Origin of the sequence: Roseivirga sp. E12 (assembly GCF_017592825.1) — a bacterium.
Taxonomy (GTDB): Bacteria; Bacteroidota; Bacteroidia; order Cytophagales; family Cyclobacteriaceae; genus Roseivirga.
In genome coordinates this window covers 1-57,671 of sequence record NZ_JAGFMD010000013.1, presented here as the reverse complement: position 1 = coordinate 57,671, position 57,671 = coordinate 1, and the positions used below count along the sequence as shown (strand labels likewise).

Below are 57,671 nucleotides of genomic sequence, written 5' to 3'. Positions count from 1 at the left end.
ACCTGTTCTTGCATCCAGCCAGTTTCCGAACCATGACCAGTAAAATTCACGATCAGTGCTCCACTATTAACTGCATCTATAATGGCCTCTTCAGCGGATGGGGATGTCTCGCCATTTGGCAACCGTATTTGCTCATAAGCATCGAGATATATCTTTTCAACATTGAACTCAACAAAAGTCGAGTCGATCAACTCGGTCAAAGAATCAGCATCTTTTTGATGTCTGTTGTTGTCACCGTCATCCGCAATGAAAACTAATTTGCTTCGCCAGTCTCCGAAAGCCCTCTCATCGGTTTGATATAAAATGATTTTGTCAATGGCACGTTTTGCTTGCGCATTACTTGTTGCGGGGATCCTTCCAATACCTATGTCCAATTGGTGATCTCCTGTGGAAGATTCCAGCCACTCGCCTTCATCATTATCCAAGAAGCCAAAGTAGTCGTCTGACGAATACGTCAATAATGGGTGTATTGAGTTACGCGATTCATAAGTAGGGACAAAGTTGGTGTTGTTTTCAAGTCTTTCTAGGTAGTCATAGGAGCCTTTTCCAAAGAGCAGAACATATTTTAGGTCTCCAAGATCGTATTGCCATTTAATGAAATCTCTGAGTGCCGTAACATCCTGTCTACCTGAACTGAATTCATTGTAAACCTTATCAATAGTTGTTACCAGGACATTCATCAGATCATTGGATCTACGAAAATTTGCTAGTCTTTCGGCTTGATTGAGAAAATCAGGATGGGTTATTATTATGAAATCGGAGGACAGCTCTCCGCGGAGATTTTGATTAGTTACTGCTTCAAATATTTCAGGGGTTGGAAGGCTAAGAGGGTCAAAGATTATGAACTCTTCCAGTATGTTAGAAAAAGCTCCAAAACTCGTTGTTCCGTTATCGAAGCTTACATTTTGCGCTTGAGTCTCTGTTGGATCTGTAACCTTCCAAACACTGAGATTACCAGATGTGCCTGAGATTTCGTAAGTCGTGATGGCTTGGTTTAAGGATGTCGTATTGCGTATGTGGATCGGATTACCATTGTATGTCAATGGAGATGGCAGATTGAGTAAATAGTTGTCCAAATAGGCAACAGCATTGCTGGCACCAGACTGATCGTAGGTGAATCGCAGTGTCAGGTCACTTCCAGATATGGCGTTTGTTGATAATTGATAGTCGCCAGTTCGTGAGTTTCCTTTTATACCATACTGTGTGTTTGGAATAGCACCGAAGTTCAATTCGCCTAACAGCGTTGAATTCAGTTCAATATTCATACTAGAGGAGCTGAAAGACTGGGCGAGTACATTCACTGAGAGGTTAATCTCCTGGTTTGGTGCTAATGATAAGTTTTCATGATTGAAGCTTATGATGTTTTGCGTGCTGAACTGTTCTCCAAGCCATTCGCGACCAGAGGTTAATAGGTTAACTTCGTCTACTTCATGAAAAACAAGTTGGTTGTACCAGTCTACTTTCGGGTGGTTTAGTCCAAGGTTGTCAATAGTTGACTGTCTTTTTCCATTGGTTTCCTTTACTGTAATGAAATAGTAGTTCTTATCAGAATATAGGTTTTTGGTAACATTGAAACGTTCTGTCGATGAGTCAAAACCAATGGTTTCGATTTCATCCACATAAAAGAGGATGAAGTCACTTTCATTAAAGATACCATCGTCTTCTCCGACAACTTGGATGGCATTTTCGGTCAAACTTGAAGGTCGGCTAATCGATAGGTCCTGTGGGAGCATGCCTCCAGGGTTTCCATAGATGGCTATATTCCTTGGGTCTAACTGGGCAGGAACAAAACCCATCTCATTTAGAGTATTGTGGTCTATTTTATAAACTCCAGCGCTCTCAAATTCCATCTTTACCCACTTGCCTGAGCTCAAAACACTATTGGTTTGAGCAATGATCGGCAATGTCAATAGAAGACAAAGTAGAAGTGTTATGGTTGATTTTAGGTTCAGCAAATTCCTTAAGGAAAGTAACTCTGAAAGATAACGATAATTAGCCCTCGCTATTGGCAGGAATGCCTTTGAAATAACTGGTTAAAGACAAAATGATGTAAGTAATTATAATGTAAGGTGCTGCGTCATATTGCCAAATTATTATAAGCACAAGGGAGGCCAATATGAGTAACATCCTTTCCCAATTACTTTTAAGGCTAAAATTTTCAAATTTGAAGGACATCATTTTGATGGGAGAGACCATCAGAAATGAGAAGAAAAGAGCCAGTATAATAATCGCAATTTCATTTCCTGAGAATAACTCTCCGAACCAACTTGATTGATTATAGAGTATGATTGGTAGAACACCTGCGAACATCCCATGGGCTGTAGTGGAAATACCCTTGAAGCTAGTTTTTTGAGAACTGTCAGTGTTGAAAATAGCTAGTCTTATAGCAGAGCAGATAGGAACCATAAGGAGGAGTAGGCCCCAACCTTCAAGTCCAACATACCTAGAATAGATAAAAGCAGGTAGTACACCGAATGTAATGAGATCAGCGAGAGAGTCTAGCTGAACTCCGAATTCTGAAGCTACGTTCAGCTTTCGGGCCAATAGGCCGTCAAAAAGATCAAAGAAGGCAGCTGCGAAGATGTAGTAATGAATAGTAGGTTCGACTGAGGGATTGCCGGTCAGTATTTGGTGAATACCCAATACGCCCAGCGACAGGTTGAGTACCGTAAACAGGTTTGGAATATTTTTTCTTATCCAGTTCATCTATTTGATAGCACAAAAAGGATTCGAGGCTTTTTCTTTTCCAATAGTTGTAGAACCACCATGCCCTGAATATACAATGGTGTCATCATCAAAATTGAAGAACTCATTCTGAATACTGGCAATCAGTGTATCAAAATCCCCACCAGGAAGGTCCGTACGGCCAATACTACCATCGAACAAAACATCCCCGCCAATTATGAACCCTTCATTTTTATTATAAAAAGCAATGTGACCAGGAGCATGGCCCGGAACAAAGAGGATGTCTAATTGAGAGTCACCGAAGGTTATTTGCTCCTCAACTGATAAAAGTTTGTCGGGTGTGGTGGCTTGATAATTCTGAAAACCATAACTGGGTGCGTAGGCTTCTACCGACCTGAGTGTATCAAGGTCCTTCTCACCGATCCATAGAGGTACTTTGAAATGATTTTTGGCAAAATAATTACCCAATACATGATCTATATGACCATGTGTATTGAGAATTAGCTTAACAACCAACTCATTACTTTCTATAAACGCTACTAGTTCTTGTTGCTCCTTCGGATCATAACAACCAGGGTCGATGATCACAGCTTCTTTAGTCTGATCATAAACCACATAGGTATTCTCCATGAATGGATTAAAGGTGAAGGCTTTTACCTGCATATCTTGATTTAGTGTAAGGTCTAAATTTCATTTAATAAACCGCATTTATCAAAAATACTTCATTTAATTTCGCTCCATGGAGGTGGATTATCTCATTGTTGGGCAGGGATTGGCAGGCACGGTTTTTAGCGAGCACGTGATTCAGTCCGGTAAATCCATTATGGTTGTTGATGATCCAAGCCTTTCAAACTCATCTAAAGTAGCGGCAGGTCTTTATAATCCAATCACTGGTCGAAAGTTAGTCAAGACATGGAATTGCGATCGCCTGTTCGACTATCTAGTTCCATTCTATAAGGGCCTTGAGCGAAAATTGCAAAATGAACTTCTGGTTGAAATGCCCATCTACAGGCCTTTCCCTTCAGTTGAAGAATTGAATGAATGGATGGGGAAGAGTGCTGAAGCTGGTTATGCACCTTACGTCAAAGAGATTAAGAGCACACCAAGTTTTACAGATAATATTAGAAATGATTCGGGAGGGATACTGCTAAATAAGAGTGGCTATGTGAGGACGGATAAGCTGGTAAGCTGCTATCGAGAATACCTTGAGAGTAAAGGGCTGTTTTTAAATGACAAAGTTGACCACACGCAGCTTATCATTGAAGATGGCGGTATTAGGTATAAAGAAATTAGTGCAAAACGTGTTGTATTTACCGATGGAAGGTCGGTTGAAAACAACCCATATTTTGATTGGCTACCATTGAGGCCTGTCAAAGGAGAGTTGCTCTATATAAGGACAAATGCAGTCTTCGATGTTATATATAACAAAGGAGTATTCGTGATTCCTCTTTCTGATGGTATTTGTAAGGTGGGCGCCACTTATGATAACAAAAACCTTGAAGAGGTTATAACTTCTGAGGCCAAAGAAGAGTTAGTAAGTAAACTGAGAGAGCTAGTAAAGTTTGACTTTGAGGTGATAGATCAAAAAGTGGGAACTCGTCCTGCGACAAAGGATAGAAAGCCTTTTGTAGGTCTACATCCAGAGCATGAGAATATTGTGATTTTCAATGGTCTTGGTGCAAAAGGTGTTTCTTTGGCCCCCTTTTACGCTAAACAACTACTGGCTCATTTAGAGCATGGATACGAATTGGACAAAGAGGTCAATATTGAGCGCTTTTTTTCGTTATTTTAATAATTCTTTAGGATCGTCACTTCTATGAATAAAGCCATACTAAGATTGCTGGCAACCTGCCTGCTCCTTTTCTGTGTTTTAACGAATCATCATTCGTTGAAGGCGCAAGCTTTTAAAGAGGAGTTTGGGAAAAATCGCGTACAGTATAAGACTTTCAATTGGAGCTTCTATAGCTCTGAGAATTTCGAGGTTTATTTTTATGGGAATGGCAGTACAATGGCCAACAGAACTATTGAATACCTCGAGGCAGAATTCAGCAAAATCACAGAAACCATAGGATATTTCCCTTTTGCAAAGACTAGGGTGTTCTTATATAATTCAGTTGCTGATAAGCAACAGAGTAATGTAGGACTTCGCAGTAGCGATTTTACAATTGGTGGACAAACTAACTTTGTGCAGTCGCAAGTGGAAATTGCTAACACTGGAGAGTTTTCATCTTTCAAGAAAAAGATCATGTTCTCCATCACGGACATGCTCATACAAGAGATGCTCTATGGTGGGAACATAGCAGAGATGTTCCAAAGTTCTTTGACATCTCCAATTCCGGTTTGGTTTACAGGAGGAATCTCAAGTTATATAGCCTATGGCTGGACGAAGGAGTCAGATGATGCAGTCAGGGATTTTATTGCCAATAACACACAAAATCAATTTCAGAAACTAAGCCCACAGCTGAACCTGCTTCTTGGGCAATCTTTATGGAACTACATGTCACAGCGATACGGACAACGTAGCATATCTAATATCTTGAATCTTGCTCGAATCATTCGCAATGAGGAGAATAGTATAGAAAGAACCTTGGGTGTTCCTTATGACCAGTTTTTAAATGACTGGCGTTCATTTTACCAGACTACAAATTCAGCCGTTAGTGCAGATACACAGGTTCCTAACCCAGATTACATCATAAGTGGTCGTAATAGGTCTGCTTCGACCTATACTGATGTTGCTTTTAACTCCAATGGTAGATATCTGGCATATGCCAAAATGAAGGATGGCCGTTTTGAGATTGACGTTGTCAACACACAAAATCAAAGTACGTCTACCGTTTTTAAAGCTGGCTTAAGACTTATTGACCAGGAAGTTGATCAGTCCTTACCACTCTTGAGTTGGGCAGATTCAACAACACTAGGTGTTATTTATTCCGAAGAGGGCTTCAATGTTTTGGCGGTTAAGAGAATGGGAGTCAAAGGGGAGCAAAAGCTTCAGATTCCTTTGCTGTCAAATATTCAGAGCTTTGAATTTAAGGATGGTGGTAGACAGGCAGTCATGACCGGAGACATTAATGGAGTGAGTGATGCTTTTCTATATAATCTGGTAAGAGGTCAAGTAAGAAGGATCACAAACGATAATTTCGATGAAAGAGATATTACCTATATCCCTGGGACTAATCAGGTGATTTTCAGCTCCAATAGGCAGTCGGATAGCGTCTTTGTAACCGGCCCTGAAAGTTTAGAGGCAGTTAATGACTATCAGTTCAATTTGTTTGCCTACGATTTAGACTTTCCTGACAGTTCGTTTACTAAACTTACCAATGCTTTGGCCTCCAACGTAAGGTCATTCGCGCCAAATACCACGGACGTTTATTACCTAAGTGATCAGCAGGGTATTCACAACTTGTTTAGATACAACAGTGTTGACTCGATCAGTACTCAGGTGAGTAATTTTTCATATGGCATTAAGGACTACTCCTATGATTATCGTAATCGTAGATTAGCATATATATCAATTGCTGATGGGAAAGAAGGGGTCTTTTATCAGAACTTTGACGGAGTGACTTCTACTTTTAGTTCGGTAACACCAAGACGAGCTTTGGAAGTTAGTAAGATATTAGCGGAACAAAGGAAGGCTCGCCTTGCTTCTGATCCATCACTATTAGACTCTATTCAGAATAGTCTAGAATTCACTCAAGTAAGACCGCCAGAGCAGAAATTGGATTCGCTAAAAGCAGGGGCAATTGATACGGAGAATTATCAGTTCAATCGCCAAGCGAAGGTTGATACCCGCGACTATCAGTTTGAAAAGTCAACGGATGATCCGACAACAGCTGGAAGAGACTTCTTGAATATTTATCAAAACAGTCAGACGGAAGAACGTATTCAGGGCCCAAAACTTTACGAAAACAGATTTCAAACGGATAACCTCCTTACAACATTTGTAATTGATGAGCTTAGAGCATTTTCTCAGTTAAATGAGATTCAAATGAATGACTACCTCGAAAATCATAGGTTGAAAGCGGGGCTACTCATTCCTATTAGTTTAAATCAGGGTTATGACATTTTTGCCCAATATGAATACTTGAAGCATAGAATTGATGCAAAGGCCAAGTACTTTAGACAGTCTATTGTAACTCGAGATAGGCAGACCTTCTTGGATCAGAGATATAATTTAAATCGTTTCGAACTTGGTTTCAGTTACCCGATTAATCAGGTTTTAAGGGTAGAGGCCAATCCGTTTTATACCCAGACGAGATTTATAGATAGAGACTTTAGGTTATTGATCCCAAACCCAGCTGTTAATCCTTCAAGGTTTAATACCGATGCGAATGCCACAGCCTCTTATGTCGGTTTGACTTCAACCCTAGTTTTTGACAATAGTGTGGTTGTAGGAACTAACCTACACGAGGGTACAAGGGCCAAACTTACGGTTGAGGCACATGGCGGATTGAATGCTGACAGTAGAAGTTTCAACAATTTGGAATTGGATGTGAGGCATTATCAAAAAATCAATAAAGGTATTTACCTAGCGGCTCGTTTCTATTTTGGCTCATATTTCGGCAAGGCGCCAAAACGATACTATCTGGGCGGAATCGACAACTGGTTATTCAATAGTACCCAAATTCGAGATCCATTATCTGATGATTTGGCTTTCCAGCCATTATTCACCTCAGTTGTGACTAATACGGGCGTAAACCCAAACAAGAGCGATATTCTCTTTAATCAATTCGTTAACCTTAGAGGCTATGACTATAATACGTTTCAGGGAAGAAATGTCATGACTTTCTCTGGTGAGTTGCGCTTTCCTCTTGATCAACTGTTGATTAATAGTGAATTGAAATCCAACTTCTTAAAAAATCTACAGATCATTGGTTTCTATGATATAGGCTCTTCATGGGATGACCTGTCACCATTTGAAGATAGAAATAACCAGAACATTGAGGAGATCAGGACGGACGGCTCTCCATTTTCTGCGGTAATCAATAACTTCAGTAATCCATGGCTTCAAACTGCGGGTGTTGGTATGCGTACCATGCTGCTTGGGTTCTATTCTAGGCTGGATTTCTCATTCCCAATTCAGAATTTCACAGTGCTAAGCCCAACTTTTCAACTTTCAGTTGGGTACGATTTCTAATAGGATTTTATTAACCATCTAATTCGTCTATTTTTACGCCTTAGACGAAAAATATATGCTAAGATCTATGACCGGTTTCGGCCGATCCAAAGGACAGAAGAGTGGTTATAATGTGACTGTGGAGTTAAAATCTTTGAACTCTAAGTTCTTGGATGCTCAAATTCGAATTCCCAAAAACTTCTTAGATAAGGAATTAGAAATCCGAAGCCAGTTAGCTAAAGGTTTGAATCGCGGTAAGGTCAGTTTGTCCATTGATTTGGTCAATGTGGAAGGTGGGGTCGATGCACAGCAAGTAAATGAGTCACTTTTTAAGACTTACTATAGTGATTTTGAACGACTGGCTGAAGAGGTAGGTGCTTCAAAAGAAGATCTTTTTAGGATTGCATTACATAGCCCAGATGTCATTATTCCGCAAATGGAGAATGAAGAATTATTGAAGGAGCAATGGGCTTTTATCCAAGAGCATTTCACTAAGGCAATGACCGCCATTGATGAGTTCCGAATGCAAGAGGGTGCAACCTTGGAAAGAGAACTGAAGAACTATATTGCTAATATCGGAGACTACCTTAAAGAGATTTCAGTACATGATCCCGAACGAATTGCTGTAGTCAAAGATCGAATCCAAAAGCATCAACAAGAACTGTCAACATCCGATGCTTTTGATGAAAACAGGTTTGAACAGGAGATGATCTATTATATCGAGAAATTCGATATAAGTGAAGAGATAGTGCGTCTGACTAATCACCTTTCCTACTTTAACGAGGTGATTGGCGAAAAGGACTCACAAGGTAAAAAGTTGGGGTTTATCTCTCAGGAGATAGGAAGAGAAATCAATACAATTGGATCTAAAGCCAACTATGCACCAGTGCAGAAGTTAGTCGTCAATATGAAAGACGAATTGGAGAAGATAAAAGAACAGCTACTGAATATCATATAAAAAAGGGAGCCAAGTGGCTCCCTTTTTTATTTCAATCTAAAAGTGATAAAAAGTGTCATTGGCGACTTGACCGGAATGCCGCGTTGTTTGCCAGGATTCCATTTAGGCGAATTTTTCAAAACTCTAAGCGCTTCCTGATCACAACCACCGCCTATACCACGAATCACTTCGATATCTGATAGATTACCCTGAGCATCTACATAGAAGCTTAAGAAAACTCTTCCTTCTATTCCTGCTCTTTTCGCCCTCTTAGGGTATTTGAAGTTTTTCTTTAGATACTTCATCCATGCCTGATCTCCACCTGGGAATGAAGCTTGTTCTTCCACAACAATAAACTCTCTTACTACTGGCTCAACTGGTAGAGCTGGTTCCTCTGGGGCTGCTTGTCCTAAGTCCTCAGGGGGCTCAGGAATGCTTTGTAGAATCCTCTTAATATCAACCTTAGGAATCTCCGTGATGACGACTGCTCTCGGAGGCTTTGGTTTTGGAGGCTCTGGCTTCTTGGGTTGGTCAAACTCAGTAATGGGTATAGGGGGGATATAGGTATCGAAAACGGAGTCTGGTTTTGGAAAAACCTCGGGTTGATAACTGGACCTAATGTTGAAGGTCATTGAGACAAGGAGAGTACTTGCCAATAGGCCTAAGGCTAAGAGCAATGACCTATGTCGGTTATAATCAATGTTTTTGTTCTTTTTGCTTTCCATAAACTAACTATTTAGTTATAAATACTAAAAAAATAGCTTTACCTCAAACTGAATACCACTCTAATATTCATACGAGATTTGACTGCGCGGCCTCTTTGTAGGCCGGGGTTCCATCTGGGTGATAGTCCAAGCACTCGAACGGCTTCTTCATCGCAGCCACCACCAACTTCTCTAATTACCTCTATGTCGGATATCATACCTTCTTTATTGACGACAAAGGAGAGCATGACGGTACCACTTAAATTCATGCGCTTAGCTTGTCGAGGATATTTGAGATTATCGTTGAGAAACTTTCTCCATGCCTTAAGCCCACCTGGAAATGAAGCTTGTTCTTCAGGAAAGAGCATAACTTCATCGGCAATTTCTTCATCAGGCTCTGGTTCGAAAAACACATCGTCTATTTCTGTGTCTTCGGTAATATCTATGTCAAGGTCTATGTCTATTTCCTCATCGATTTCTTCGTCATCAGGTACGTCAATAATTTGAAAGTGTTTGACCTTTGGTGGTTCCTTTGGCAATTGTTCGGTAGGAGGTATGTCAATAAGGTCGGCAAAGTCATCTGAGACAGATCCAAGGTCCATAAGGTCACCCATATCTGTGCTCTTCCATTCGAATGCGATGATGGTGATTGATAGACTGGTCACCAGACCTATCATCATGAATAGTGCTGATTTACGTGCTAAGTCGGCTTTAGGGTTTTTTTTTATTTCCATTGTTATTAGTTTTAGTTAAGTAACTAAGTAATTAGTTATAATATATAAAATAAAGGCCCAACAATGTGGGCCTTTAATATATTACTTAAGTCTAAATACGATTCTTAGGGTCATTCGCTGAATAACAGCTTTACCTCTTTGCTTACCTGGAGTCCACTTAGGAGATGCTTTTAACACTCTTACAGCTTCTTCATCACAGCCACCACCAACTTCTCTAATCACTTGGATATCCGAGATACTACCAGTTCTGTCCACAATAAAGGAGAGATAAACGTTACCCTCGATACCCATACGCTTTGCTTGCCTTGGGTACTTTAGGTTCTTTCTTAGAAACTTGTTCCATTCGCCTTGTCCACCAGGAAAAGCTGCATCTTCTTCTACAACCAAGAACACCTTATCGGCTTCTTCTTCTTCAGGCTCTTCTTCGAAAACAATTTCTTCTACCTCAGTCTCTTCAGTAATTTCAACGTCAAGATCGATTTCAATCTCTTCTTCGATTTCCTCTTCATCAGGAATCTCGATGATTTGAGGTTGTTTTACCGGTGGAGGTGGTGGAGGCGGTTGCTCCGTAGGAGGAATTTCTGTTAGTTCTTCAAAATCGTCATCTGCCATTCCCAAATCCATTAACTCACCTTCATCGTATTGCTTATACTCAAAGGCCATCAATGTGATTCCGAGGCTGACAATCAGACCTACCATGATAAACATGGTTGACTTCTTGTTTACGTCCGCTTGCGGAGTCTTTTTGGCTTCCATAATTCTCGGGTTAGATTCTAAAACTATAACATTAGTTTATAAATCGCAAACTTATTTTTGTTAAATATATAAAAAACTAATACACCAAAAATAGCCCCTGCGACATTTGCCACTAAATCGTAGATATCTGTCGATCTACCGGGCGAAAATTGTTGGAGAAATTCAAGCCCAGCACTATAAACTATACTTATAGTTAACGAGCGAACTAGTAGAGATGTTTTAGTTTTCCCCAAAACCTTTGTTTTGAGTGCTCCAAATAGTAAAAGCCCACTTAATATGGCAAAAACGCCTAAATGGGCTAATTTATCGTAGGACAGTAATTTAGATTCTGGAAAGGACTCCTGTGGTAAGAGCATCAAAACGGCTAGTACAAGGGCCCAAATTATTGCAGGCATCATGTACAACCATTTGTTTAGTTTCTTATCCGCCAATATGAGCCTTATAAGAGTCAGCTGTCATAAGGTTTTCAACCTCAGAAGTATCACTCAGTTTAATCTTAATCATCCAGCCATCTTCATAAGGGGCTTCGTTGACTTTTTCAGGACTGTCTTCCAAATCTCCATTCACCTCAATGATCTCCCCAGAGAGAGGCATAAAGAGGTCAGAAACCGTTTTTACGGCTTCCACGGTGCCGAACACTTCACTTGCGTCAATTGTTTCGCCTTCCGTTTCAATTTCAACATAAACAATGTCTCCTAATTCGCCTTGGGCGAAGTCAGTAATGCCAACTGTAGCAACATCACCTTCTACTTTGATCCACTCGTGATCGTCAGTGTATTTTAGTTCTGCAGGTATATTCATAGTCTGGATTTTCTAGCGCTTCAAAAATACACGCTTTCCCGAGAATTGCAGAATTATTGAGACAAATTGAATTGAATTCTCCCACCAAAGGAAGTTCTAGCATTTAAGAAGCTAGTTGATACTCTTGGGTCGTTCACATTTCTGTCAAAATAGACCGTTAATTGTAGTGCCTCACTGATATTATAATCAAGGGTAGGGCTCAATCTGAAAATGCGAATCCCATCGGTTACAATACTAGACTCTCCAATTCTTCTTTGAACTGTTTTACGATCGCTTACCGTGAATAACATATTGAATCTTAATTCATTGGGTAGGCTTTCTTTACGACCGTTAATTCGGAATGGTATTTTTACTCCTGTTTTAGCGAAGCCCACATTGAGCTGAAGAGCATTTGAAGTAAGCTCTGTCACCTGAATGTTTGAAAGGTTAAGCGCAATATTCCTTTCTCTGGAGTAATCGAAACTCAAGTCCCAGTTGCCCTTGGTCTTCACCTGTACTCCAATAAATGGAGCCATAGTCTCTGACAGAACAATTTGTTGAGCAAGGTAGACTGGCACCAAATCTCCATTTTCATTAAACTGATTGGCCAGTCCTGCGTCTGCAACATTGTTATCAAGGGTTAGACCAAAAGTGTAGAGTGGCGAGTTAACGTAGTTGCTGACATCATACCTACTCGCATAGGAGTGTGAAAGTGTGATAGAGGAAAAAACTTCGCTCAGCCCTTTTATTTTAGAAAGCCCTCGGTAATTGAGATTCCAGTTTGGTATTGGAAATTTTGGAAAAGGGCTTGTGTTCACAGATTCGGGGTCCTTCCCGCTGTAAGCCGCTACAAAAGCAGGTATCACGACTTCCTGAGAATTGAGATCATAAGTACCAGCTTCATTGAGTTGGTCAAGTCTGCCTTTAACAATTGATCGATAGTTTTCAAAATTTGAGAATAGGGGAGATTCATTGTCACCATTATCCTTTTCAAATGCCGTCTTCAACATGAAATAAGAAATGTTATATGTACCAGACCTATTTGGGTTTACACTTATGAATGCATCCAAGTCCGAATCATTTCTAAATATTTCTTGATAGTTCTCTGTGAAAGTCTTGCGTCCAGTGAGCGTAATTCTAAAGTCTTGGAAAGGTTCAACGGCAGCATTATAAGAGAAGACAGTTGCTTGGTTTTGCCCAAAAGGATTAGTCAGGAACTCACTTGGTGCATACTGACCATTTCTTACTAATCTGTCTCTTATGCCTACATCTTGCCCTCCAAGTACAAACCCGAAGCCTGGATTCGAAAAATTTCTGTCTAAGCCAAAGAGGAAGACATCTGGCATATAGCCAGGCAGTACTGTACCTTCTGATTTGTTATAGTTAAAGTCGATACTTCGAATGGACATCAAAGTTCGGAGTAGTCCTTTGATAAATGGAGTTTCGAAAATTGGCTTCCTAGTTTTTACCGAATCTGGTGTCGTATTGACTGACCTTGCCCTCGATCTGCTTCTTTGTGGAGAGTTGATGTTTTTGAGTACACCGATGTTATTATATAGACTCACAAGATCAAGTTTTCCAGAAAGTGAAATCTCACGAGTATTATTGGCAACATTACCTAAGGTGTCTCGCTGACCGATTGCCCCAGCCTGCCAGTTGAAGGTTGCGTTATAGCCTAAGTCTGCGCTTATCCATTCGGTAAGAGGGATTTTATCGAAAGGCAGCGTGTAAGTGGCTCTAATGTTATGGTTAAAGTCTTTTATTCTACCGAAACTCTTAAGGTTACTCCATACTGAATCACGCTTGGCTTCTGTATCAATGTCACCTTCAGGTTCGTCAATAATTGCTCTGGCGTTTGCGGTATAATCAAGCGTAATACGTTCTGCCAAATTCCAGTTTAGAGCGTAAGCACGATCCATCGTGAATGACTTTTCGAAGTATGGATCAATTCCTTCAATACCGAGGTCGGCATTTCTCAATTGAGTTCTCAAGAAACTGCGATTCAAATTCGCACTTACAACAACAGAATTTGGTACCGGATTGAAATTGAAGTCTTTAATGATTTTCAGCCATTTTGAGTTCAGAAAGTCGACATTCTTAAATGGCTGGATGTTTATTTCCTTCGGCTGATAGGAATAATTAACAGCACCGCGATAATTACGATAATCATAAGAAGCTGTATTAATGTTGCTCCTCGTTACCTCATTATATGCGTAGGTGAAACTGAAATTCTCTATGTCTAAAGGCATAGCAGGCTTATCAGTAGTTCGTTTCTTTCTAACGTTTGAAAGGTTCAAACTTCTTCTATTCGAAACGTCAACCACTTTGTCAAAATAGTCATCCTTTTCCTCTTCGGTATCGAAGGAGTTAAGTACGTCATCCAAGGGTAGGTCAGGGTCTAAAGGATCGAATTGTGGTACCGATCGGGAGCGTTCAAAACTAAAAAATGCAGGAATTTCTAATCCCCATTCTTCTGGAAAGAACTTATGAAGATTTAGTCTTGTCGAGACATCGTATTGTGTAGTTCGTTCTCTGTTACGATCAGAAATCTTATCAGCAATGGCACCAAAACCTATGGAGGAGTGGCGAAGGGAGGCAGATACGTTTCCTAGGTCTGCTAATTGAGCATCTAACCTTGCATTAGCTGCAAAACCTGACTTGCTGTCAAAGTCGGTTACACGAAGCTCATTAGCCCATAAGAAGAAGGTTTTTGGTTCAGAATCTGTAGAACTAGGATTCCGCATGCCTATCATCAAGGTCTGCACTGTGCTTAGGTCTGGTCTACCGACCACAGTTATGTTATATCGCCCGACTTGTTCAGTAAATGGTAGGCTCAGGTTTGAGTTGGAACGGTTACGGTTTGCCTTAACCTCATATAAGCTGCTGAATGCAACATCTATTTCGTTTTCTTCTGGCCAGATCAGTTGAGGAGATTCTTCTCCCGGAAGCGTCATTCTAAGCGGGACCTCTATTTCATAATAGTTTTCAGTGAAGTCAGTACCCAATCTTAGAAAAGCCGTTACCTCGCCTGGCGCTATTTCGTCTGGGCTATCGGCATGAAAGAACATTTTTACTCTGCCATAGTTCACCATATCTTGACTCACATTTTTGAAAACAGCTCGTGCATCGCGATCTCTCAGGTTTTCGACACTCAGTTGAAGGGATTGCTCATTTCTTCTTCTTGGTACAGCTGAAGTATTATCCCTGTCTCTAATAATGCCTGGAGGCAAAACATATGGAGGTCTTCCTTGTCCACCTAGGCTATTCTCTTCAAAACCTACCACCGACACAGTGAAATTAGGATCGGAAGGCTCGGGTATTTCAAATAGCCCTTTTTCAAATAGACTCTCATTGAAAATTCTCCACTGACTACCCACCAATCTGAAGTTGACCATCCTCAAAACAATTGGCTCCGAAAAGTCGGTCAGATAGGTTCTTAAGTATCTTACTGATTTAAACCCGTTGATATTTCCTTGTACTCGGTCTGGCTTTCTAACAGGAATTCTGAATAAAAACCAATCCACATCATCCCCATTGACTGGTCGTGTGATTTTATCAACAATGTTGTTTCTACCTACTTGAAGTGCGCCCGGGCGTAAGTCAATTTCATATTCATAGTATTCCTCAAGATCGGCCAAAGTGTTGTCTCTGTTGAGGTCTTCATTATCAGGTAAATTTGAATTGGAAGGGGTGAACAGTTGGTTGCCGTTAGATATGGGGCTGTTACCTTCCATACCATTGAAACGCTTGTAGCGCTCTAGGATCTTTGCATCAGTTGCATCGTATTCGTCATCAAGGTAGTACCTGAAGTTATCGTTTGACGGGTCTGCGATGAGCGCCTGCCTTGCCTCCGGACTAAGGTTGAGCGAGTTTATGTAATCTTGAAAGAATGTCTGTTCCTCACCAGATTGGATGCCATCAAGTCCAACATCTTGGTTTATCCTTGCCTCTGCCGTATTATCAAAGGCTGGGTTTAGATAAGGCTGACGGGTGACACGGCCCCATTCGTTTGTGATTACATCATCAGGATCATTTGAGCCATCGGTTGGTAGGCCTTGTTCAAATGCATGACGCTCATCTCGCATAATATCCTCCGAAATACTTCCTAAGTTGAACCTTAATTTTCCTCCAGTTGTGTTAGCTCTCGGAGTATTGATACCATCATCAATAAGTCCTCTTGGATTGTTTAGGTCTCCATTAGTAACGTTTACGAAGGGATCCATTACCCAAAATTCGATGTACTCTATATTGGTTTTGTCAAAGTCCACTTCGTTGGTAATAGCACGTGTGATGGCCCCAAAATTCTGCTCTGGGTTAGGAAGTGATCCATCGCTATTTAGATTTGGACTGTAGTTGTACATCCCTCTTTCAGCTGGGTAATAAGCTATGTCTAGCGTTGGTTCATTAACGATGATCTGCTGTGCATCTCGGTTAATAACCTCATTCTGACCGATTGACCTTACATAATGATTTTCTAAATCTTCTGGTGTAATATTTTCTGGTCTCGCGCGCCCACTAGAACGGTAAAAGACATTGTCTACGGTATACCATGCGATTTTAGCACGTCTGTAGTTGGCTCCAAGCCTGTCTGGTGTTTGGCTGGAAAGGTCAAAACGGTTGTCATCGGTTCTTGGTGTAGCGCCTAATTTCCAGGCTTGTACACTGCTGAGGCTAAATGGCGTTACGGTGGCTTCAAAGTCATCAATGTAAGAAGTGCTTTCGCCATCCACTCGATTCGAGGTCCCAGGGATTAACTGAGCAAACTCACCACTGAATGATAGTTTGGAAGGTGCTTTGGTGTCAATGAATGGCAAAGCATCTACTAGCTTAGTCAAGAGCCTAGAATCATCGCTATAATTAAAGTCCATTCCCCACATGGTGTTACTTACAGGCTCATTGCCAATCCCAATCCGTGTTATTTGAGGTCGCTCATTCAGGTGCATTAGTGTAAGACCTATATTGGTTTTGTCATTGTAGACATAGTCAAATCTGGCACCGAGTAAGTTTCTTGCTTGAAAATTGAAGAGGTCAGCCTTTTCATAAGTAACTCTGATCTTTTTTCCCGAGTTTAGAATAGAAGGGTTGATGATGGTTACCTTTCCTTGTGCATAATCCACTTGGTAATCTTGCCCATCTACTAACGGAGTACCACCTGCTGTTACTACTACACTGCCCTCTGCTACTTGAAAGGCGTTTAGCTTAATCTCGCTGGCAGAACCTGACTGGAGACTTCCTTTTAAGAAAAACTTATCGAGACGAGATACAAGTTGGGCATCAGCCTTAGTTGTCCGATAGAGGGTATCAAACACGTATTTCTCTTGTAAGAACTGCTCACTGGGAAGAAATTGCTCATCCAATGTACGACCGAAAGGCTCAAGCTTTGGGAAAATCATGTACCCCTGATCGGGATTGATAGTAATGCCTTCTACATAATCGAAGTTACCATCTTTCTGAGGGTCTCCATTTTGGTTTAACCTGTCCAGTCCCATGATTTCTATCAATGGAATGTCTTTGGTGTTTTGTCCTTCGTGCAAACTTGGATTGTCAATTCCTGTATCATCATCACGATAGATTACTCTTAGCTGGAATGACTGACGATCGATTTGTGGAGCGTTAAGGTTGTAGATGTTTTTCATCATTAAGTCCCATGTAGGGACTCGAGTATTGATTTTGCTCGGTCTTAAGAGTTTAAGGAATATGACCTCATCTTCGGTTCGGTTCTGATAGTCTTCAGTGAGCTCACCAACTTTTAGGTTTTGACCTCGAAAGTTGTACTCATAGGATACGGCAAGTACCTCATCATTTTGTAATTGCCTGTTCAGCGAAAGAAAACCAAGTTCACGATTGAATGTATACTCAGCCGGGTCGAGCTTGCGTGCTCCAGTTACACGTTCGAAGTCTTGGCCCTTCTCTAAGCCCTGCCCCTCAAGAATCCCACTGACTTGGTCTGCTTGTCTTAGATTTGGGTTGTTTTGTAAATTTTGGAATAGGCTGTTGACATTATTGCCTGTAGGGGCATTACTAGGACCACTTCCAACGAATGGATTTCCCTGTTGGAAAACATCGCCCTCGCCTAAATCCATTAGGCCAACAAAGTTTCTTAAGGTTTGCGTATTGTTGGATCGGTTAAGAATATATACTTCAATTCTACTGATCTGAATTCCTGATATTATGGATGGGATGCTCTGATTCCAGCTTTCATAATTATTACGAAAAAACTGACCAAGAAAAAAGTGCCTATTCTCGTCATAGTCTGAAGCTCTAATTTCAAACTCTGAACGCTGTACCCCGCCATCAATTTCGATTGACTCTGAGCTTCCGCGTTGCGAAGCTGCTAAAACCGTAGCATACAATCGCCCGAACTGTAACTGGGTTTTGAAACCGAATAAGTTTTGACCACCCTGAATCAAACTATTGGCGATCGGCATACTTACATTACCAATTTCTAGCGACTTAATGATGTCAGATTCAAGTCCACTGAACTCTACTTTGAGCTCATTCTCAAAGTCAAAAGAATTGTTGTTATCAAAGTTTGCATTAAGCCTTAGTTTGGAACCGATGGTGCCTTGAAGACTCATTTGAATGTTCTGATCAAATTCAAAAGTACCATTACGTTGCTGTCGGATAGGAATAGCAGGGTTGTCGACTCTCTGAAATCGGCCCCCAAGGTCTAACTGAACAAAACCATTGGTGTTGATTAGTATCTGATCTCCTCCAAAGAGTCTATCAAAGAAAGGGTTCAGAGCAATGGGAGGTATCAGTTGTCCTCTATTGCTAATGGCACTCTCTCCATCCAGGGCTTTTGACTTCTCTCTGAAGAATGCTCTATTACCTAGTTCAAGTCTCTTTTTGACTGCTTCATTGAATGGTACCAGTGTAGGGGGTCTATATAGTGAGCCGCCAATCTGTTCACTGAAAACCAGGCTTTTTCCAGTATCTAGTGAGATAGTCTTTTTAAGGAAGCTCCCATTATTGAACCATAGTGGGGAGCTGAGAGATCTTCTGTATAGAGGATCTCCTAGAGGATAAATGGGTCTGTACTTTGGGGAGGCTGATTTTACGTATTTGCTAGTATCACTTTTTGCAGCTGCTGTATCCTGTGATTGAAAGTAGCGGGCATAGGTTGGCGTGCAAATGCTGAAGAGCATCACTCCAAAAAATGTGAGGACTAATATTTTCTTGCGTAGTATCAAGTCTTAAGAAAATACCTCAAGCTGCTTTGAGTGCTAATTTTATCAATTCTTCGAGGCTTATATCGCTGGAGTTCTCCTTCAAAATCTTATCAATGCTCTTCTGCGCAGCGGCTTTATTAATGCCTAAAGTTACTAACGCTGCTAAGGCCTCGTTTCGTGTAGTATTTTTACTAGAAATTGGTAGTCCGATTAAGTCACCTCCAGCATCATCTTTACCCACTTTATCTTTTAGTTCCAAAATGATGCGCTGTGCGGTTTTCGCACCTATACCTTTAACGGCTTGAATCGTGCGGACATCTTCGCTTAAAATTGCCTGCTCTACCTCTTCCGGATTTAGTGACGAAAGCACCATGAGACCAGTGGAGGGCCCCACACCTGAGATAGAAATTAGATGTAGAAAAGTCTGTTTTTCATGCGTATCAGCAAATCCAAACAGTATTTGAGCATCTTCCTTTACATGAAAATGAGTAAAGAGCTGAATGTTTTCCTGATCCTTGATCTTGGAAAAAGTATTGAGTGAAATTTTCACTTCATAGCCGACTCCGCCAATATCAACAATGACAAATGTCGGATCTTTATGGGCTAATTTTCCCTTAAGGTAAGCGAACATAGACTGGGTTCAAGTAGCTAAAAATAAAAATGGCAAGTTCAACTTGCCATAATGCTTAAAATTAAGAAGAATACCTTAACCTCAGTCAAATGAGGAGGATTTTCACTAACTCACCCTAAAGGTGGTGAGTAGGGATTCCATTTCTCTAATCAACTCTCTGTGATCTTCGCTTGGATGTATTACAAAACCCTCGATATAGTAAAGCCTTTCGGTACTTTCATCTACAAATGTGTAACTCACAAAAGTTCCCCCAACAGAAAAGTTGTTGGTTTTCCAAGCGCCTTTCATTTCGACAGTATATTGATCATTGAAATTGATGTTTCTAAAAACTGGATCCATATACTCAGTTTCAGTAATCATGTACGATTCTTTATTTTCTGGATCACCGTAGATGTACTTCTTGCCAGCTTCATTTCGGAGCTTGATGATGTTTTCGTATTTGAACTCGTCTTGCGAAGTATATGGCTTACTGTAGACAAAAAGGTTCTTACTTGGACCAACTGAAGGTAGGGCTCTTACCCACATAAAGTCATCTTCTAATAATGAGAGCTCATAGCCTGCTGGGATTTTAATATTAACGCCCAATTTATCGTTCACCTTTCGAAGAATACCTTTTGATGCAGTAGACATTTTAATTGTACGGGCTAGGCGTTGTTTTTCGGCAATATTGAAGAAGTTCTGAACCAGATTTTTCTTCTCCTTTAAGTTTTTAATCAAGGTCGCATCATCTTTTCCGAAGAGTTGAATAATCTTTTGACCTTTTGAATATTGGTCTTCGGAAGTCTGCATAAAGAGGTCTGAATCATTAAAGATACGGTCTCTCGAGTTTTCACTAAAAGTGCCCTGTAGCCACTTGTCGGAAGCAGAATTACCCTCAAAAGAGGTGACATAGACTAGGTTTCGTGCGACTCTGAATATTCGATTGAATTCGAATGGCTCTATAACTCTGATGGTAAACATAGGTTCTGGTCTTGTCAAACCAGGAACAGTTTCCCTGAAAACTTCCTTGATGGCATCGCCTAGTGGACCATCATATTTACGCTTGTTAATGATGATTACAATCTCTCCGGATTCACCAGTAGCGTCAGGTAGAAAAGATGTACTCTTTGCATTTCCTTCCTTTTTTTCTTCACCAACTTCCTGTTGGTCTTTATCTCCACTACAAGCTGAGAGGCTTACTATAAATAATAGGGCTAAGAGCTTTTTCATAGTCTAAATTTTAGTCTGAGTTCAAACAAATGATTAATCAGAGGAATAACAAGAAAAATCTACTAAAAGTTTAGTTATGTAGATTTTCTAACCAACTCTCAACTGCATTCCAGGTTTAATAGAATTGCCTTTGAGGTTGTTGAGTTGTCGAATTTTATCGATACTCAAGCCTTTGTACATACGAGATATATCCCATAAGGTGTCACCTGGTTGTACCACATGAAGCTTAGAATCGGGTAGGGGCTGGTTGACGAGTCGGACGGTACTTTTTTCGTAAAAGTCCGGACCAATGTAGATGTTCAATCTCTGCCCAACCCTGATAAGCGATCCACGGATGTTATTCCAAGCCTTTAGATCGGTAAGCCTAACACCATGCTTTCTTGCGATCGTTCCCAATACATCACCATTTCTCACTCGATAGACCACTTTTTCCTTTCCAAAAGTGCTTCCAGGCATATTTTGCGCCAGTTTCTCGAATTCTGACTTTGCTGCCTCCGCTTTGGCCAATATTTGAGATTCGTTTTTTAAATAATCAGTCTTGTTAGCCTTCGGAATTCTCAATTCAAAGTTCTTCGCTCTAGCAGGAATAGCTCCCTTCTTGACTGCAGGGTTTAAATGCTTCAGCGTTTCCAGAGGGATGCCACTTTCTTCAGCGAATGCCTTTAGATATACAAATTGATTGGTCTGGATAATGTCAAAGTCGATAGGGTATTGAGGATCGTCAGTATAAATGTTGTGTACATCGGCATACTCCATTGCATATACAATAGCAGCAAATTGAGGTACATAAGAACGTGTTTCTCTAGGTAAGTAGCGATATACTTTCCAGAAGTCGTTTTTATATCCAGACCTTCTGATGGCTCTTTTTACATTACCAATACCGCTATTATAAGCAGCCAGTGTGAGCTTCCAGTCTTTAAAAACACCATATAGCCATTTAATATATTGACAGGCCGCTTCAGTAGACTTTTCCGGGTCCATACGCTCATCGATATACCAATCAATTTTCAAGCCTCGCTCGCGAGCCGTTGGTGCCATAAACTGCCACAAGCCCACTGCCTGTGGTCCTGAAGTAGCTTTCGGGTTTAGTCCTGCTTCAATGATGGGCAGGTACTTGAGTTCTTGGGGTAAACCATACTCTTTTAGATACTTTTCGAAAATCGGGAAATAAATCTCCTTCCTCCTCAGCATTTCTCTAGTGTAGTCACGGTCACGTACAGTGAAATAATTGACAAAAGCAGCTACACGATCGTTGAAAGCAATGTCTATTGTAAGATCTAGGCTGTTGTATCTCTTTTCTATATCGGCATAACTAATATCGGGGGCATAGTCATAAACCTCATAAAGCGGCTTTTCTTGCTGAGCAACAACTGTGCTAGCGCAAAGACAGAGGACTAATATGAATCTTATGGTTCTCATTCTACCCAAGAGGCTAATCTTCTTTTAATAGATACTTCGAAATTGCAAAAAGTTTATTTTCATCAAAAGCCCCTGACATAATTTGCAGACCGATCGGCAAATTATTGGAATCACTTCCTACAGGGATTGAAATAGCAGGTATGCCCGTTACAGATGCCTGTACCGTGAATAGGTCTGCCATATACATTTCAAGAGGATTGTCTTGGTGTTGACCTAATTTGAACGCTGTAGTAGGTGTCGTTGGTATGATGATAAAGTCAAATTCTTCAAGAATCTTGTCGGTAGCTTCTTTGATCACCTGTCGGGCCTTTTGGGCTTTGGTAAAATAGGCATCGTAATAGTCAGCACTTAACACAAAGGTCCCCAACATTATGCGCCTTTGTACTTCCTCACCGAAACCTTCAGTTCTAGAAAACTTGTACATCGATTCAAGATCGGTGGTGTCTTTACTCCGATGTCCGTAATGTGCTCCATCATATCGAGACAAGTTGGTACTGGCCTCGGCTGTGGTTAGGATGTAATACGTGGGTAATGCGTAGTCTAGCAACGGAAAATCCAGTTTTTCAACACTATGCCCATTGCCTTTCAATTTCTCTATAGTTCCCTTTAGAGCAGATTTAACTTCTTCTTGAACACCCGAACTAGTCAATGCTTCATTGAGATAGGCCACTTTAAATTTTCTTTCTTCAAAGCCCTTAGAGACAAATGCTTGAACTGGTTGAGAGGCTGAAGTCCCATCCATTTCATCTTTGCCAGCGATGGTTTGAAGTACGATGGCGTTGTCTTCTATCGATTTGGAAAAAATACCAATAGTATCGAAAGAAGATGCATAGGCGAGGAGGCCCCATCTTGAAATTCTTGAGTAAGTAGGTTTAAGTCCTACAATACCTGTAAAAGCAGCTGGTTGTCTAACGGAACCTCCAGTATCTGTACCCAAGGAAATTTGGCACATATCAGCTTGAACTGCCACGGCAGAACCTCCGGAAGATCCTCCTGGTACTCTTGAATTGTCAATGGCATTCTTTACTGAACCATATGCTGAATTCTCGTTGGATGAACCCATACCGAACTCATCACAGTTTTGCCTTCCGATTACTATGGCGTCTTCATCCAGCAGTCGTTGGACAGCTGTGGCTGTGATTTGAGATTCGAAACCTTTGAGAATGTTGCTACTCCCAGATACTTGATGGTATTGGTAACAAAGCAGATCTTTGATGCCAAAAATTAAGCCGGCTAACTTGCCGGCTTGGTTATTCTTTAGTTTGAGATCAATTGCTTTGGCTCTCTCTTTTGCCTCTTCGTCAAATACCTCTACAAATGCGTTGAGGTGCTTGTTGTCTTCTATGTTTTTAAGATAGTGGTTAACTAGGCTAAGGCAAGAGACTTTTTGAAGCTTAAGGTCGTTTTGAATCTCATCTAGGCGATGATAATTCTTCACTGTTATCTTAAGATTTGTCTATTTCTTTGCCAGCATCGTCTACCTCTTTCTTAATCTCTTTGGTAGCGTCTTTAAACTCTCTGATACCTTTTCCGAAACCTCTGGCGAGATCTGGAATCTTTTTCGCTCCGAATAATAGAAGGACGATGAATAGGATCACAAATATCTCTGGCCCACCTGGCATTCCTAATGCTAATATTGTTTCCATGACGATGTACTTAATGTATATAAAACAAAGATAGGTAAAAACTCTTACCAGTTCACGTAATTCAAGTGGCTAAGTTTAGTTGATCTTCCGCTCAAGCCAAGTTTCTGGGTTCACATTCGTCTTTTGGTCGAAGACTTTGAACTTAACCTCGGAGACATCATTGTTGTCTGTTATCACCTGACCAAGAATTTGTTGCCCTTGCACCTGTTGTCCTTTTTTTACTACTACAGCCTTTAATTTTGAATAAGCGGTGAAGTATTCTCCATGCTGAATAAGGACAGTATTGCCTTGCCCAGGGATAGACATAATGGCACTTACTTTACCGGGAAACACGGCCTTTACGCGCGCATCCTTAGTGGTTTGAATGTCAATGCCTTTGTTAGTAAGCATAACCGTCTTTAATGTCGGATGTCTGTGTTGACCATATTTAGAAGAGACAAACCCTTGATCTACAGGCCATGGTAATCTCCCTTTTTCACCTTCAAAGGCCTTATTGATATCCGACATGTCGATAGATGAAGCCAGCGCTGCCAATCTTTCGGCTTCTATGATGGCATCAATTCTGTCTCCTAATTCTTTTTCCGAAGCCCTCTGACGTGCTAGGTCTTGTCTGATTTTGTTTTCTTGTTGCTCCAACCTGGTAACTAGAGATCGCTGTTCACTTTGAAGGTTAGAGAGTTTTTGATTTTCAGATAGTTCTTCATTGAGCAGACTTTGTTTGGAAGACTTTTGAATCTCTATTTCAGTAATTTGTTGATTGAGGCTTTCTTGTACAATTTCTATTTGCTCAACCTGTTTTTTGCGCGCTTCACCATATTGCTTGATATATTTCATCCGCATAAAGAGCTGATTAAAAGTGCTTGAAGCGAATAAAAATGTAAGATGATTGAAGCCTGAACTTGTTTTCTGAGTGGCGTAAATCATTTGGCCATACTCATCTTTTAAGTTTAATAAATCTTTTCCCATTGCATCGATAATGCTCTGGTCTTCGGCTATTTCTTCATCTAGGAGACTCACCTCTCCCTTAATGGCGTTGACAAGCGAGGCTCTGGATCTGATTTGATTGTTGAGAGCTCTTAACCTACCCAGAGAGTTATTCTTTTTATCTGCTGTTTGACTCAGAATTTTCTGTGTCTCAAGAATTCTATCCTGTATTTCCTGTTTCTGTTTTTCTAGTCGCTGGCGTTCTGTCTGGGCCTGTGAGAGATCAAAGGCCAAAATGAGGAGTACTAATAAGGTTATTATTCTACTGCCGCTCATAGCGTGATGGTATATTGAAAGGAAACTTTAGCGGCTTGCTTTCAATTCTTGCTCTATTATGTTCTATATCAATGGTGGCTTCTTCTTTCTTCCCATCCTTAAAATAGGTCAACAGCATGACTGCCTTATAGGCAAAGGGCTTATCATCAAGAAATTTGAAGTCACCGTACTTTAATTCCAACGTGTTTTTGTTCTCCAAAGTACTGGCGAATAAATTTTCTAATCTTCTGGTTTTGGAACTGATTTTATTCTGGATTCTCAGATCGCCTGCTTTTTGGGTAACTAGGAAGTTATTGCTTTGCTTTTCTAAAACATCTGCTTTTGAGACATCTACCGGAAGATCTCCCACTAAAACAGCCTGAAAAAGATCGAAGTTGAATTCGAAGTTGAATCGTTCGCTTAGTGTTTCGAAACTGAAGCTTGTGACTTTTTTATTTACCCGATCAATAACAATCAATGAATCGCGTGTCATTTTCCCCCGAAAACCTTCTATACCTACACCATTGCTGAGTGTAAACCATATAAGACTGTCTTTCTTAATGCGAATATTAGCTCTGGCTTTCTGCTTACTTTGTCCATCTTTATACTTGAACTTGGTAGTAGTAGAAAGATATTCGAAATCAATTTCTTCTAGCGCTAGTTCTGCCTTTGGGTCATATCCAAAGCCTAGAAACTTCTTGCTACAACTGCTTAGTGCGAGTACCGTACTGAAGATCAGTAGAAAGGTGAGATATTTAGTTGAATTGCTTGTTCTCAATTTTCTGATCTAGTTTTTCTGATGTATTGCCAAGTCTTTGTGCAGTCTTCCATTGTACCAAAGCCTCATCTATCAGGTTAAGTTTAAAAAGAATATCTCCGCTGAGTTCCAATGTCTTGCCATTTTGCTGGCTGGTAAATTCGTTTAGGCCTTCAGTCAATATTGTATTGGCTTCCGAATAGTTTTTCAAATTAAAGAGTGCCTTGGCCTTAATCCTAATGAATTGAAGGTTTTTAAAAGGTGAGTTAATTACCGAGTTAATGAGGTTGATGCCTTTTTCGGGATCTGATGTAGCCAAAAGGTCAGCATAATGCGCAATACTTTCAGGATGTGGTTGACTTAGGTTAATGGATTGTTCGAAAAGATCAATTGCCTCCGCCTCTTTGTCCATAGCGAGTGCTAATAGAGCTTGCTTTCCTAGAATCTGACTTTTTAATAACTCATTGGCTAGTGCCATTCTGCCAGCTTGTTTTAAAAGTGCTTCTGCTTCATCGAACTCCTTGAGGCCTTGATTCGCACTGGCCAAATAAATATAAAACACCGCCTGATTGGGAAAGAGGTCTAAAGCTTCCTCCGATGATGCAGCTAGCTTTTCCCAATCTTCTTGTTGGTATTCATAGGCAAGAACTTTGTTCCAGACTTGAAAGTCTCCTGGACGTAATTTGGTTAGCCTCTTAAAATAGTTAATGGCCTTATTTTCATATTGTGTTTTTTGTTCGTCAGCCGCTGTTTGGGCCAGTTTGGTATACAGAAGACCTCCATTTTCGATAACTAGGGGTTCATCGGGGTAATCTGTATTCATGATTGTCTGTAGACTGTCTATCAGAGTCGATTGACTTCCCTGGTCATTGGAAAATGCCCATTGCCCAAGTAGTAATGTTTTCATACTAAGGCTGGCTTCTGGGTCGCTGTATATACTCAAAACCAAGTCTTTTTGCTTGCTGGTAGCACCAGATCGTTGATAGTTTTCAACCAGCAATAAGATGAGCTCATTAGTCTTTAAATCGTTTTGTTCTAAAATCCCGATCGACTCTTCGACTTTTCCATTAGATGTGAGGGTGTAGGCATACTTATAGAGCACTTCATTGTTCTTAGGATTTTCTACAAACAACTGGGAGAGGTAGTCAATAGCAGCTTCATTTTTATTTGCTTTGATGAGCAGGTCAATTCTCCTGGATTTTTGATCGAAGCTAAGGCCTTCACCATTCTCTTCAGGCTGGTCTAAGACTGCCAGTGCCTTGTCCAATTGGTTAAGGCCCTCATATACTTCAGTAATTTCTATCAGGTAGGCATTAAAATCTTTCGCGTTTTCGATCATTAACTCATAGTACTGAGCAGCACCTGCTAGGTTTTGACTCGCTTTTTGTAGCTGTGCGGCCAAAACGTAGTAATACTTATTGCCTTGCTGTAGTTCAATGGCTTTGTCAATGGCAGTAAGGCCCTTAGTATGCTCACCTTCGATCAAATGAACTTCTGCCATTTTAAAATGAGCAGCGTGATTTTCTTCATCAACCTCCAGTGCTTTTTCAAGAAATGCCAGTGATCGTTTATAGTCTTCAATGAGGAAAAATTTCTGAGCTTCAATCATTAAGAACTCAGAATTGGCCCTTTCATAGGGGGTGAGTTCCTCTTTCAAATTGACCTCGGCCTCCTTTTTTTTCCTCTGAGCGGTTCCTTCAAATGGCATGAGGAGGGTCATGCAAAAGAGCAGCAATATGGTGTTAAGGACTTTCAACAAGAGCAATTACGGAAGAAACGAATAATATTGAGCTTAAGTTTACAGAATTCTGTGAGTTGAGGCATTCTAGCTATGTCGACTTGTACTGGATCTTCCTGCCTTCCAACAAAAACATAGCCCCTGCAAATGCAGCAGTAACCAATAATTTGAAACCATAAGACAGCCATTTGTTATCGATATGAATGAAGTCTATCCCATAAATAACCACAATCGCTAAAATCAAATAGATGAAGAGTGGTTTGAAATTGTAAGGGATAGGAAAGGCCTGCCTGCCTCGCAAATAACACATTACGCTCATTGCACCATAACAGACCAGTGCAGTAACTGCACTGCCGTAGTAGCCCAACTCGTTTATTAACAATAGGTTTCCAATCAAGGTGATAATGGCTCCAATTAAGGCATAGTAAGTGCCGAAAATTGTTTTGTCAGTGAGCTTAAACCAAACACTCAGGTTCACATAAACACCATAAAAGAGTTTGGCAATCAGCAAGATTGGAAGGACAAATAAAGCCTCCTTGTAGGTGTCGTTTCTTAAAAAAACATCTCCTATGAGTTCCGTATTTAACGCCACTGCAACCAAAATCACAATGTTGAATACCACGAAATAATGCATGATCCTAGCAAATAGTGCGGGGGCTTCCTTGTTTTCAGCATGACTGAAAAAGAATGGTTCAGCCGCGTAGCGGAATGCCTGTATACCGAGCATCATAACTACACTCAATTTGAAGGCACCACTGAATACACCAAGAGCGTCACTTCCAGAAATACCCGATTCTTCTGGGAAGACATGCTTTAATATAAGTGCATAGCCCTGTTCGTTGAACATGCCACCAAGTCCCATCAAGAAAATGGGTAGTGCATAAGCAAGCATAGGTTTGAAGGTTGTCCAATGAATGGATAGCCTTATTTGTAATAACTCTTTCCACAGTAATGGGAGGTAGAGGAGGTTGGCCAACAAGTTGGCAATAAATATATAGCCAATACCCAGAGAAGGATTGTAAATCTTAGTTACTGTTTCTTGAAGACCATTGAGATATTTTCCCGCATGAATGTCTGGTAAAACAATAATAAATAAGAGGTTGAGAATTATGGTGATGGAGATTACGCCCACCTTGATCAAAGCAAATTTTAGTGCCTTTTGCTCTAGTCTAAGTTTGGCAAAGGGTATGGCAATCAATCCATCGATAAATAAAATGGCTGCCATGTATTGAACATATTGTTGCTCAACACCATTGCCAAGCAGGTTGGCTATTTGCTCCGAGAAAATAAAAATGAGACTCGAGAAAATAGTTGATGTTGCCAGCACTGCCGTGGCTGTGCTGTTATATGCCTCTTTTTTGTTCGACTTATTGCTAAACCTAAAAAAGGCTGTTTCCATGCCGAAGGTGTAGACAATTAAACAAAGGGCCACGTAAGCGTAGAGCTCGGTTACTGCGCCATATTCATTGGCTACAAGACGATCTGTCCAAATGGGTAATAATAGGAAATTGAGTACTCGCCCGAGTATACTACTTATGCCGTAATAGGCTGTTTGGCCAGCGAGTTTTTTAATTTGACTCATAAAAAAAGGGAGCTTTATTCTCCCTTGAACTCAGGTTTTCTTTTCTCTAAAAATGCGGTTGTACCTTCTGCAAAGTCTGCGGTTTTTGTGCACGCGGCAAATCCATTGGCTTCTGTTTGATAGCCATTTTCTTGCTCATTACTAACGGCATTGATGCAGTCAATAACTAGTCCAATAGCTACAGGCGCTTTTGATATTACTTTATTCAGAATCTCCTCACATTTAGCAATGGCTTCTGTTTGGGTGTCCAATACATAGTTTAACAACCCAAGTGTTAACGCCTGATTGGCGTTAATCATATCTCCAGTCATGCATAACTCAAAAGATTTGGCTTTGCCGATTAATTGTGTCAATCGCTGCGTGCCTCCGTAGCCTGGAATAACGCCTAGGTTTACCTCGGGTTGTCCAAACCTGGCATTCGCAGTTGCTACTCGCATGTGACAGGCCATAGCCAACTCACATCCACCTCCTAAAGCAAATCCATTGACCAATGCTACGACAGGTTTGTGACAATTTTCTATTGCACTGAAAACTTCCTGACCACTTTCTGCAAATTTTCTTGCATTGAGTTCATTCAACTCAGCAATTTCTGAGATGTCTGCCCCAGCTACAAAAGCTTTTTCCCCGGCCCCAGTAATGACAACGCCTTTGATGGTAGCATCATCATAGATTTCTTCGAAGGCCACTTTTATATCCTCTATAGTTTGAATATTGAGAGCATTCAGTTTATCGGGTCTGTTGATGGTTAGATGGGCAATTCCCTCTTTATTTTCAAATAGTATATTCTGATAATTCGCCATGATTTGGGTTGAGCGTGAATTCAAAGATAACAGTCAGTATAGAATTGTAAAACTACGCTATTGATCCCAAATATTTCCCACTCATAAACAATGTTCTAAAATGGAGGTTTACAATTTCAATTATGAAGAGATGGTGATTACATTTGCCGTCAAATTTAGGAGGAACTACCAAAAGTAATTATGAGGACAGAATCAAGGATAACCGTTGCTCACGGTGATGGAATAGGGCCAGAGATCATGGATGCCACACTGCGTATTATGGATGCAGCGAATGTGGGATTGACTTATGATACCATTGAGATTGGGGAGAAGGTTTATAAGTCTGGACATAAGTCTGGTATCAGTCCTGAATCATGGGAGACTTTAAGGGGGAATAGAGTATTCTTAAAAGCTCCGATAACCACTCCGCAGGGAGGAGGTTATAAGAGTTTGAATGTAACCATTAGAAAGTCATTGGGATTATATTCTAATGTTCGTCCATTTAGAGCATACCCACCATATGTGCCATCATTTTTCCCTCATATGGATGTGGTTATCGTAAGGGAAAACGAGGAAGATCTTTATGCGGGCATTGAGCACCAGCAGACAACAGAGGTAGTACAGACATTAAAGTTGATTTCTCAACCGGGAAGTGAGAAAATTATTCGTTATGCCTTTGAGTATGCAAGAGCCTACGGGCGCAAAAAGGTGACCTGTATGACGAAGGATAACATTATGAAGCATACCGATGGTATGTTCCATAATATCTTCAATGAAATTAAACTTGAGTATCCGGATATTGCTGCGGACCATTGGATCATTGATATAGGATCGGCTGTAGTTGCGGCAAGACCAGAGTCCCTTGACGTGGTTGTTACGCTTAACCTTTACGGAGATATTATTTCTGACATTGCTGCAGAAGTAGCCGGTTCAGTGGGTATGGCAGGTTCAGCCAATGTAGGTATGACTCACGGTATGTTTGAGGCAATTCATGGCTCGGCACCTGATATCGCTGGTCAAAATATTGCTAACCCTTCGGGCTTACTGAATGGAGCGACTATGATGTTAGTACAAATGGGAATGTCTGATAAGGCTGAACTTATTCAGAACGCATGGTTAAAGACTTTGGAAGATGGTATTCACACAGGTGATATCTATCGTGCAAATAGAAGTGTGGAAAGAGTTGGTACAAAAGAGTTTGCCGATGCCATCATTCAGCGCTTAGGTCAGAAACCGAGTAAACTAGCTCCTGTAAAGTACAATGAAGATGTAGCGATTTCTGTGTCCATCAAAGAGAAGCCAGCTAAGAAAAAAGAACTTGTTGGTGTAGATGTCTTTATCGATTGGCGTGGAGAAAACAGGGATGCCGATGAGATAGGAGATCGTTTATTGAATGTTGCGTCTACAGAGAATTTGAAATTAAAGCTTATCTCAAACAGAGGTGTCTTGGTTTACCCAGGAGGTATTCCTGAAACTTTCAAGACGGATCATTGGAGGTGTAGGTTTGTCAATCCGGAAGGTAAGATTTTGAATAACTCTGATGTAATCGAGTTACTTCAAAGCGTTCAGGATGCAGGGTTTGACTTCATAAAGACAGAGCATCTTTATCACTTTGATGGGGAGAGAGGCTACTCCTTAAGTCAGGGAGAGTAGATTATAAAGAAGAGTAGAAAAAATGAAAAGGGGCGTGAGCCCCTTTTTTTATCGTGAGGTTAGCGTATAGACGCCATTATCTTTGAGTTCGTATTCAGAGTCGCCCGATTGGACAAGAATGTCGAAAGAGATTTCCCATTGATTGTTTGATATTTTCCGGCCCGATATATTATTTCTCAGGTATACGAAGGGTTCGAAAAAGCAAAAGCAAGATCTAACGTAGTAAAATTCAAGTCCTGAGTTTCCTATTAAGTCTGAAGAGGTTTCAACATCAAAATCTGTAACCCCAGGTGGGATTTCTATCCAGAAGAACTCTGTAAGTTCATCATCAGCTATATTGACTTCATCTGGATGAGTATAGGCAAAGCGGATAGCTGTATTGGCTCCGCTTGACCAGCTTACCCATGTGCCAGCTTCATCTTCCGGAGTTGACAGTTCAGAGTTTTCGAAATAAACTCGCTCAAGGCTTCCTTCATTGGTATTGTCACAGGCTGTGAAGCAAATAAACAGGAGTAGTAGTAAAAATACTTTTTTCATGTCTTTGTTTTCCTCTTTAGACATTGAAACTCTACAATAGGTTGGAATGGATGAGCCTGTATTAAAAATTATTCAATAAGTTTCTTCACAGCGGGGATTGCTCCTTCATTTATCATTTTGTCCAAATTCCTCATATACCCTTGCAGGTGACTTAATTCATTCTGATACCAGTGAAACTCAGGTTTCAAATTAGCCTGGCGATCGTAAAAAGTGATAGGCGTATTTGAAATTAACTGTCGATCGCAGAGCTGATTGAAACGTTCAATTTGTTTGATGACCAGTTGCACATTATCATAACCACCGCTTAGGCTTGCCGCCAAACTAGCATCGAGCTGAATAAACACATCATCATTGAAACCTGCCCTTGTTATCAGCATAGGAGCTTCGAAAATAATATTGAGGGGCTTTGGTGTTGGTTTTTCGCCATTCTCTATGGCAGTCTGGAAGTTGGTAAGCGCCTTGTCAATCGTTTTTTGCGTATTACTAATGTCGAAAGACAACTTGTTGAGTTCAGAGCTGAAACTTGAAAAATAGCGCTCTCGAATTTTTGTTTCTCTTTTTGTCTCTTGATATCTATTGAGTTCAAAAGCCCCATACACGCCAACAAAAACAATGAGGAGCTCTGCTATGAATTTGATTAAACTGGTCCGTTGCTTTGCCATAACTATTAGAAGGTCCAATCTAGCAAAATGTTGCAGTTTAAGCTTGTTCGAATTCGTTTAACAAGGCAGGTAGGTTTTTTAGAATGTCATTGGTCATTTTATCCAAGTCAAAGCTTGGCGACCAATTCCAATCATTTCTCGCCACTGAATCGTCAATGCTATCGGGCCATGAGTCGGCTATGGCTTGTCTAAAATCTGGCTGATACGTTGCTGAGAATTCAGGTATCCCTTTTCTAATGGACTCAACAATTTCCTTGGGAGAAAAACTTATCGCTGAGACATTATAACTAGACCTTACTTTGATTTGATCCGCAGGAGCTTGCATTAGATCCAAGGTGGCTTTGATGGCGTCACTCATATACATCATAGGCAAGTAGGTGTCTTCTGATAAAAAGCATTCGAAAGGCTCATTTCGGAGCGCTTTGTGGTAAATGTCCACGGCATAATCAGTGGTGCCGCCACCCGGTAGTGACTTGTACCCGATGAGTCCAGGGTAGCGAAGGCTGCGTACATCAACACCGTACTTCTCGTGATAATACTCGCACCATCTTTCACCAGCCAATTTACTTATACCGTAAACGGTATTAGGATCCATTACAGTGTCTTGTGGAGTGTTCACTCTGGGTGTAGTCGGACCAAAAACAGCAATGGAACTTGGCCAATAGATTCTCAGGTTCTTTTCTTTGGCCAATTCCAATACATTTAACAGGCCTGTCATATTTAGGTTCCATGCCCATTTAGGATTTTCCTCGCCCTTGGCGGAAAGAATAGCAGCTAGGTGATAGACCTGGGTGATGTCATGAGTTTCAACAATTCCACTAAGCTGATCGGCATTCATAACGTCCAACTGCTCAAATGTGAAGTTTGAAATGGCTGCAACTGGTTGGGAAATATCTGAAGCGATAACATTTGAATTACCGAACAGTTTTCCCAGTTCATTGGTTAGTTCAGAACCGAGTTGGCCACAGGCCCCAATTACTAATATTCTCTCCATTGATTTCTATTTCCTGACTTGCAATATTAATTAAACAGCTCCACATGTAAAACGTTTGCATGACCAAAGGTTGGTTGGATTACATCTTATATATTTGCCGTGTCATGGAAGAGATGAGTTTTGACGATTACTTGGTGAAAAAGAAAATAGACCCGAAGGCTTTTGCCAAGGGCCAATCCAAGCGATTTGAGGAATTCAAAAACCTTTTTGATCAGGTGCACCCTGATAGTTTTACCGCTCAGAAACTCTTTTTGATTAATAAAACCAGAAGGACATACCCATTAGGAGAGGTAGAAGTAGAAAAAACGGCTAAGAAACCCATGATGAAGCCCAAAATTGCAAGACCTAAAACCAATTAAGATGTACGATAAACTAAAGCCACAATTACAAGCAGAGATCCAATCAATAAAGGAAGCCGGACTATATAAACAAGAACGTGTAATTACAACACCACAAGCTGCCGATATAAAAACAGATGATGGAAAAGAGGTAATAAATTTCTGCGCCAATAACTATTTAGGTTTATCGTCACACCCTCAGGTAGTTGAAGCTGCAAAAGCCGCTATCGATACGCATGGCTTCGGAATGTCATCAGTAAGGTTTATCTGCGGAACGCAGGATATCCATAAGGAGTTAGAGCAAAAGATTTCTGAGTTTTTAGGTACTGAAGATACCATACTCTACGCAGCGGCTTTTGATGCAAATGGCGGTGTGTTTGAGCCACTATTTGGACCTGAGGATGCCATCATTTCTGACGCACTCAACCACGCCTCTATTATCGATGGTGTGAGGTTATGCAAAGCAATGCGCTTTAGGTATAAGAATGCAGACATGGCCGATTTAGAGGAGCAGCTAAAGGCTGCTGATGCTAAAGGAGCTAAGCAAAAGATCATTGTTACAGATGGCGTTTTTTCTATGGACGGCACCATCGCTCCAATGGATAAAATTTGTGACCTGGCGGATCAGTACAATGCATTGGTAATGACCGATGAATGTCACTCTACGGGCTTTATGGGTGAAACTGGCCGTGGTGTGCACGAACATCATAACTGCATGGACAGAGTAGATATTATCACAGGAACACTAGGTAAAGCCTTGGGCGGTGCATCAGGCGGTTTTACTTCTGGCAAAAAGGAAATTGTGGACTTGTTACGTCAGCGTTCAAGACCATATTTGTTTTCCAATACACTAGCGCCATCAATTGTGGGCGCTTCCATTGCCGTTTTTGATATGCTTTCAGAGACCACTGCTTTGAGAGATAAGCTTGAAGAAAATACCAAGTACTTCCGTGAGCAGATGACGGCTGCTGGATTTGATATCAAACCGGGAGAGCATGCCATTGTACCCATTATGTTGTACGATGCAGTGTTATCACAAAAAATGGCCAGTGCTATGCTCGAAAAAGGAATCTATGTAATAGGCTTTTATTTCCCTGTTGTACCAAAAGATCAAGCTCGGATCAGAGTTCAGATTTCGGCTGGTCATGAGAGACATCACTTAGATAAAGCCATTGCCGCCTTTACTGAGGTTGGGAAAGAATTAGGAGTAATTTAAGATGCAACCTCGAGTGTTTCAGAATCTTCTATCTCTGGCTGTGGCTCTTTCTCTTGGAAATAGATATTGATTCTTTTTCTGATCTCAGGTATTGAAAGGTTATTGTCAATTGCTCCATTTCGGGCGATAGACATTTGGCCTGATTCTTCAGAAATAATTAATGTCAAAGTATCTGTTGCCTCGGACATACCGAGCGCTGCTCTGTGCCGCATACCAAATTGAGCCGGAATATCACGTTCGCTTACCGGAAGTATACACCTCGCTGCCCTGACTTTTCCTTGGTTAATTATGACGGCCCCATCATGCAAAGGACTGTATTTATTGAAAATAGAAATCAATAACCGCTTAGAAATAGCAGCATCCATAAAGTCTCCAGAGTCAACATAAAACTTGAGTTCTGAATTCTTGGAGAATACAATGAGCGCCCCTGTGTTTGTACTCGAAAGTGATTTTGCGGCTTCAATGATAGGGGTAATATTGAAGGATTCTTTCGCTTCACGCTTTTTCCAAATCATGATAGACTGAAGGAGGTCGTTTTGCCGAAAGGTAGTTTTACCCAGTATGAGCAAGAACTTTCGGATCTCTTGTGAGAATATGATGATGGCTGCCAAAACACCAACCCCCATAAACTGACCGAGAATGCCAGCTAGTAGTTCCATTTGTGCTGCTCTCACCACAAGATAAACTAAATAGAGTACCAGAAAGCCTATCAGAACTCGAACAGCGACACTTCCTTTAAGTAATTTATATACCTGATAAAGGAGCACGCTTACCAATAGGATGTCTAGGATGTCAATCCATCTTACATCTAAGAACCCTATTTTGAATGCGTATATCAACCTTTGTATGCTTGGTAAAGCTTTATTGTTTCTGCTGCTTCTTTGACATCATGAACCCTCATTATTGATGCGCCATTCATCAAGGCAGCCATATTCAATGCCGTTGTTCCATTGAGTGCTTCATGAGCTTTGATGTCAAGTGTTTTATAAATCATCGATTTTCTTGACAGTCCTGCCAGTATGGGAAGCTTCAATCTCTTAAAATAACCCAAATTCCGAAGGATATCATAGTTCTGTTCAATGGTTTTTGCGAAACCAAAGCCGGGATCAATGATGATGTCGGCTACTCCAAGACTTTTCAATTGGGCACACTTCGTTGAAAGTTCTGAACATATATCGTTTAAGAGATGATCATATGCGGTCAGTGTTTTCATATTCTCTGGTGTTCCGCGCATATGCATAAGGATATATGGAACTCCTAATGCCGCGACAGTGCTAAACATTTCACTGTCAAGATTTCCACCAGATACATCGTTGACTATCGAAGCTCCTGCTCCAACAGCGCTTTGAGCTACTTCTGATCTAAAGGTATCAATAGAGAGATAGGCTGTTGGAAACGCATTGTGGATGATCTCGATGGCTGGAAGAACTCTATCTGTTTCTGCAGTCACAGAGATGTCCTCGGCTCCAGGTCTAGTTGAATAACCTCCAATGTCAAGTATAAAAGCACCCTCTTCGAGCATTTTTCCTGCTCTATCCACAATCTCCTGTGGTGAATTAGTTCGGCTACCCTGATAGAAAGAATCAGGTGTAATGTTCAGAATCCCCATGATTTTGGGAGAGTCAAGTGAAACTAGATTTCCCCTGAGATTCAATGTGCTTTTAATACTAAATAACTTATCTTTCGCTTTCAAAAACTGTCCCAGATTTAAATAAGCAATTACTTTGGAGGAGCAAACGGTAGGCGAATATAAGCAAGTTATTAAGGCCTGTAAAGACATATTTCTCAAGAAGACCCAAGACTACGGAACGGCCTGGAGGGTGTTAAGATTACCATCCATTACGGATCAGATTTTCATAAAGGCACAACGCATTCGTTCCATTCAGGAGAAGGGTTCTCAGAAGGTGGATGATGATATCTCAGGTGAATTCATAGGCATAATCAACTACTGTGTGATTGCACTGATCCAAATGAATCTGACAGATGCCGATCCAATGGAAATGGACGTGGAGGTTTTGGAGCCACTGTACGACAAGCATGTCAAAGAAACTATGGAGTTGCTCATGAATAAAAACCATGATTATGGCGAGGCATGGAGAGATATGCGTGTGGGTTCAATCACTGACATCGTTTTGATGAAGCTACTAAGAGTTAAACAGATAGAAGACAATCAAGGTAAAACAATCATTTCAGAAGGAATTGATGCCAACTATATGGATATGATCAATTATGCCGTTTTCTGTATGATTCTGATGGGATTTGCAAAATCATGAAGTTACTAAACACAATAGCACGCTATATAGTAGGAGGATTGTTCATATTCTCCGGGCTCATTAAGATTAATGATCCAGTGGGTACCCAGATAAAACTGGAGGAATACTTCTCAGTCTTTGCGGTCGATATTGCACCATTCTTTGAGTCCCTAAAACCAATATCGCTTTTCTTATCAATGCTTCTCTCAACTCTAGAAGTGGTTTTAGGTATAGCATTATTGCTTAAGTATAGAGAAAAGCTGGTGACCACTTTGCTATTGGCAATGATTGTGTTTTTTACCTTTCTGACGTTCTATTCAGCTTACTTCAACAAAGTGACAGACTGTGGCTGCTTTGGTGACGCGATTAAGCTAACGCCATGGGAGTCTTTTATTAAGGATATCATTCTGCTTGTATTCATTGTTGTTCTGTTCCTTAACAGAAAGAAGAATCAGGTTTTGGAAGAGACTAAATTGAAGACTGGCATTGTAGCAGCTTCCTTGGTCTTTTGTCTTTCCGTTGCTTTTTGGTCCGTCAATCACTTACCAACTATTGATTTTAGAGCTTACAAAGCGGGTACAAGCATTCCGACAGATATGCTACCTCCGGCAGATGACCCCGGGGTTGTACCAAAGATTACCAATTTTGCTATCTATGGTGATGAGTCTGATTATACATCACAGGTGCTGACTGGTAAGAAGTTATTGGTCGTGGTGCACGAAACAGAAAAGACTGATATTGATGCGTATGCTATGCTCAATAGCCTCATTAGTGCATTGGGTAATCAGGTGGAGGTAGTTGCCGTTACGGCCTCTTCTGGGCCTCAGTTTGAAGATCTCAGGCATACTGTGCAACTAGCCATACCGTATTATTACTCCGATAAGACCCTACTTAAAACAATGATCCGGTCAAACCCAGGACTCGTTCTGTTGAATAATGGGGAGGTAATGAATAAATGGCATTACAACGATATTCCCGATGCGGGAGAGTTACTATCTAATTTGAATTAATGAATTTTAGAAATGGCATTTTCCTAACCGGACTTGCAGGGTCCGGCAAATCTACACTTGGTAAATCGCTTGCTAAGCGTTTAGGCTATAAATTCATAGACCTTGATACAGAGATAGAGAAGAAGGAGGGAATGACAATTCCTGAGGTTTTCAAGAGGTTCGGAGAAGGGCAGTTTAGGATTTTCGAGAGAGAAACGTTACATCAACTGATTGCCGTTGAGGATCACTTTGTGTTGGCTACAGGCGGAGGTACTCCCTGTTACCATTTTAATATGGACGCGATGAACGAGGCAGGTATGACAGTTTACCTTGATGTGGCACCAGGTGACTTGGCCTTAAGGATTATCGAAGAAGGGGTAGAAAGCAGGCCCATGTTCAAGAGTTATGATCATGTGGACCTCATTCAAGAAATTAGAGAAATGAAAGCCAGACGTGAGGAGTATTACGAATTGGCCAAAATAAAAATTAGAGATAATCAGATTTCCGTAGAAATGATTATCTCTAAAATCAATGAGTCCAAGGACTAGAAGTTCAGTCCGAAGCTAATTCTAGCATTGTTTAATGTTGTTTCAGTAAGTGAGGTCGGCCCCGCACTACTAGCAAATGAGAAAGACGTAAACGATTCTTCAAACTTCGTTTGGCTATAGGATAGGTCCAAAAAGTACTTACCAAAGTTAAGTCCTACACCTCCTGACACTATCGTTCTCGAACGGTCTACATCTCCAAATGTGTTGAATCTTCCATTCGTTGGATCACCCAGCATAGCATATCCTGCTCTGAATCGAAAGATCTTATATCGGTATTCCGCACCAATTCTAAGGTTGTTCACAGGCTCAAAGTTGTTTTGAATTGTCTCATTGTCATTATCAGCAATAAAGTCTACTGATGAGACATTTGCACTACCGTAATTAAGTCTTTCATAGTCCGCAGAGATGAATCCGTTTTTGCCCAAGAAGAATGCCACGCCTGCATTGAACTTAAGAGGAGTTCTCAATTCATACTCCGAGAAGAAAATGTCAGTCTGAGTTTGCAAGCTATTCAGAACAGTATCCTCAAGGATTACTCGGTTTCCATTATCTAGAAATGTCGAAGCATCAAAGTTATTCCACTCAGAGTTATAGATTGCATCACTCTCTTCGCTGAAATTATACCAGGTCGGTGTAGTCAAAGACACTCCAAATCTGATGAAATCAACAGGCCTGACAATGACGCCAATATTAGCATTGAAGCCCGTGCCCGAAACATCAAATCGCTCATCCAAACTAAAAGAGGACAGCACTGTATTGCTAAAATTCTCAGTGTAGATCCGGTTTGAAGTATAATTGGTAGATACTATACCAATACCAGCGCCCAAATAGATCTTGTCGTCATAATTTCCACCAAAGGCGATATTAATCTGATCTGTAAATCCCGTACGAACAATTCGCTCTTGCTGAATCGGGTTGCCTTCCACAGGGGATAGATAAAAGTCTTCAGCGCCTGGTAAGGGGTTGATTAAAAAGTGATCATAGCCCACTTGCTCAATGCCGCCAAGTTCTTCAGGGAAGAAAAGGTCAGCCCTATCCAGCATAGCATCAATAATTGAAACTCCGATTCCTTCGCCAGAATAACTCAATTGCTGCCTGAAATCGTTAGTCCTATTGAATGTGATAGCTAACGAACCGCCTCTCCATCCACCTGGGACATAATCACTTTTATTAAAGTTGATCACCAAGCCGAGGTTGGCAATAGCCAAGTTAGTATCTTCATTTCGAGTTTCTCTTAGTAAGTAAGTGGATTCAAACTGATTGAAGTTTAAACTTGGAGTCAAAACGAATTGAGATCTGTTGAAGAACCCTAGACCAGCAGGGTTCAATATTGCAGAACTTACGTCTCCTCCGAGCACTGAACCAGAACCAGCTAGCCCGGAAATTCTCGCAGAACCAATTTGACTAAGCTGACTAAACCTTAGCGCATCTTCATAATAACCGAATGACCCTGGTTGTATTTGAGCATTTGCTCCAAACTGTAGGCAAAGCGCTGCCAAGCCTACTAGCATAAGCGTTCTTATTCTTTTCATCTTCTGAGTTTTTGTTGTTTGTTAGTTGCCTCTACCTGATCTTGATGAAGAACTTCGGCTTGAAGAAGACGAAGATCTGCTGCTCCCACTACTTCTAGAGCTTCTACTCACTGATCCAGAAGATCGCGAGCGAGAGCCTCGACTCACCGACCCGGATGATCTAGAACTTGAAGATCTTGAACTGCCTCTGGAGACACCCCTTGAGCTAGAAGATCTGGATGAAGATCTACTAACACCTGAAGATGATCTCGAAGAAGAGTTTCTATTGAATGATACACCGCTTGCTCTTCCTGAGGTACTTCTGTTTGAAGAGCGCCCTCCGCTAAAAGTAGAACTGTTTCTAGAAGACCTGGATGTTCTTGAGGTTACAGCGCTGCTGCGCCCTCTTGTAGAACTAGTGCCTACTCTACTAGATGAACTTCTACCTGAGCTTCTTGAGTCATTAAATCTATAGGCGTCTGTTCTTACACGGCTAGATCTAGTATTTGCTACTTGGCTGCTTGAATTTCTACTTGTCGCTGAGCGCGAAGAACTTGTTCTGCTCACACTACTAGAGCTCACTCTCCCAGTTCTTGAAGACCTGTTCTCAATCGAACTTCTTGATACTCTTGAAGTACCTGAAGCTGAAGCCAATCTTTGTGATCTTGTTTGTGCCACTCCATTAGTGGCGTCTGATCTTACGTTCGCTACTGATGTAGAGCTTAGTCTACCACCACGTGTATATGTTCTATCGTTTCTCCCCACAATGATTTCTCCTCTGTAGATGTATTGGTTGCTAAAAATCGGAGGGCAATAAAAACCACCTCCAAAGCCGCCACCGAAACCAAAACCACGTCTGAAGCCCCATCCTCTATTCCATCTGTTCCATCTATTGAAGCCAAAGAAACCAGTATTGAAGAAGAATGGATCATAAAATGGGTCGAAAAACGGATCATAACCGAAGCCACCACCTACAAAGAAAGGATCATAGAAACCAAAGCCTGTACCAAATCCTACAGAAACGTTGATGCCACGATTCCAGAAATTATTTCTGAACCCATTGCCGCCAAATGTTGACATTGACGTTCTTCCTATTCTACCATTACTTGCAGTGATGTAGCGATCCATCCTAGTGCTGTTGCCTACGTAGTACTGATCATACCATGCCAGCCTGAATTCAAAATCATTGGAAATCAGGTTGTTGAAATATCTTTTGTCCCACTCTTCTGCCCAGTCTACTGGCAGGGCATAAGTGGCTAGTAACTCGTTTTCATAGTCCCAGACAAAATCGTCATAGTTCAATTCATTTGCTCTGGTTACCCTTGGACCACCTTCACCTTCAACAAAATACTCAACCTCTTTGCTCTCGTTATTATTATAACGATTGAGAAGGGTTGGGTCTACTGATTTTTTCGATTGATTAGAAAGCGTAATAACATTCTCGGTATTAGCTGACTGAACCTGTTCTGGCTTTGCAACTATTTTTGGGACTGTTTTACGATCGGCCGATGTGAAATACACATCGTCATATTCTGAAGCTTGTTGGTATTGATCTGGTGAGCACGCAAGCACCGCTAGCATGCTGAGTGGTGCCATTAATAATTTGAGATGAATTCGACTTTTCATGACTTTCCTTTCTGGCTTAATAAGTTAACGTCTATTTATCGTTTTTGGTCGAGAAAATATCCGAAAACTATATATTTGTCGAATATTCTATCAACGCTAAAACAGCAAGGATCATACCAAATCTTAGAACATGAGCAAAGGATTGCCAAAAAGGAGTGAAGATTATTCATTATGGTACAATGAATTAGTTAAAAAGGCCGATTTAGCTGAAAACTCACCAGTAAGGGGATGTATGGTTATTAAGCCATATGGCTTTTCCATTTGGGAGAAGATGCAGGCGGAGATTGATAGGATGTTCAAGGAAACAGGACATTCCAATGCCTATTTCCCTATTTTTATCCCAAAGTCTTATTTAAGTAAGGAAGCTGACCATGTCGAGGGATTTGCCAAGGAATGCGCAGTGGTTACCCACTATCGTCTCAAGAATGACGAGAACGGTAATGGAGTTGTCGTAGATCCGGAAGCTAAATTAGAAGAAGAGTTGATCGTTAGGCCAACCTCTGAAACAGTGATTTGGAGTACCTATAAAAACTGGGTGCAGTCTTATCGTGACCTTCCTATACTTGTTAATCAGTGGGCCAATGTGGTTCGTTGGGAAATGAGAACAAGACTCTTTCTAAGAACCACGGAATTTCTTTGGCAAGAAGGACATACCGCTCATGCTACTAAGCAAGAGGCGATTGATGAGTCAGTTCAAATGATGAACATCTATGCGCAGTTTGCGGAAGAGTTTATGGCATTGCCTGTTATTAGAGGCATAAAATCTGAGAGTGAAAGGTTTGCCGGAGCTGTTGAGACTTATTGTATTGAGGCATTGATGCAAGATGGTAAGGCCCTTCAGGCTGGTACCTCACATTTCCTGGGTCAGAACTTTGCTAAGGCATTTGATGTGAAATTTGCCAATAGAGAAGGCAAGCAAGATTTTGTATGGGGAACTTCATGGGGTGTGAGTACGCGATTAATGGGTGCATTGATAATGGCGCATTCTGATGATCAAGGTCTGGTATTACCTCCTAAATTGGCTCCTATCCAAGTGGTGATCGTTCCTATATATAAAGGAGAAGACCAATTGAGAGCTATTGGCGAGAAGGCAGATGAGATTATAGCATCACTTAAGGCAGTAGGTATAAGTGTCAAGTTTGATGATCGTGATACCTACAAGCCGGGGTTCAAGTTTGCTGAATGGGAGTTAAAAGGTGTTCCGGTTAGAATCGCGATTGGGCCGAAGGACATGGAAAACAATTCTGTGGAGATTGCTCGAAGAGATACTGGTGTAAAAGAAACCTTCAGCTTGGCAGATGACCTTGCTGCTAAGGTATCTGGATTGATGGATGAAATTCAAAAATCCATTTACACAAAAGCCAAAGATTTCAGGATTGAAAATACTCGTCCTGTCGATAGCTACGATGAGTTCAAGCAAGTGCTTGAAGAGGATGGCGGTTTTATCTCAGCACACTGGGATGGTACAGCTGAAACTGAAGAGAAAATAAAGAACGAGACCAAAGCAACGATACGTTGTATTCCTATTGGGGCAGAAGCTGAAGAGGGTAAATGTATTTACTCTGGAGAGCCTTCGAAAGGAAGAGTTCTTTTTGCCAAAGCATACTAAGCTTCATCTCTTTATTGTATATTGGGCTATTGACCATTTAGACTTATGGACGGTTGGTTAGCCATCATTTTACTTACTCTAGTCGGATTAGTACTCATCTATCTTGAACTGATATTTGTTCCTGGTACTACTATACTTGGATTGTTGGGGCTTGCACTTACAGGGATCGGTATTTACATGGCATATGAACGACATGGAGTTACCTCTGGATCGATTGTCTTGGTAGCCTCTCTCTTGGTGACAGTAATTGCCTTAGTTTGGAGCTTTAGATCGAATTCATGGAGTAAATTCTCATTAAAGGAACAGATAAGGTCCAAAGTGAATGAGCACTATACGGTTGACCTTCGGATAAATATGAAGGGATTGGCTGTTTCTGACCTAAAACCAATTGGAAAGGCTGAGTTTAATAATAAGGCCTATGAAGTGACTTCTCATGGACATTTAATCGAGTCGGGAACAGAGGTTGAAATCATAAGACTGTCTGGGAATAAAATTATTGTAGAATCAATAAATACCTAAATCAATGGGAGAATATACCACACTGATTGCCGTAATAGCCGGTGTCATTTTAGTCTTCGTTTTCTTGTACTTCGTACCGGTTAACCTTTGGATTACAGCTCAATTTTCGAACGTTCGAATTGGGCTTCTAGAACTCGTGTTCATGAGGATTAGAAAGGTACCGCCAAGTATTATTGTTAAGGAGATGATTACCGCTAGAAAAGCAGGCTTGGATGTGCAGACGGAAGAGTTAGAAACGCACTACTTAGCAGGGGGTAATGTCTCCTCAGTTATTAAAGCGTTGATTTCTGCCGATAAGGCCAATATTACCTTGGGGTTCAAGCAAGCTACAGCTATTGACTTGGCTGGTAGAGAAGTGTTTGAGGCAGTTCAGATTTCTGTAAACCCGAAGGTTATTACAACACCTAAAGTGGCAGCTGTGGCACAGGATGGAATTCAGCTGATAGCGGTAGCGAGAGTTACCGTGCGTGCTAATATTCAACAATTGGTTGGGGGCGCAGGTGAAGACACCATTCTGGCAAGGGTAGGTGAAGGTATAGTGACTTCCATTGGTTCTGCACAAAGTCATAAGGCCGTTCTTGAAAACCCAGATAAGATTTCTAAACTCGTATTGCAACGTGGCCTAGATGCTGGTACTGCATTCGAAATTCTGTCTATTGATATCGCTGATATTGATGTGGGAGTAAATATTGGGGCGATACTTCAAACTGATCAAGCACAGGCGGACTTAAAAGTGGCTGAGGCTAAAGCGGAGGAACGTAGGGCAATGGCAGTAGCAGTAGAGCAAGAAATGAAAGCTAAGTCTCAGGAGGCTAGAGCAAAAGTGATTGAGGCGGAAGCTGAAGTGCCATTGGCGCTGGCAGAAGCTTTTAGATCGGGTAACCTTGGTGTAATGGACTATTATAGAATGGAAAACATTCAGTCTGACACTGATATGAGAGAATCGATCGCCAACCCAAGCCAAAAGAGTTCTACAACAAAAAAGAGTTCTGGAAGTGATAAAAAATAATTGGACAGAAAACTGACAAAGGCCGTGTAAAAGCGGCCTTTTCTATTTTAGGTCTATCAATTGCCACTTAGAGGCTTCTGAGGCTAAGAATCTATTACCCATCTGTTCAATGGCCTCGTATGATAGTGGGACTATGTCTTGTCCTTTCAAATTAATGACTCCTTTTAAACCATCTCTCCCGATTAAGAAATAGCCATTCGTTAAGGGGTAGATTGAATCATATTGAGGAGTTCTAATCAGCTTGCCTCTAGCATCTGCCAAGCCATAGACACCGTTCGAGTTTAAGATGATATAGTCCTTTTGCCGATCGATTGCCGTGAAGTCTTCGGGCAGAATAGATTTTCCTAGGCTGTCAATAATTCCAAACTTACCGTTCTTCATTACAATGGATAAGCCTTTGTCAAAAGCTTCAACGCTATCGTAAGTTGGCTGTACAACTAGACTTTCATCCTTATCAATGAAACCCCATTTGCCAATCAATTTTACTGCGGATAATCCTTCAGAGAATACCTTAATGGCTTCATAACGATTGGCTATTCTGAGATTCCCCCTTTCATCGACTTGGCCCCATTGCTCGTCTTTCTTTACGGTAATAAGACCTTCAGAAAATCCTCCTAAAACAGTTATTCCAGTGTCTAATGCTATATCATCCGAATTATTGGGTCTGAAAAAGAAGAACCGACCATCTCGCTTAAGCCCATAAAGGTCATCATGAATTACTTGTATAGTGTCATATTGATGTTCTAGCCAAAGGCTGTCACGGCTATCGTAGAGTTCGTAACCATCTTTCGTCCTTTTGCTATAGCCAATGGGTAAGCTCGTCAGCCGATTATAAGACCGAATGGTTTCGCTCCCTCTGAAGTCAATCAATTTCCATTCAGATCCTTGCTTTACTCTAATTATGCTCTCTTGGATTTCAATTCGATCATTATAAGGATTGATTATCCAATTGCTTTCTAGGTTAATTACCCCGTAACTTCCTTGATAGCTGGCGACAGCTAATCCATTTTTGAATTTGCCAATTGCATCGTAAATGAATGGGCTTAGATCCGTCCCATCAGAATTTAGTAGGCCCGTTTTTCCATTTCTAATGGCTTTAATAAGTCCATTGTTTAATGGTCTAAAGCTTTCGTATTTAAAAGGGTTTTGCCTGTTTCCAGCTCGGTTGTAGACAGTCCAGTCTTGTTTGTCTATACGCTTTAGCTGTGCTACAATCACATCGTTCAAGACTCTAACACTATCAAAATTTGCAGGAAGAATCATTTTTCCAGAGGAATCTATTGCTCCTTGAAATTTTGAGTCCACATCTTCAACTATTGTAATTTCATTGATCGTAGTAACTATACTCAAATTTTTAAGGTATTTGAGGTAATCTTCCTCCTGATCGATAACACCCGTCTGCTGGCCACTGGTTATTGCAAAGCGTTCACCATTTACCATTAGCATTCGGTCAAAGTAATAGCTCTCCTTGAACGATCCACCTTGATATAAATCCCACTTTTTAAAAGGCAATGCACGAACCCTTTCCCCCGACAACTGGATATTTTTATAAATCGAAGGAACGACCAATTTTCCTGTTCTATCTAATATGCCTTTCTTATTAAAGGATTTAGTTAAGAGCAGCTGATCCGTCAATTTCTCTATGGATTCAAACTGAAAATCAGTGATGGCCTTTCCATTGGAAGTATAAAGAGCGCTAAGGCCACTGTTATTTCGTATAGAAAATCGAGTTTCATCTACCTGATCTATGTGGCTGAACTCGAATGGAATTATAGGCTTCCCATTCCGGTTGAGTACACCGAACCTATCATCGGCACCGATTCGCTTAGCAGCGATAAGTAAGTCGCCAGCTGGCTCAAGTTTCACATAGGTGGGCTCGATTACTGGTTTTCCTTTTGTATTTATTACGCCATATCTGGTGAGAATAGAGTTTGCTTCTCGTTTACTTACAATGAAGAGATTGTTCTGATAGGGAGTCAGTTGCGCATAGAGGTGGAGAGAGACTTTGCCACCATCAAGATTTATCAGTGCCCATTTCTCATTTTGGCGAGCACCAATAAGCTTGTTAATGACTTTGAAGCTACCATCAGACCATCCAATGGCCTCATATTGGGGTGGGATGACTATCTCTCCGGAGGTGATGTTTTTTAACCCATATTTCCCATCTCTTCTAAAAGTCTGATACTCATCTGCCCAAACATTGAAGTGACATAGCTGTAGAATGACTAAGAAAAAGAGCTGTCGGATGAAAAACATTAACAGGTAATACGCAATTGCTGAGATTTAGCTGACGAAATTAAGATTCAGAGGTAAAGAATTTGACGAAAGGAGCTATTATTTCTCTTTTGCCTCTTGCTCAAGGTTGAACAGATCATTGAGCACATCAACCAGTTTGTCAGCATCACCTCTCTGACAGGCAGCTTTCAATTGCAATACTGGAAGCTTCATGATTTTTTGAGTGATGCTCTTGGATAGCTTATCTGCGAAAAATTCCATTTCTTCAGAAGAGTTCTTCAGATGCTTTCTTAACTCCTCTTGACGGATTTCTTCAAGTGTATTTTTAAGTTTTTGAATGGTTGGCGAGACCTCCATTTCGCGAGACCAAGCTCTTACATCTTCCATCGCATCTTCAATGATGGCTTCCACATGTGGAATTGCAGCTTTTCTCTTTTCAACCGCTTTTGAAGTTTTTTCCTGAATCTCGTCAATGTTGTAAAGTGAAACTCCTTGAATAGCTTCCACTTTTGGATCTATAGACCTTGGAATTGATAAGTCAACCAAAAACTTTAGGCCACTAGTGGTTTTCTCAAAATGTTTTGGTCCAATAAAGTCTTTGACTGGAATACTCGAGATAATAATGTCATGAGCGTCCAACTGAGTATTCAAATTAGCAAATGGGACTTGATTCAAGCTTAATTCTGTTGCCAACATTTCTGTTTTGGCAGAAGTTCTATTTGTAAGACTCACGGAGAATTGCTCTCCACTTAAATGCTTTGCCAGGTCCTCTCCAATTTCACCCAAACCGATAATCAATACTTTCGCATCGATAAAAGACTCGGCTAAATTACGAGTGAGCTCTGCTGTGGCATAAGAAACGCTCGCTGCACCATCTCTGAATGCCGTTTCTTGAAATACCTTTTTGTTGGCAAAGAAGACAGTGTGTAATATTCTGTGCATAAAAGGCCCAGCCGTATTATTATCGGCAGCAATCTGATATGCCTTCTTAACCTGATTAATGATTTGAAGATCACCGATCACTTGAGCTTCAAGACCAAGCGCTACTCTGAACAAATAAGTAGAAGCTGCATTACTGTCATTGATTGCAGTGAAAAAAGGAATGAATTTGCTGATGTTATCGATACCCTTTTTTGCTGCCAACAGCGTGATAATCTCCCTAGAGAAGTCCTGCTCAGCATTGTAGTAAACCTCAGTGCGATTGCAGGTAGAAATAATCAAAGACTCATCAAGACCAATCACCTCTCTGAAATCATTCAATAGATTAGCGATAAGCGTGTCGTCCAAAGCAATCATCTCACGAATCTCCACCGGAGCATTCTTGTATGAGAGACTTATTACTTTGAAATTACTTCGCATCTGTTCTTTATTTCTGCGGGCAAAAATAACCCCTAATTGAGCACTAAAAAAGTGATTTATGTCAGTTTTTGATATTTATAACGTTTCTGCATTCAGTCTACCCAACCCTCAACTTTGAATCTGTCTTTTCAAGCTGATTGTTTAAATAGTTGTATCTTCATTTAATCTCAATCAGACACACGGTTAAATGAGACTAAATAAACTCATTCGCGACTTTTTTGGTTTCAGTAGAACAGAGGTTAATGGGACTTTAGTTCTTATTCCTCTAATAATTCTTCTGCTTTTCACACCTTATCTATACCGTCAAGTTCTGAGTTCTGATCCCTATACTTCTGCCGAAGACGAAAGGCTGCTTGATAGTCTGGTTCTTTTAATCAACGCGAGTTTTGTAGAGTCTAAAGAGGTCGAAGTAAAGAAGGTTGAATATTTCAAGTTTGATCCTAATACGGCTTCTGTTGAAGAGTTAACATCATTGGGGGTTCCAAAGTTTCTAGCGAAGAGAATAGATAACTATCGTTCTATAGGAGGTAAGTTTTTAAATAATGCGGACTTATTAAAAATCTACGATTTCCCAGATAGTATTTATGATCTACTTTCACCGTTCATTTTTTTATCTGAGAGTAAGAAGTCCCCAATCAAAGCTTTTGTAAAACCTGAAGCTAGAGAAGATTCATCATTAGTCTTAGAGGATGAAAGAGTTCCCCTTAAGGAAGTGCTTGCGATTGATATTAATACTGCAGATACAACAAGTTTTAAAGAGCTGAAAGGTATAGGTCCAAGTTATGCAAGACGCATTACCTCATACAGAAAGCTGCTTGGCGGCTATCATTCGATTAATCAATTGAAAGAAGTTTACGGCATGACCGACACTCTTTTTCAGTCCATTTCACCTTTTCTTTTGCTATCTGATTCATCATCTGTTAAAAGGCTTGCTATTAATCTGGCTACTTTTAAAGAGTTACTGGCACATCCTTACATCAACTATGAACAGACGAAAGAGATATTGAATATCAAGAGCAAAAATGGTAAATTCAGAAAGGCAGAGGATATGTACAGACTGTCCTTGATGGATAGTGTCATGATCAAGAGGTTATTACCTTATTTAGATTTCAAATGAAAAAAATCATCGCTGCAGATCAAATCAGAGCTGCAGATCAACATACCATAATAAATCAGCCGATTGCCTCCATTGACTTAATGGAAAGAGCGGCCAAGGCCTTTGTTAAACAATTCACTTCTCTGGTGTCTCGGGAAAATTCCGTTCATGTTGTTTGTGGTACTGGCAACAATGGAGGGGATGGTTTGGCTGCGGCCAGACTTCTTGCTGAACATGGGTACACCATACAGTGCTCTTTGGTTGACATTGGAGGTGAGCTTTCTCCAGATTGTCAAAATAACCTGACGAGACTGACCAACGATCCAGATCGAATTTCAAATGTTGAAGATTTAGTCATTCAAGAAGAAGTAGTTATTGATGCACTTTTCGGCTCTGGACTGAATAGACCTGCGACAGGACTTTTTGCACAGCTCATTCAAAAGATAAATACATCATCCGCTAAAACAGTAAGTATTGATATCCCCTCTGGCCTTTTTTCGGATTGTGTAGAATTATCAGGAGCCATTGTTGAGGCAGATCTTACGATTGCTTTCCAGCGACCTAAACTCTCCTTTTTAATTCCAGAGTCAGGGGCTTATGTCGGAGAGTTTTTAATTGTAGATATCGGTTTGAGCGAAGACTTTATTGAAGCTCAGCCCTCTGACTATTTTCTCTTAGATAAAGATGATGTCTCTGGAATATTACCAGTACGCAAGAAATTTCAGCATAAAGGTGATTTTGGGCGTATACAGATCTTTTCTGGAAGTTTCGGAAAAATGGGCGCAGCCTTTCTATGCGGAAAGGCAGTATTGAAGTCAGGCGCAGGGTTGTTGACCATTCATATTCCTAAGTGTGGTTATGAAATAATTCAGTCAGGTCTGCCTGAGGCAATGGTTACTGTGGACGACAGTGACGATCAAATTAGTACTGGAGAAGTATTTGAAAATACGGATGTTGTTTGTGTTGGACCCGGTCTAGGAACTGATGTCACTACAACTGAGTGGCTGAAGTCATTGCTGAGAAAAAGTAATAAGCCTATGGTCATTGATGCTGATGCTTTAAATATTATCGCATCGCATCCAGAATTAATGGATGAAATTCCAGCAGAATCTGTACTGACTCCTCATGTTGGAGAGTTTTCACGACTATTCAGCAAGAGCCTTGATGGTTTGGAGAGGATTGAGAAAATGAAAAGCGTTGCTTCCAACCGAAACTGGGTTATTATACTAAAAGGTGCTCATACAGTGATTGCACTTCCAAACGGAAAAGTGATTTTTAACACTACTGGTAATTCAGGTATGGCAACTGCCGGTAGTGGAGATGTTTTGGCAGGTATTATTACTGGTTTGATTGGACAAGGAGTGTCTAGCGACCGGGCTGCTCAGGCAGGTGTTTATCTCCACGGAATGGCCGGAGATTTAGCGAAAAAAAGAGTTGGAAAAATGTCATTGATGGCATCAGATTTGCTTAATGAACTACCAGAAACAATTATTAACGTAACATAAGTGTCTTTTATTTGAAAAAATCCTAACTTTAAGTAAACCTTAACACCTTAAAGTGGATCTTAGTACATAATGGAAATCTTCAATCACCATAATACGCTCAGAAAGCTCGTCTTTGGACTTGCCCTTTTATGTGTGGCGTTTATGGCCTCTGGCCAGTCTGAAAGGATGGCAAAAGTTTCCAATGACGATGAGAAGATTAAAGTTGAGGTTTTTCCAAATCCAACTTCTGATTACTTAACGATTGACCTGAGCAACCTCGAACTTGTTAAGCCCAAAATCGAGATTAGAAGTATCATCGGTACCAAGATGAGAGTCAATCTTGAGAAGAATGGCTTAAAGAAATACAAAGTTGATGTTCAATCATTTCAGAGAGGCTACTACCTCGTACTGGTCATGGATGACCAATCTAAGTTTCAACAAACTGTAAGATTTAGTAAGAAATAAAAAACCCCGAAATCTCGGGGTTTGTTGTTTTAGAATGCTGCACTTCCTGGTGTACGAGGAAAAGGAATTACATCTCTGATATTTCCCATACCCGTTACAAAAATCATTAGTCTTTCAAATCCAAGCCCAAAGCCACTATGCGGTGCGGTACCAAATCGTCTTGTATCTAAATACCAATCGAGCTCCTCTTCGGGAATGTTCATCTCCGCCATACGATCAGTAAGTACATCAAGTCTTTCCTCTCTCTGAGAGCCTCCGACTATTTCACCGATGCCCGGGAAGAGAATATCCATGGCGCCAACTGTCTTGCCATCATCATTCATGCGCATATAAAATGCCTTAATGTCCTTCGGGTAATCAGTTAGTATAACCGGCTTCTTAAAGTGTTTTTCAACCAAGTAACGCTCATGCTCAGACTGTAGATCCGCGCCCCATCCGTCAATAGGGAATTGGAATTTGCCCTTCTTGTTCGGTTTAGAATTTCTCAAAATTTGAATGGCCTCAGTGTAAGAAAGTCTTTCAAAGTCATTCTCCATTACAAACCTGAGCTTTTCTGTCAACGACATATCGTTTCGCTCAACAGCTGGTTTGTTCTTTTCCTCGTCAAGTAGTCTCTTTTCTAAGAACTCTAGGTCATCGGCACAGTTTTCCAGCGCATAAGCCACTAGATATTTTAAGAATTCTTCCGCCAGATCCATGTTGTCGGTTAGATCATAAAATGCCATTTCAGGTTCTATCATCCAGAATTCGGCCAGGTGTCTAGTGGTATTAGAGTTCTCTGCACGAAATGTTGGGCCAAAGGTGTAAATATCACCAAGTGCCATAGCGCCTAGTTCACCTTCAAGTTGGCCTGATACGGTAAGGTTAGTTTCCTTGCCGAAAAAGTCTTGACTATGATCTACAGTTCCATCATCATTAAGTGGTGGGTTGATGGGGTCAAGTGTTGATACTCTGAACATCTCGCCAGCCCCCTCCGCATCAGAGCCTGTAACGAAAGGTGTATGCCAATAGTAGAACCCTTTTTCGTTGAAGAACTGGTGAACAGCAAAAGACATCGCATGCCTCATTCTGAAGATTGCACTGAAAGTGTTAGTTCTAGGGCGCAAATGAGCAATTTCACGAAGAAATTCAAGTGAATGTTTCTTCGGTTGAAGCGGATACTTTTCGGGATCGGCCACACCTAAAACCTCTATTGCTTCAGCAGTAATTTCCACACTTTGCCCTGCACCCTGTGAAGCAACCAGTTTACCTGTAACGGAGATACTCGCTCCAGTAGTGATGTTCTTTAAAGTCTCTTCCCCAATTAAACCAGGGTCTGCAACCACCTGAATACTATTGATAGATGAACCGTCATTGAGAGCGATAAAACTTACGTTTTTATTACCTCTTTTGGTTCTTACCCAACCTTTTGCCACAACGTTAACGTCAATCTCACTGCTTTTGAGAAGAGCGGCAATTTTGGTTCTTTTTGTTTCCATGATTACAGTACTCTATGAATTTTTAATCGAACGCAAAGCAATCATTTTTTACTCTCAAACACAACTAATTGATAATCATTTAGTAGAGTCATTTAGGTAAGCGCTTTAATAATTATGTACTAATTAATGCGTGTAGAGACATTTTTTCTCGGTTTAAAATTTTCTGCATGGTTTTTGTTAAAAAGTGTTACAATCTCAACGCTTCTCTCGTTCTTTCCTTTAAATTTGAGTTAATAGAAAGAGCTTTTTAACCGAATGCAGAAACTCAGTCTTAACCAATCTCTTAGCCAAAAGCTGTCGCCTCAGCAGATTCAGTTTATAAAACTGTTGCAGGTGCCAACCGCTGAGCTCGATACTCGAGTAGAGGAAGAGCTTGAGATAAACCCTGCCTTGGAGGAGGGGAGAGAAGAAGAGGCTGCTCCAGAAAGAGAAGAGTTTGAAGAAGGGGAAGTTAGCTCAACAGAGGACTTGAATGTCGAAGATTACCTAGGTGATGACGATTTCTCAGGTTATAAAATGCAGGGCGATGGTAACTACAATGATGAAGAAGATCGTGAGATGCCAGTTGCTATGCAAGCTTCACTCAATGACCAGTTGGAAGCTCAGCTTGGTTTTTTAGGGTTAGAAGAACGCCAGGAGAATATAGCCAAACAACTTATTGGAAGTATCGAAACTGATGGATACATCCGAAGAGAACTTGATGCCATTGTTAATGACTTGGCATTTGCTCAGAATATTGAAACGGATATAGAAGAGCTGGAAGAACTGCTGGGTCAAATTCAGAGGTTTGATCCACCAGGTATAGCAGCACGAAGTCTCCAGGAATGTTTACTCATTCAGATGGAGCGCAAAATGGATGACCTTGAAGAAGATGAAGTCATTCAAACTGCTGTGCGGATTCTTTCTCTTTGTTTCGATGAGTTCACCAAGAAGCATTACGATAAAATCCTTAAGAAGCTCAACCTTGAGGATGAGGGCTTACTCAAGGAAGCCGTTAGTTCCATCACAAAGCTTAACCCAAAGCCGGGGAGTATTTCTGGTGGGTTAGTGAAAACGCAATACCTTATTCCTGATTTCTTGTTAAGTAATACTGATGGGGAATTTGACCTTACATTGAATAGTCGCAATGCTCCAGAACTAAGAGTGAGCCAGTCCTATACCGAAATGTTTTCGGCTTACGATAAAAGTGATAAGAAGGATAAGAAGCTTAAGGAAACTGTGACTTTTGTTAAGCAAAAGCTTGATGCTGCTAAGTGGTTTATTGATGCTATTAAACAGCGTCAAAACACATTGCTCCGCACCATGGAGTCCATTATCAAGTTTCAATATGAGTTCTTCCAAGATGGAGATGAGTCGAAGTTAAGGCCAATGATCTTAAAGGATATTGCCAATGAGATCAGTATGGATATTTCCACTGTTTCAAGAGTGGCTAATTCCAAATCCATACAAACCGATTTTGGCATTTTCCCTTTGAAGTACTTCTTCAGTGAAGGTATTTCTACCACAAGTGGTGAAGATGTGAGCAGCCGAGAGGTCAAGAATGTGTTGGCCGAATTAATTAATGGCGAAGACAAGAAAAAGCCACTTTCGGACGATAAGCTTGAGAAATTTTTAAAAGCTAAAGGTTATAACATCGCCAGAAGGACAGTTGCAAAATATCGTGAGCAACTCAATATTCCTGTTGCGCGCTTGAGAAAAGAACTCTGATTTGACATTTTTAGCAAAATTCCTGACCTATCTTTTTCAGCCTCTAATCATGCCGACATTGGTGTTTTACACCATTCTATTTCATTTGGGCAATAGTTCTAACCTGACTGATAAGGGCCGCTGGACGGTAGTTTCGTTGATATTTGTTACTACCTGTTTAGTGCCAGTTTTAACGGTGGTTATGTTCAGGATTACCAAAGTGATTAAGGACTTACACATGATGGAAAGAAGGGATAGGTATATGCCATTTGTCTTCATTTCATTGTTCTACCTGGTGGTTTCATTTATGATCAAAGATCAGGAATGGATGACCCCAGCAATGAATATTACTTTCTTGGCGATCACCACTGTTGTTATTGCTACTAATGGCATCACTTTTAAATGGAAAATCAGTGCACACGCTGCTGGAATAGCAGGGTGGCTAGGGTTTATACTTGCCTATAAGCATGCTTTTCAGTCCACGAATACATTATTTTGGCCCTTGATTGTTGCAGTTGCATTGACTGGGTTAATATCTTGGGCAAGATTATACTTGAACGCTCATAAACCAGCTGAAATCTTAGGGGGCTTATTGTTAGGGTTCTTTATTAGTTACGGATCAATTGCTTTATTTCTTTAGACTATGTTCGAATTTCTGAAATACGATATCAAAGATGGGGTGGCTACGATTACACTTAATCGTCCAGATGTATACAATGCCCTGAATAATGAAATTACCTTCGAATTACAACAAGCGTTGAAAGATGCAAAGCGTAACAATGATGTGAGGGTTGTGGTGTTAACTGGAGAGGGGAAGGCATTCTGTTCGGGGCAAGATCTAAAAGCATCTTCCGCAGAACCCAATAGATCTTTCTCTGATTCTATACATAAAAGATACAATCCTATTATAAAGGCTATTAGGAACCTACCTAAGCCTGTGATTTGTCGCCTAAACGGTGTTGCAGCGGGTGCAGGGTGCTCTTTTGCCATTGCCTGCGATATTGTAGTTGCCTCCGAAAATGCCAAGCTCATTGAGGTTTTTGTGAACATTGGTCTAGTGCTTGACTCGGGCTCTTCTTACTTCTTACCTAGGTTGCTTGGTTCCTCTAAGGCTTTTGAATTAGCCACTATGGGGACTAGAGTCAGCTGCAAGGATGCAGAGGCAATGGGCCTAGTGAATAAATGCGTGCCTCATGAATCTTTAGATGACGCGGTAAAAGTATATACTGACTACTATGCTAAGGCACCTACAAAGGCCATCGGACTTATGAAAAAGATGTTGAATAAATCTCAAAACTCAACTTTATCTGAGATGCTTGACTATGAAGCCTATAATCAGGATATAGCTGGTGCCACCTTTGATCACAAGGAAGGTGTTCAAGCCTTTTTAGAGAAAAGACTACCCGAATTCAAAGGGGAATAATTCTAGAAGCCGGTTAGGGAGATTCCGAAGGTAAGCGTCTTTGTATTTTCTCCACCTGCAGGAGCAATATCCCATTTGTCCGACAGTTCGTAAAAGCCAAAGAAACTGAGGCCGCCCCAGCCAAATCTACCTTGAATACCGTAGCGAAATCTGTTGAAGCCTAAGTCCTGCCTGTCCTTCACGGTGCGGTTATCACCACCTCTGTCTTCATATCTGTACTTTGTAAAAGTGGAGTAAAGAACTCCTGCTTTAATACCCAATGCTGCTCTGAACCCTCTGTTGTATTGGTTCTTGCTTTTGTAATATCTCAGTTCCAAAGGAATGTCCAAATAATGAAGGGCTAGTTTTGATTTATCAAAACTGATGGGGTTGCTGACTAAGGAATTAATGTCGGTTGCTGCTACCGATCGAACGCTGTTAGCGTCCACAGAAGAAGTGAAAGTGAAATTATTCTCGAGAGAGTACCTTTCTAAACTCAGTCCAATTCCAGGAGTGAATGTAAAACCGTTGTTACCGATAGGTAAATCATAGTAATATGTAAGATTGACAGTCTTAGACTGAAAACTATTTAGAGAGACATCGGTAGGGGCACTGCTCCAGCTATTTACTCCGATATCAACTAACAAAGCCCCTGGTAAATCAGGACGTTGCGCCTGAACCGAAAGACTCATAAAAACCAAACCTACAACTCCGAGTAACAACTTCTTCATGGGTATGCTAAATTTAAGCGGTGGCAAAGATAGTATTTTTTAAAAGTATATAAGGACGTCTTTTGCAAAGAAAAAGAATTAATTACCTTTGCAAACGCATTTAACGGACTTTAACGTCCGTTTATTTTTGGCCTCGTAGCATAACTGAATAGTGCACTTGATTACGGCTCAAGAGGTTACAGGTTTGAATCCTGTCGAGGTCACTTAGCGCAGAAAAGCCCCTGAAGTTCAGGGGCTTTTTTCATGCACAAAATCAGAAGCTTGCTTCGAGATTTTGTGCATGAAAAAAGAACAGTGCTTAGCACGGGCTTTTCTATGGTCAGGCGTGATGATTCAGGATCGCGTCAGCAATCCTGTTAAGTGCTTGCTTCGAGATTTTGTGCATGAA

48 protein-coding genes and 1 tRNA gene (1 of these 49 running past the window's edge) are annotated in these 57,671 nt (G+C 40.8%); 19 read left to right on the top strand and 30 right to left on the bottom strand.

Going from position 1 to position 57,671, the window contains the following annotated elements; translation table 11 throughout:
* The 3 genes from porU to J4E76_RS20300 all read right to left on the bottom strand — a co-directional run.
* Positions 1 to 1,874, bottom strand: the 5' portion of a protein-coding gene (gene porU, locus J4E76_RS20310; protein ID WP_208506637.1) for a type IX secretion system sortase PorU. The gene continues 1,423 nt to the left of window position 1, outside the view; 1,874 of the gene's 3,297 nt are visible here — the first part of the coding sequence; its start codon is at positions 1,872 to 1,874; its stop codon lies off the left edge, out of view.
* Between the two features lie 118 nt (positions 1,875 to 1,992).
* Positions 1,993 to 2,706, bottom strand: coding sequence for a phosphatidylcholine/phosphatidylserine synthase (locus J4E76_RS20305; RefSeq protein ID WP_208506636.1), 714 nt, complete (start codon positions 2,704 to 2,706; stop codon positions 1,993 to 1,995).
* Positions 2,707 to 3,348, bottom strand: coding sequence for an MBL fold metallo-hydrolase (locus J4E76_RS20300; RefSeq protein ID WP_236017565.1), 642 nt, complete (start codon positions 3,346 to 3,348; stop codon positions 2,707 to 2,709). It abuts the gene before it with no gap.
* A 76-nt stretch (positions 3,349 to 3,424) separates the two neighbouring features.
* Between J4E76_RS20300 and J4E76_RS20295 the strand changes: the two genes are divergently transcribed.
* The 3 genes from J4E76_RS20295 to J4E76_RS20285 all read left to right on the top strand — a co-directional run bounded on the left by J4E76_RS20295 (position 3,425) and on the right by J4E76_RS20285 (position 8,759).
* Complete coding sequence (locus J4E76_RS20295; RefSeq protein ID WP_208506635.1) at positions 3,425 to 4,477, top strand: FAD-binding oxidoreductase; 1,053 nt, start codon at positions 3,425 to 3,427, stop codon at positions 4,475 to 4,477.
* 96 nt (positions 4,478 to 4,573) lie between these two features.
* On the top strand, positions 4,574 to 7,822 hold the full coding sequence (locus tag J4E76_RS20290; protein ID WP_208506634.1) for a hypothetical protein: 3,249 nt from the start codon (positions 4,574 to 4,576) through the stop codon (positions 7,820 to 7,822).
* 55 nt (positions 7,823 to 7,877) lie between these two features.
* Positions 7,878 to 8,759: a YicC/YloC family endoribonuclease gene (locus J4E76_RS20285; protein WP_208506633.1), complete on the top strand. Its 882-nt coding sequence runs from the start codon at positions 7,878 to 7,880 to the stop codon at positions 8,757 to 8,759.
* Between the two features lie 26 nt (positions 8,760 to 8,785).
* On the opposite strand, the gene J4E76_RS20280 is transcribed toward J4E76_RS20285, so the two are convergent.
* The 16 genes from J4E76_RS20280 to J4E76_RS20205 form a co-directional block, all read right to left on the bottom strand.
* Positions 8,786 to 9,463 carry an energy transducer TonB gene (locus J4E76_RS20280; protein WP_208506632.1) on the bottom strand — a complete coding sequence of 226 codons (678 nt, stop codon included), beginning with the start codon at positions 9,461 to 9,463 and terminating at the stop codon, positions 8,786 to 8,788.
* Positions 9,464 to 9,501: 38 nt separating this feature from the next.
* Entirely contained in the window at positions 9,502 to 10,176 is a 675-nt protein-coding gene (locus J4E76_RS20275) for an energy transducer TonB (protein WP_208506631.1), read from the bottom strand.
* Positions 10,177 to 10,257: 81 nt separating this feature from the next.
* A complete protein-coding gene (locus tag J4E76_RS20270) occupies positions 10,258 to 10,932 on the bottom strand; it encodes an energy transducer TonB (protein ID WP_208506630.1) in 675 nt (224 codons plus the stop codon).
* A gap of 23 nt (positions 10,933 to 10,955) precedes the next feature.
* Complete coding sequence (locus J4E76_RS20265) at positions 10,956 to 11,363, bottom strand: VanZ family protein (RefSeq protein WP_208506629.1); 408 nt, start codon at positions 11,361 to 11,363, stop codon at positions 10,956 to 10,958.
* Positions 11,353 to 11,733 (bottom strand): glycine cleavage system protein GcvH, encoded by a 381-nt coding sequence (gcvH, locus tag J4E76_RS20260; RefSeq protein ID WP_208506628.1) that lies wholly within the window; start codon positions 11,731 to 11,733, stop codon positions 11,353 to 11,355. The genes J4E76_RS20265 and gcvH overlap by 11 nt, the downstream gene beginning before the upstream one ends.
* Before the next feature lie 53 nt (positions 11,734 to 11,786).
* Positions 11,787 to 18,860, bottom strand: coding sequence for a cell surface protein SprA (gene sprA / locus J4E76_RS20255; protein ID WP_208506627.1), 7,074 nt, complete (start codon positions 18,858 to 18,860; stop codon positions 11,787 to 11,789).
* 61 nt (positions 18,861 to 18,921) lie between these two features.
* The gene (gene ruvA, locus J4E76_RS20250) at positions 18,922 to 19,515 is read right to left on the bottom strand and encodes a Holliday junction branch migration protein RuvA (RefSeq protein WP_208506626.1); all 594 of its coding nucleotides are present in this window, start codon (positions 19,513 to 19,515) and stop codon (positions 18,922 to 18,924) included.
* A 105-nt stretch (positions 19,516 to 19,620) separates the two neighbouring features.
* Positions 19,621 to 20,724: a DUF4837 family protein gene (locus J4E76_RS20245; protein WP_208506625.1), complete on the bottom strand. Its 1,104-nt coding sequence runs from the start codon at positions 20,722 to 20,724 to the stop codon at positions 19,621 to 19,623.
* An 87-nt stretch (positions 20,725 to 20,811) separates the two neighbouring features.
* Positions 20,812 to 22,143 carry a lytic transglycosylase domain-containing protein gene (locus J4E76_RS20240; RefSeq protein WP_208506624.1) on the bottom strand — a complete coding sequence of 444 codons (1,332 nt, stop codon included), beginning with the start codon at positions 22,141 to 22,143 and terminating at the stop codon, positions 20,812 to 20,814.
* 13 nt (positions 22,144 to 22,156) lie between these two features.
* Positions 22,157 to 23,581 carry an Asp-tRNA(Asn)/Glu-tRNA(Gln) amidotransferase subunit GatA gene (gene gatA / locus J4E76_RS20235; RefSeq protein WP_208506623.1) on the bottom strand — a complete coding sequence of 475 codons (1,425 nt, stop codon included), beginning with the start codon at positions 23,579 to 23,581 and terminating at the stop codon, positions 22,157 to 22,159.
* A 7-nt stretch (positions 23,582 to 23,588) separates the two neighbouring features.
* Entirely contained in the window at positions 23,589 to 23,789 is a 201-nt protein-coding gene (locus J4E76_RS20230; protein WP_208506622.1) for a twin-arginine translocase TatA/TatE family subunit, read from the bottom strand.
* Between the two features lie 75 nt (positions 23,790 to 23,864).
* Complete coding sequence (locus tag J4E76_RS20225) at positions 23,865 to 25,049, bottom strand: murein hydrolase activator EnvC (protein ID WP_208506621.1); 1,185 nt, start codon at positions 25,047 to 25,049, stop codon at positions 23,865 to 23,867.
* Entirely contained in the window at positions 25,036 to 25,806 is a 771-nt protein-coding gene (locus J4E76_RS20220) for a DUF4292 domain-containing protein (RefSeq protein ID WP_208506620.1), read from the bottom strand. Before J4E76_RS20220 ends, J4E76_RS20225 begins: the two co-directional genes overlap by 14 nt.
* Complete coding sequence (locus J4E76_RS20215; RefSeq protein WP_208506619.1) at positions 25,784 to 27,541, bottom strand: lipopolysaccharide assembly protein LapB; 1,758 nt, start codon at positions 27,539 to 27,541, stop codon at positions 25,784 to 25,786. Before J4E76_RS20215 ends, J4E76_RS20220 begins: the two co-directional genes overlap by 23 nt.
* A gap of 73 nt (positions 27,542 to 27,614) precedes the next feature.
* Complete coding sequence (locus J4E76_RS20210) at positions 27,615 to 29,105, bottom strand: lipopolysaccharide biosynthesis protein (RefSeq protein ID WP_208506618.1); 1,491 nt, start codon at positions 29,103 to 29,105, stop codon at positions 27,615 to 27,617.
* Between the two features lie 14 nt (positions 29,106 to 29,119).
* Complete coding sequence (locus J4E76_RS20205; RefSeq protein WP_208506617.1) at positions 29,120 to 29,905, bottom strand: enoyl-CoA hydratase-related protein; 786 nt, start codon at positions 29,903 to 29,905, stop codon at positions 29,120 to 29,122.
* 180 nt (positions 29,906 to 30,085) lie between these two features.
* On the opposite strand from J4E76_RS20205, the gene J4E76_RS20200 reads away from it, so the two are divergent.
* Positions 30,086 to 31,537: an NADP-dependent isocitrate dehydrogenase gene (locus tag J4E76_RS20200; RefSeq protein ID WP_208506616.1), complete on the top strand. Its 1,452-nt coding sequence runs from the start codon at positions 30,086 to 30,088 to the stop codon at positions 31,535 to 31,537.
* 48 nt (positions 31,538 to 31,585) lie between these two features.
* On the opposite strand, the gene J4E76_RS20195 is transcribed toward J4E76_RS20200, so the two are convergent.
* The 3 genes from J4E76_RS20195 to J4E76_RS20185 form a co-directional block, all read right to left on the bottom strand.
* On the bottom strand, positions 31,586 to 32,074 hold the full coding sequence (locus J4E76_RS20195; protein WP_208506615.1) for a hypothetical protein: 489 nt from the start codon (positions 32,072 to 32,074) through the stop codon (positions 31,586 to 31,588).
* A 68-nt stretch (positions 32,075 to 32,142) separates the two neighbouring features.
* The gene (locus tag J4E76_RS20190; protein ID WP_208506614.1) at positions 32,143 to 32,736 is read right to left on the bottom strand and encodes a hypothetical protein; all 594 of its coding nucleotides are present in this window, start codon (positions 32,734 to 32,736) and stop codon (positions 32,143 to 32,145) included.
* Positions 32,737 to 32,773: 37 nt separating this feature from the next.
* Positions 32,774 to 33,730 (bottom strand): NAD-dependent epimerase/dehydratase family protein, encoded by a 957-nt coding sequence (locus tag J4E76_RS20185; RefSeq protein ID WP_208506613.1) that lies wholly within the window; start codon positions 33,728 to 33,730, stop codon positions 32,774 to 32,776.
* A gap of 59 nt (positions 33,731 to 33,789) precedes the next feature.
* On the opposite strand from J4E76_RS20185, the gene J4E76_RS20180 reads away from it, so the two are divergent.
* Together J4E76_RS20180 and kbl are read left to right on the top strand one after the other, a co-directional pair.
* Positions 33,790 to 34,089, top strand: coding sequence for a hypothetical protein (locus J4E76_RS20180; RefSeq protein ID WP_208506641.1), 300 nt, complete (start codon positions 33,790 to 33,792; stop codon positions 34,087 to 34,089).
* A 1-nt stretch (position 34,090) separates the two neighbouring features.
* The gene (gene kbl / locus J4E76_RS20175) at positions 34,091 to 35,284 is read left to right on the top strand and encodes a glycine C-acetyltransferase (protein WP_208506612.1); all 1,194 of its coding nucleotides are present in this window, start codon (positions 34,091 to 34,093) and stop codon (positions 35,282 to 35,284) included.
* On the opposite strand, the gene cdaA is transcribed toward kbl, so the two are convergent.
* Both cdaA and folP read right to left on the bottom strand, forming a co-directional pair.
* Complete coding sequence (gene cdaA / locus J4E76_RS20170) at positions 35,281 to 36,123, bottom strand: diadenylate cyclase CdaA (RefSeq protein ID WP_208506611.1); 843 nt, start codon at positions 36,121 to 36,123, stop codon at positions 35,281 to 35,283. The two genes, kbl and cdaA, sit on opposite strands and share 4 nt — an antisense overlap.
* Positions 36,120 to 36,893, bottom strand: coding sequence for a dihydropteroate synthase (gene folP / locus J4E76_RS20165; RefSeq protein ID WP_370592828.1), 774 nt, complete (start codon positions 36,891 to 36,893; stop codon positions 36,120 to 36,122). The genes cdaA and folP overlap by 4 nt, the downstream gene beginning before the upstream one ends.
* A gap of 115 nt (positions 36,894 to 37,008) precedes the next feature.
* On the opposite strand from folP, the gene J4E76_RS20160 reads away from it, so the two are divergent.
* Genes J4E76_RS20160 through J4E76_RS20150 form a run of 3 tightly spaced genes read left to right on the top strand, consistent with a single transcriptional unit; the run spans position 37,009 to position 39,073 of the window.
* Positions 37,009 to 37,557 (top strand): DUF1599 domain-containing protein, encoded by a 549-nt coding sequence (locus J4E76_RS20160; protein ID WP_208506609.1) that lies wholly within the window; start codon positions 37,009 to 37,011, stop codon positions 37,555 to 37,557.
* A complete protein-coding gene (locus J4E76_RS20155; protein ID WP_208506608.1) occupies positions 37,554 to 38,546 on the top strand; it encodes a MauE/DoxX family redox-associated membrane protein in 993 nt (330 codons plus the stop codon). The genes J4E76_RS20160 and J4E76_RS20155 overlap by 4 nt, the downstream gene beginning before the upstream one ends.
* Positions 38,546 to 39,073 (top strand): shikimate kinase, encoded by a 528-nt coding sequence (locus J4E76_RS20150; protein WP_208506607.1) that lies wholly within the window; start codon positions 38,546 to 38,548, stop codon positions 39,071 to 39,073. The genes J4E76_RS20155 and J4E76_RS20150 overlap by 1 nt, the downstream gene beginning before the upstream one ends.
* Here J4E76_RS20150 and J4E76_RS20145 read toward each other — a convergent pair.
* Together J4E76_RS20145 and J4E76_RS20140 are read right to left on the bottom strand one after the other, a co-directional pair.
* Entirely contained in the window at positions 39,070 to 40,605 is a 1,536-nt protein-coding gene (locus tag J4E76_RS20145; protein WP_208506606.1) for an OmpP1/FadL family transporter, read from the bottom strand. The genes J4E76_RS20150 and J4E76_RS20145 overlap by 4 nt on opposite strands.
* 21 nt (positions 40,606 to 40,626) lie before the next feature.
* Positions 40,627 to 42,210, bottom strand: a complete 1,584-nt coding sequence (locus tag J4E76_RS20140; RefSeq protein ID WP_208506605.1) for a hypothetical protein — start codon at positions 42,208 to 42,210, stop codon at positions 40,627 to 40,629.
* Between the two features lie 130 nt (positions 42,211 to 42,340).
* Between J4E76_RS20140 and proS the strand changes: the two genes are divergently transcribed.
* The 3 genes from proS to floA are packed head-to-tail and all read left to right on the top strand — an operon-like array spanning position 42,341 to position 45,347.
* The gene (gene proS / locus J4E76_RS20135; RefSeq protein WP_208506604.1) at positions 42,341 to 43,819 is read left to right on the top strand and encodes a proline--tRNA ligase; all 1,479 of its coding nucleotides are present in this window, start codon (positions 42,341 to 42,343) and stop codon (positions 43,817 to 43,819) included.
* Positions 43,820 to 43,864: 45 nt separating this feature from the next.
* Positions 43,865 to 44,338, top strand: a complete 474-nt coding sequence (locus J4E76_RS20130; RefSeq protein ID WP_208506603.1) for an NfeD family protein — start codon at positions 43,865 to 43,867, stop codon at positions 44,336 to 44,338.
* Between the two features lie 4 nt (positions 44,339 to 44,342).
* Positions 44,343 to 45,347, top strand: coding sequence for a flotillin-like protein FloA (gene floA, locus J4E76_RS20125; protein ID WP_208506602.1), 1,005 nt, complete (start codon positions 44,343 to 44,345; stop codon positions 45,345 to 45,347).
* 42 nt (positions 45,348 to 45,389) lie between these two features.
* On the opposite strand, the gene J4E76_RS20120 is transcribed toward floA, so the two are convergent.
* Both J4E76_RS20120 and hemA read right to left on the bottom strand, forming a co-directional pair.
* A complete protein-coding gene (locus tag J4E76_RS20120; protein ID WP_208506601.1) occupies positions 45,390 to 47,603 on the bottom strand; it encodes a WG repeat-containing protein in 2,214 nt (737 codons plus the stop codon).
* 78 nt (positions 47,604 to 47,681) lie between these two features.
* Complete coding sequence (gene hemA, locus J4E76_RS20115; protein WP_208506600.1) at positions 47,682 to 48,941, bottom strand: glutamyl-tRNA reductase; 1,260 nt, start codon at positions 48,939 to 48,941, stop codon at positions 47,682 to 47,684.
* A 187-nt stretch (positions 48,942 to 49,128) separates the two neighbouring features.
* Between hemA and J4E76_RS20110 the strand changes: the two genes are divergently transcribed.
* The 3 genes from J4E76_RS20110 (at position 49,129) to J4E76_RS20100 (ending at position 51,986) form a co-directional block, all read left to right on the top strand.
* On the top strand, positions 49,129 to 50,058 hold the full coding sequence (locus J4E76_RS20110; protein WP_208506599.1) for a helix-hairpin-helix domain-containing protein: 930 nt from the start codon (positions 49,129 to 49,131) through the stop codon (positions 50,056 to 50,058).
* A complete protein-coding gene (locus J4E76_RS20105) occupies positions 50,055 to 51,542 on the top strand; it encodes an NAD(P)H-hydrate dehydratase (RefSeq protein ID WP_208506598.1) in 1,488 nt (495 codons plus the stop codon). Before J4E76_RS20110 ends, J4E76_RS20105 begins: the two co-directional genes overlap by 4 nt.
* A gap of 69 nt (positions 51,543 to 51,611) precedes the next feature.
* Complete coding sequence (locus tag J4E76_RS20100; RefSeq protein WP_208506597.1) at positions 51,612 to 51,986, top strand: T9SS type A sorting domain-containing protein; 375 nt, start codon at positions 51,612 to 51,614, stop codon at positions 51,984 to 51,986.
* Positions 51,987 to 52,015: 29 nt separating this feature from the next.
* On the opposite strand, the gene asnS is transcribed toward J4E76_RS20100, so the two are convergent.
* A complete protein-coding gene (gene asnS / locus J4E76_RS20095) occupies positions 52,016 to 53,467 on the bottom strand; it encodes an asparagine--tRNA ligase (protein ID WP_370592829.1) in 1,452 nt (483 codons plus the stop codon).
* Between the two features lie 252 nt (positions 53,468 to 53,719).
* Here asnS and rpoN point away from each other — a divergent pair, with 252 nt between their 5' ends.
* From rpoN to J4E76_RS20080, 3 genes are read left to right on the top strand one after another with little or no spacing between them, the layout of a single operon-like run.
* Positions 53,720 to 55,171, top strand: coding sequence for an RNA polymerase factor sigma-54 (gene rpoN / locus J4E76_RS20090; protein WP_208506595.1), 1,452 nt, complete (start codon positions 53,720 to 53,722; stop codon positions 55,169 to 55,171).
* 49 nt (positions 55,172 to 55,220) lie between these two features.
* Positions 55,221 to 55,790 (top strand): phosphatase PAP2 family protein, encoded by a 570-nt coding sequence (locus J4E76_RS20085; RefSeq protein WP_208506594.1) that lies wholly within the window; start codon positions 55,221 to 55,223, stop codon positions 55,788 to 55,790.
* Positions 55,791 to 55,793: 3 nt separating this feature from the next.
* Positions 55,794 to 56,573, top strand: coding sequence for an enoyl-CoA hydratase-related protein (locus J4E76_RS20080; protein WP_208506593.1), 780 nt, complete (start codon positions 55,794 to 55,796; stop codon positions 56,571 to 56,573).
* 2 nt (positions 56,574 to 56,575) lie between these two features.
* Here the strand turns inward: J4E76_RS20080 and J4E76_RS20075 are convergent, their stop codons facing one another.
* Positions 56,576 to 57,283 (bottom strand): outer membrane beta-barrel protein, encoded by a 708-nt coding sequence (locus J4E76_RS20075; RefSeq protein ID WP_208506592.1) that lies wholly within the window; start codon positions 57,281 to 57,283, stop codon positions 56,576 to 56,578.
* A gap of 129 nt (positions 57,284 to 57,412) precedes the next feature.
* On the opposite strand from J4E76_RS20075, the gene J4E76_RS20070 reads away from it, so the two are divergent.
* A tRNA-Arg gene (locus J4E76_RS20070) sits at positions 57,413 to 57,486 on the top strand.
* Positions 57,487 to 57,671 lie beyond the last annotated feature (185 nt).

Bases quoted from the DNA above. Each gene is read 5' to 3' on its own strand.
- J4E76_RS20305 (WP_208506636.1), bottom strand. From the start codon at position 2,706: ATGAACTGGATAAGAAAAAATATTCCAAACCTGTTTACGGTACTCAAC.
- J4E76_RS20300 (WP_236017565.1), bottom strand. From the start codon at position 3,348: ATGCAGGTAAAAGCCTTCACCTTTAATCCATTCATGGAGAATACCTAT.
- J4E76_RS20295 (WP_208506635.1), top strand. From the start codon at position 3,425: ATGGAGGTGGATTATCTCATTGTTGGGCAGGGATTGGCAGGCACGGTT.
- J4E76_RS20285 (WP_208506633.1), top strand. From the start codon at position 7,878: ATGCTAAGATCTATGACCGGTTTCGGCCGATCCAAAGGACAGAAGAGT.
- J4E76_RS20280 (WP_208506632.1), bottom strand. From the start codon at position 9,463: ATGGAAAGCAAAAAGAACAAAAACATTGATTATAACCGACATAGGTCA.
- J4E76_RS20275 (WP_208506631.1), bottom strand. From the start codon at position 10,176: ATGGAAATAAAAAAAAACCCTAAAGCCGACTTAGCACGTAAATCAGCA.
- J4E76_RS20270 (WP_208506630.1), bottom strand. From the start codon at position 10,932: ATGGAAGCCAAAAAGACTCCGCAAGCGGACGTAAACAAGAAGTCAACC.
- gcvH (WP_208506628.1), bottom strand. From the start codon at position 11,733: ATGAATATACCTGCAGAACTAAAATACACTGACGATCACGAGTGGATC.
- sprA (WP_208506627.1), bottom strand. From the start codon at position 18,860: ATGCTCTTCAGCATTTGCACGCCAACCTATGCCCGCTACTTTCAATCA.
- ruvA (WP_208506626.1), bottom strand. From the start codon at position 19,515: ATGTTCGCTTACCTTAAGGGAAAATTAGCCCATAAAGATCCGACATTT.
- J4E76_RS20245 (WP_208506625.1), bottom strand. From the start codon at position 20,724: ATGAAAAAGCTCTTAGCCCTATTATTTATAGTAAGCCTCTCAGCTTGT.
- J4E76_RS20240 (WP_208506624.1), bottom strand. From the start codon at position 22,143: ATGAGAACCATAAGATTCATATTAGTCCTCTGTCTTTGCGCTAGCACA.
- J4E76_RS20230 (WP_208506622.1), bottom strand. From the start codon at position 23,789: ATGGAAACAATATTAGCATTAGGAATGCCAGGTGGGCCAGAGATATTT.
- J4E76_RS20225 (WP_208506621.1), bottom strand. From the start codon at position 25,049: ATGAGCGGCAGTAGAATAATAACCTTATTAGTACTCCTCATTTTGGCC.
- J4E76_RS20210 (WP_208506618.1), bottom strand. From the start codon at position 29,105: ATGAGTCAAATTAAAAAACTCGCTGGCCAAACAGCCTATTACGGCATA.
- J4E76_RS20205 (WP_208506617.1), bottom strand. From the start codon at position 29,905: ATGGCGAATTATCAGAATATACTATTTGAAAATAAAGAGGGAATTGCC.
- J4E76_RS20200 (WP_208506616.1), top strand. From the start codon at position 30,086: ATGAGGACAGAATCAAGGATAACCGTTGCTCACGGTGATGGAATAGGG.
- J4E76_RS20195 (WP_208506615.1), bottom strand. From the start codon at position 32,074: ATGAAAAAAGTATTTTTACTACTACTCCTGTTTATTTGCTTCACAGCC.
- J4E76_RS20190 (WP_208506614.1), bottom strand. From the start codon at position 32,736: ATGGCAAAGCAACGGACCAGTTTAATCAAATTCATAGCAGAGCTCCTC.
- J4E76_RS20185 (WP_208506613.1), bottom strand. From the start codon at position 33,730: ATGGAGAGAATATTAGTAATTGGGGCCTGTGGCCAACTCGGTTCTGAA.
- J4E76_RS20180 (WP_208506641.1), top strand. From the start codon at position 33,790: ATGACCAAAGGTTGGTTGGATTACATCTTATATATTTGCCGTGTCATG.
- kbl (WP_208506612.1), top strand. From the start codon at position 34,091: ATGTACGATAAACTAAAGCCACAATTACAAGCAGAGATCCAATCAATA.
- folP (WP_370592828.1), bottom strand. From the start codon at position 36,893: ATGGGGATTCTGAACATTACACCTGATTCTTTCTATCAGGGTAGCCGA.
- J4E76_RS20155 (WP_208506608.1), top strand. From the start codon at position 37,554: ATGAAGTTACTAAACACAATAGCACGCTATATAGTAGGAGGATTGTTC.
- J4E76_RS20150 (WP_208506607.1), top strand. From the start codon at position 38,546: ATGAATTTTAGAAATGGCATTTTCCTAACCGGACTTGCAGGGTCCGGC.
- J4E76_RS20145 (WP_208506606.1), bottom strand. From the start codon at position 40,605: ATGAAAAGAATAAGAACGCTTATGCTAGTAGGCTTGGCAGCGCTTTGC.
- J4E76_RS20140 (WP_208506605.1), bottom strand. From the start codon at position 42,210: ATGAAAAGTCGAATTCATCTCAAATTATTAATGGCACCACTCAGCATG.
- proS (WP_208506604.1), top strand. From the start codon at position 42,341: ATGAGCAAAGGATTGCCAAAAAGGAGTGAAGATTATTCATTATGGTAC.
- J4E76_RS20130 (WP_208506603.1), top strand. From the start codon at position 43,865: ATGGACGGTTGGTTAGCCATCATTTTACTTACTCTAGTCGGATTAGTA.
- floA (WP_208506602.1), top strand. From the start codon at position 44,343: ATGGGAGAATATACCACACTGATTGCCGTAATAGCCGGTGTCATTTTA.
- J4E76_RS20120 (WP_208506601.1), bottom strand. From the start codon at position 47,603: ATGTTTTTCATCCGACAGCTCTTTTTCTTAGTCATTCTACAGCTATGT.
- hemA (WP_208506600.1), bottom strand. From the start codon at position 48,941: ATGCGAAGTAATTTCAAAGTAATAAGTCTCTCATACAAGAATGCTCCG.
- J4E76_RS20110 (WP_208506599.1), top strand. From the start codon at position 49,129: ATGAGACTAAATAAACTCATTCGCGACTTTTTTGGTTTCAGTAGAACA.
- J4E76_RS20105 (WP_208506598.1), top strand. From the start codon at position 50,055: ATGAAAAAAATCATCGCTGCAGATCAAATCAGAGCTGCAGATCAACAT.
- J4E76_RS20100 (WP_208506597.1), top strand. From the start codon at position 51,612: ATGGAAATCTTCAATCACCATAATACGCTCAGAAAGCTCGTCTTTGGA.
- rpoN (WP_208506595.1), top strand. From the start codon at position 53,720: ATGCAGAAACTCAGTCTTAACCAATCTCTTAGCCAAAAGCTGTCGCCT.
- J4E76_RS20085 (WP_208506594.1), top strand. From the start codon at position 55,221: ATGCCGACATTGGTGTTTTACACCATTCTATTTCATTTGGGCAATAGT.
- J4E76_RS20080 (WP_208506593.1), top strand. From the start codon at position 55,794: ATGTTCGAATTTCTGAAATACGATATCAAAGATGGGGTGGCTACGATT.
- J4E76_RS20075 (WP_208506592.1), bottom strand. From the start codon at position 57,283: ATGAAGAAGTTGTTACTCGGAGTTGTAGGTTTGGTTTTTATGAGTCTT.